Genomic DNA, 46529 nt, shown 5'->3' with positions numbered 1-46529 from the left:
CTCGCCGACACCACCGGCAACGGCCGACTCGACCTCATCGGCTGCCACAACGACGGCGTCTGGATCTCCCGCCAGGACGAGGAGGGGACGTTCGCGCCGCTCGCCGAGGAGCCGGTGCTCCGGGCATTCGGCCATGACGAGGCGGCCGGCGGGTGGCTCGCCGAGAAGCACCCGCGGTTCCTCGCCGACACCACCGGCAACGGCCGACTCGACCTCATCGGCTGCCACAACGACGGCGTCTGGATCTCCCGCCAGGACGAGGAGGGGACGTTCGCGGAACCGCTGTACGTCCTCGACGACTTCGGGGCCGGCCAGGGGTGGACCTCGGTCGAGGAGCACCCCCGCTTCGTGATCGGCACCGTCAAGGACGGCGCACCGGATCTCGTCGGGTTCGGTCCGCAGGGCGTCGTCGTGGCGCGTGGGCTCGGTGACGGCACGTTCGGGCCCGCGCGGCTGGTCCTGAACGACTTCGGGAGCGCCCAGGGGTGGACGGGCGGCAAGCACCTCCGCCTCCTCGCCGATGTCACCGGCGACGGCAACCCGGACATCGTCGGTTTCGGCGACGAGGGCGTCTGGGTGGCGCACAGTCTGGGCGACGGCCGGTTCGAGCAGGCGCAGTTGGTGTGCCGGGGATTCGGGTACCACGCGGAGGCAGGCGGCTGGCGGGTCGACCGGCACCCCCGCTTCCTCACCGACCTCACCGGTGACGGACGCGTCGACCTCGTCGGCTTCGGCGGCCCGGGCGTGTATGTGGCCCGCAACCTCTTCCGCCGCTTCCGGACCCGGTAGCCCACGCGACGACGGCTCACCGGGGCCCGCCCCGGTCCGTATGCGGCCTCGCAGCGTTGTCGGCTGCGGGGCCGCACCTGCTTGGCGCATCGGGACGTGCGGCAATTTCTGCCCGGTGCACCCGATTACGGCAACGGGCTTGTGCCGATTGCAGCCCTTGGTTCAGAGCAGGGTTGCCCGGACCGACGGCGCATACCTCACCGCCGCGGGGTGATGAAGGAACCGTTCACGACATATCCATCCAGTCCGTGGAGTTCGCCGTACGCCATCAGATCGCTGGTGCGGTTGATGAACCCGCGGCCCGAATAGTTGAGTGAGGTGTTGCAGAGGACGCTGAAGCCGGTCAATTCGCGGAAGGAATTGAGCAGAGCGGCCATTTCCGGGTTCGCCGTCGGGTCGATGGTCTGGGTGCGGGCCGTTCCGTCGACGTGAGTCACCGCCCGCAGTTCGCCGGACTCGACCTGGCTGAAGTACAGCATGTAGGGATCGGGGACGCCTCCGCCGAACCAGCGGCCCGCGTCCTGCTCCAGACAGATCGGGGCGATGGGGCGGTACCCCTCACGCTGCTTGATCCTGTTGAGCCTGGCCGTCGTCTCCTCGGTGAAGGGGGCGGCCAGGATCGACCGGTTCCCGAGCGCGCGGGGGCCGATTTCCCAGCGGCCCTGCGCCCAGCCGATGATGTTCCCGTCGCGGAGGTAGCGGGCGACCTCGTCGTGGCACACCGGGCGGACTTCGTAGCGCCCCGGGTCGAATTCCCTGTCCTCGACGAATTCACCGCCCGCGTAGACGTCCCAGTCCAGGCCGGCCGACCCGGTGTAGAAGTGCTGGGCGTCGATGGCGGTCCCGATCGCTGAGCCGCTGTCGTTGGGGCAGGGTGGGACGAAGACTGCGGGGAAGAGCCCGCACTCGCGCCAGCGGCGATTCCACTCGCAGTTGAGCCCGCAGCCCCCTGAGATGAGCAGCGGGAGCCCCTCCGTCAAATGCTCCTGGGCGTAGGCGTGGAACCGGTCGAAGATGGCGTTCGACAGGCGGGCGGCGAGGCTCTTGTACGCGTCTGATTCCACGCCGATGTTGTGGTACGGGGAATCGGTCATCCGGTCTTTCAGGTTGCCGGTGATGACGTCTTTCTGGCCGAGTACGAAGTCGATGACTTCCTGTTCCGCCTGGGTTGTGGGTCGGTTCTCGGCGAATCCGGCCAGGGCCATCTGCTTGCCCGCGTCCTGAAAACGGACGAATTCTTCGTGTGGGCTGTACTTGGGGTCTGCGAGCGCGAAGCCGTAGGAGTACTTGTTGCCTGGGTAGTTGAGCACCTCCTTGAGGTGGGTCACCTTCCCGTGCTCGTCGATGCGGTAGAACGAGCCGATGTTCCCCTCCCACACCAGGCTGTAGAAGGGCTGGTCCCGGCGGAACGCCGACATTCCGTAGGACGTCATGATGTGGGAGCGCTCATGCGTGGAGGAGAAGACCCGCACATCCTTTCCGAAGAACCGGCCGGCCTCGTCCGAAATCGCGGATTCGCCCACTCCGAAGTACCCGGCGCGCGAGGGTTGGTCGGTGGCCTGGGTCCCCTTGATCCAACCGCTCAGGGCGATGACGTCCGGCTGCCCGTCCAGCCGGTCCGCCGCGACGGCGAACACCTCGGCGGTCAGATTGCTGTAGCGGATGAACGAGTCCTTCTCCGCCTCCAGGGAGAAGAGCAGTTTGCCGTCTTCGACGGCTGCAATCGCCCCGTCATGGCCTTCCTTGAGGGAAAGAATCAGCATGATGGTCCTTTTCTCTGTGGATTGCCGACCTGACGGTCGGGCGGCCGGGATCACGCGGGGCCGGGCTCCGGAGCGGCATCGGGCGGGGCCGAGAGGGCTTTCAGGGCGAGCTGGTGCAACCGCGGGTTGGCGGACAGGGCGCCGGTGCCGCTCTGGGGCGAGGCGCCCAGGAGATCGGTACAGATACCGCCGGCTTCCGCCACGAGGATCTGTACGGCGGTGATGTCCCAGGGGTTCACGACCGGTTCGGCCGCGATGTCGAGAGTTCCTTCGGCGACCATGCAGTGGGGGAGGAAGTCTCCGAAGGCACGGTCCTCCCAGCACGCTTCGGCCAGGCGCAGATATGCCTCCCGGGAGTGGAAGACGTCCCAGGTGCGGGTGCTGGTGGTGGACAGATAGGCATCGGCGAGCCGGGTGTTGCCGGAGACCCGCAGGGGCCGGGGTGCGCCGTCGGCCGGGCCGCGCCGCAGCCAGGCTCCCCGTCCGGCCGCCGCCCACCAGCGGCTGTGCAGGGCGGGGGCGCTGATCACGCCCACGGTGGGCCGGCCGTCCTCCAGCAGAGCGATCAGTGTGGCCCAGACCGGCACCCCGCGCAGGAAGTTCTTGGTGCCGTCGATGGGGTCGACCATCCAGGTACGCCCGGCCGCGACGGAGCCGCCGGTCTCCTCCCCGGCGAAGGCGTCGTCCGGGCGGACGGACCCCAGGGCCTCGCGTACGGCCGTCTCGACGGCGGTGTCCGCGTCGGTCACGGGCGTACGGTCCGGCTTCTCCCGGATCCGCAGGTCGCGGGCTCGGAAGCGTCGGCCGGTGATCCTGTCGGCGATATCGGCGAGTTGCAGGGCCAGTTCGAGATCGGCCTGTTGCGCCACTTCGAGGTCGGTCTGTTGCGACATGGAGCGCCTCGCTGCCCGCATCGTAGGTTCGGGGGCTCAGCCGTTGGCGATCCGGGCGGAGCGCCACGGGCTGCCGGATCACTTGGCGTGCAGTTCGAGCATCTGGTACTCCATGACCCGCACTTCCTCGATCCGGCGCACCCGGCGCAGCAGCTCGACCCGCATACCGGCTTCCCCGGCGATGGCGTCGAGCCGTTCGCGGTCCCCGAGGTCGGCCGTGCCCAGCAGCAGCCTGCCGCCGTCGGCCAGATGCTCGGGGGCGCCCGCGAGGTACCGGGCCTGGCCCTGGTAGCCCGGGTCGAAGACGGCGGAGTGCAGATCGGTGGAGAGGGAGAAGTCGTCCTCCACATAGGTCCAGGGCACGTTCCAGAAGATGGTGTCGAAGCGGTCCGTGGGATCGAGCGCCGTGTACATGTCGCTGTGGAGGACGCGTACCCGGTCGCCCACACCGTGCCGCTCGGCGTTGGCAGCCGTGTTGGCCACTGCCTTTTCGTTGATGTCCAGCGCAGTGACGGAGGCACAGCCGTGGAGCGCGGCGGTCACGGAGATGACGCCGGTGCCGCAGCCGACCTCCAGGAACGAGCCGCCCTCGGGATAGGGCACGATCGAGGCCAGCACCTCGGTGGCGGCGCTCAGGGTGCTGGGGAAGACGCCTCGGTGCAGGCTCCATTCCCGCCCCAGCAGGGTGAAGGAGTCCGGCAGGTCGTCACCGGCGAGGGCGTGCTGCAGGGCCCGGGCCACGTCCTCGGGGGACTCTTCGGCAGTCATGCTCTCTCCCTCTTCGGTGGTCCGGGTCATCGGGCCGGCTCGGCCGCGTACCGTACGAGCGCTTCGCGGTGACGGCCGATCTTGCGGAAAGCTTCGGCGTACCGGTCGATGAGCGCCTTGTCCTCGGGCCAGTGGGTGAAGGTGGGCAGGGACAGCGCGTGCTGCTCGACGTGTTCGGCGTGTGAGCCGGTCCCCGGTGCGATGCCCTTCTTCGGCGTTCCGGGGAAGAGGGGGTTCTCCGGGCGGGCGTAGAGCGGCAGGGTCGACAGCCGGGGGCCGGAGGGGGCGCCGACTTCCATGCCTTCGGCGCGCAGTGCCTCGATGAGCACGGAGCGGGGGACGCCGCCCAGTGCTTCGGGCCGGTAGAGCGGTTTGTAGCCGTACCAGGCGCCCATGTCGACGTGGTCGGCGACGTGTACCGGCTCCAGGTAGGTCACGTCACGGAGCTGCTCGCCGAGGTGGCGCAGACAGCGGTGCCGGGCCTCCTTGCGTGCCGGGAATGCTGCGAGCGCGTGCCGGGCGACGATGGCGTTGAACGGTGACATGCGCAGCTTGAGCCCGAAGCCGGTGACCCAGTGCGCACGCAGGTCCTCGTCGAGGACGGCGTCCCGGGAGCGGTCCCGGTAGTGCCCGAGGAGGGTGGCGCGGTCGTGCACCTGGGGGTCGCTCGTGACGAGGATGCCGCCCTCCCCCGCGTAGACGGCCTTGTTGGCCTGGAGGGAGAAGACCGCGGCGTCGCCGAAGGTGCCGACGGGCCTGCCCTTGTAGCGGCTGCCGTGGGCGTGGGAGCAGTCCTCCAGGACGCGCAGCCCGTGTTGTTCGGCGATCCGCAGGATCGCGTCCATGTCGCAGGGGTGGCCCCACTGGTGGACGACGGTGATGACCTTGGTGTGCTCGGTGAGCGCGGCTTGAAGTGCGGTGGGGTCCAGACCGCGGGTTTCGGGGTCGATGTCGGCCAGGACCACGTCACCGCGGAGTGCGAAGACGGGGCTCAGCGCCGCATGGTAGGTGAGTGCCGGTCCCACGACGTCCACGCCGTCGCGCACGCCGAGCGCGAAGTAGGCGGCGAGGAGGGCGCTGGTACCGGAGTTGAAGGTGACGGCGAAGCGGGCTTGGCCGTCCAGGAAGGCGAGGAAGCCGGCCTCGAGCCGGCCGATGGGACCGCTGTTGCCCTTGATGGAGATGTCGGCGTTCCGCTGCTCGGCCAGTTCGGACAGCTCCGCCTCGTCGGCGGGGGGCGGCCAGACCTCGTGCGGCAGCGGCTGTTCGATGGCGGGGGCGCCTCCGAGGAGGGCAAGTTGTTCGGCGGTGGTCATGTGTCCTTCCTGCGTTCGCGGGTGGGGTCGGGCCCGGCGCACCGGAACTGGCCGGTGCGTATCCGGTCCCGGTAGATCCCGTCGATCGTGCGGACGGCGGCGAGTTGGCGGCGGAGGTGGTTCCGGCGGTAGTCGCGGTCGTCCAGGTGTCCCAGATGGTGGGCGATCATGGAGCGCACGGCGTCGGTCTTGGGGCCTTGCCAGGTGTAGCGCTCCAGCGTCAGCCCCCCGGTGGCGTGCAGGGTGGCGACCCCGGGAGCGACGTTCAACGCGCCTTCCGTACCGAGCACACAGAGGTGTTCGATCTTCTCGTGGTTGTGGCGTGAGATGCGCAGCGAGCCCGCCAGCCCCGTTGCGGGATAGCTGCACATGAGGCTGACGAGATCCTCCAGCCGGCGGTCCCGCATCTCCTGGTAGTGGTGGACGAAGGCGGAGTGCACCCGAGGGGGTTCGGGGAACATTCCGCTGAGCACGTCGATGAGGTGGTAGCCCATGTCGAGGAGCACACCGCCCATCGCCTGTTCCCTGGAGGCGCGCCAGCCCGTGGTCGGATGGGCCAGGTTGAAGTGGTAGTCGTAGGAGAACCAGTAGGGTTCCCCGATCCGTGCGAGGTTCTCCTGGGCGAACTGGAAAACGGGGTTGAAGTTCCGTTGGAGCAGCGTGAAGACGCTGCGGTCGGCCCGTTGTGCGAGGTGTATCAGTTGCCGGGCTTCCTGTTCGGTGACGGCGAACGGCTTCTCCTTGATGACGTGTCTGCCGTGTGTCAGGAGTTTCGTACAGACCGGGAAGTGTTCGCTGTGTGGCACGGTGACCACTGCGGCGTCGAAGTCAACTTTTTCGAGTGCCTCACCGAGGCTGCCGTAATGCGGAAATTCCCATGCGTCGGCGAGCGATGAGGCTGCCGGGGCGGGGTCGACGCCGCCTACGACGTCCACACTCTCCCGGACGATCGGCAGGTACTCCTTTCCTTGGTGTCCAGCAAATCCGACCATCAGTACTCGCGGTCGCAGGCGCACGCGCTCTGACCTTTCACCGGGCATGCAGAATATCCCCCGCAGAATCTCTTTTGAGGATGGTGTGGGCAGCCAGGAAAGGCTTGTGGAGATCCGGACCGGACTCTTGGCCGCGAACGACTCAGAGAGCTCTGTGGCTCTTCCCGGAAGCGTCGGCGAGCCAGGCGTGTGCCGCGGTCACGATGTCCTTGATGAAGGTGCTTCCGCTGCGCCGCGCATTCTCGTCGAGCAGGGAAACTTCCCCGGCCGCCACCCAGATGAACTCGGTGTGCTTGTCCCGTTCGAGCTCGGGCGAGGAGAGGTCCCCGTCCACGTCGACGACATAGTCCGACTCGATGTGCCGCACTCCGTTCGCCGTCCACTCCTCGTGTGCCACCCGCGCCAGGACGTGACACAGCCGCCACCCGGTCTCCTCCGCCACCTCCCGGCGGAGTGCATCCAGGAGGGATTCCCCTTCCTCCACGGCTCCGCCGACGACGTCCCAGCACTCGGGGAAGAGGCGTCGGCCGGCCGAGCGGCGCTGGACGAAGATCCGGTCGTACGGGTCGCGGATCAGCGCGCCCACCACCGGTCGGGGTTCGGTCACTTGGGTCACGTCAGCCATCACCAGCCATCACCGTGCACATCCGTAATTTTCCCGAACTGCGTCAGACGCTTTCCCGCCCGCCTCTCTTGCGGGAGGGGATTGCGTGGTGGACGACGAATCCGCGGTGGCGACGGGAAAAGCATTCCGGAGGAGCCGAGCGAAGACCTCAGCTGCATCTACAGTCACATGCCTTCTGTTGCGGAACGAGGTGACCATTCATCCCTCATTTCACCTGCGCAGCAAAGTCGCGCGCACCGTACACGGGGTGAAATATGAACAGAGTCGAACAACCGAACGGGCGGCGTGAGGCAGCCCGAATTCTCACCGAATCATGATCGTTATTGGACCTGCATTTCCGCGCCGAACACTACCAGGCACCCCGGGAGGCGCATGGGTTCATGCAGGACACCGGATGCCTTGAATTCTTCTTGACGCGACATCAACTCATACATTGCCCTTATGGCCTGGCGGACACCGCGGATCCAGCGGCCGGGTGCAGGCGCTCGGGCCGCCTGCTTCATTCTGTCAGCGCCGGCCATTTCACGACCGAATACATTGGCCGGAATGGCCACTCACCACGGCTCGCCCCCCCCGGGAGGGAACATCCGTTCAAGGGCGGCGGGCGACCACGAAGGCATAGCCGATCTCCGGGAGCGCGCCGAACCGGGGAAGGGACCGGGTGAAGTGGAAGAAATCGTGGTGGGGGTCGTCGGCGGAGGGGGCGACATCGGCGAAGGCATCGGCGAACGCCTGGTAGGTGCGCCGGACGTGCTCTCCGATGTCGGAGAACTCCAGCACCTCCAGACCGGCGCGGCCCAGGGCCGTACGGAGCTCCGCCGGTTCGGGCAGCGCGGGCGACCCGAACGCCCGGCACGTCCGGCGGACCAGATCCGCGGTGTCCCCCGTCACCGGCGACCGGAGCAGCACATCGGTGATGATCAGCGGGCTACCGGGGCGCAGGGTCCGGGCGATCTCGGTGAGGGCGGCGGTCCGGTCGCTGATGTGCATCATGGACTCGATCGCCCAGGCGCCGTCGAAGGACGCGGCTTCGAAGGGCAGCGCGCAGGCGTCCGCGTACCGGAAGTCCACCAGGTCGGCGAGGGCGGAGGTGTCCGCGCGGGTCCGGGCGAGGTCGATGTCCTCGTCGCTGACCGAGATTCCTGACACCCGGGCGCCGGTGGCCCGGGCGATGCGCAGGGCGGGCCGGCCGGTTCCGCAGCCGACGTCCAGCAGGCGCTGGCCGGGTACGGCGGCCAGTTTCTCCGCCACGAGGTCGGTGAGCCGGTCGGTGGCTTGGTCGAGCGAGCGGTCGTCCGCGGCGCCGCCCCAGTAGCCGACGTGGATGTTCCCGTCGACGGCCGTGCCGTCGGCGGTCTCGGTGTGCTCGTCGTAGAGCCGGCCGGCGTCCGGCGACGACGGGACGGTGTGGTGCACGGAGGGGTCGTTGGTCATCTAGGTCTCCCGAGCATGAGGGGTGGATCAGCCGGCGAAGACGCCCATCTGCCGCATATCACCGAGTGAACGGTCGAAGGCTTCCGGGAATGGCCGGAGCCTCTTGTCGAGTGAAGGGGAGGGAGAAGAGGGTGGTCGGCCCTCATTCGCGAAGGGATCCGGGCGGGTGGCCGCGCCCCGCGCAGCGGTGGAAGGAGGGAGGTGCGCCGTGGTCACCGTGGCGGTCAGCGCGAAGAGTCCGGCCGCAGCGCGAGGGGGATACCACGGTCGACCACCTTCACCGCGGGGTGGGAGCCGAAGGCGTCGCGTCTGCCGTAGGCCCGCTCCCGTGGGCAGCTGACGATGGTGGTGGGCATCGAGCGGCAATTGTCCGGGAGGGCGGCGCAGTTCGTCCAGGGCACCCGGGGAGGTCCGACCGGAACGGCTGGAGCGGCGGGGTAATCAGGCCAAGGCCGCGCGGCACGGGGCCACCGGTTCGAAAGGGTGCGCTACTTCCACGTGAGAGTGGAGCAGCAGTCGCAGTGCGCGGTGGCGTCCGCCGACCGTGTCCGGCGTCGGGAAGCCGAGGTCGCCGCGGAGGTCGATGTCCGGCTCACCGCCGCACCCGTGGCATCCCCAGTCCGATCCAGGAGATGATCTCGCGCTGGATCTCGTTGTTGCCGCCGCCGAAGGTGAAGATGACGGCGGAGCGGTAGCCGCGTTCCAGGTCGCCGTGGAGGGCGGCGCCGGTGGAGCCCTCCTTCAGGGGGCCCGCGGCGGCGACGATCTCCATCAGCCAGGCGTAGGCGTCGCGGCGCGCCTCGGAGCCGTGGACCTTGACGGCGGAGGCGTCCTGCGGGGTGAGGGTGCCGCGTTCCAGGGCGTCGACCATCTGCCAGTTGAGGAGTTTCATCGCGTCGAGGGCGGCGTGGGTGCGGGCCAGGCGGGTGCGGACCCAGCCGAGGTCGATGACGCGGCGGCCGTCGGTGAGGCGGGTGGCGGCGGCCCAGTGCTGGACGTCGTGGAGGGCGCGGATGGCCATGGTGCCGTGGGCGGCGAGGGTGACGCGTTCGTGGTTGAGCTGGTTGGTGATGATCCGCCAGCCCTCGTTCTCCCGGCCGACGCGGCGGGTGGCGGGCACGGTGATGTGGTCGTAGTGGCTGGCGGTGGTGTCGTGTGAGGCGAGGGTGTTGATGAGGGTGCAGGAGTAGCCGGGGTCGTCGGTGGGGACGAGGAGCAGGGTGATGCCCTTGTGGGGCGGGGTGCCGTCGGTGGCGCCGCGGGTGCGGACGGCGAGCCAGACCCAGTCGGCGGTGTCGCCGTTGGTGGTCCAGATCTTCTGGCCGTCGACGACGTAGTGGCCGGTCTCCTCGTCGCCGACGCGGACGGCGCGGGTGCGGAGCGCGGCGAGGTCGGTGCCGGCGTCCGGTTCGCTGTAGCCGATGGCGAAGTCGATCTCGCCGGAGAGGATGCGGGGCAGGAAGTACGCCTTCTGCTCGTCGGTGCCGTAGCGCATGAGGGTGGGGCCGACGGTGTTGAGCGCCATCAGCGGCAGCGGGACGCCCGCCTGGGCCGCCTCGTCGAAGAAGAGGAACTGTTCCATCGGTGTCATGCCCCGGCCGCCGTACTCCTCGGGCCAGCCGACGCCGAGCCAGCCGTCCGCGCCCAGGCGCCGCACGGTGTCGCGGTAGAAGCGTTTGCGGGCGGCGGGGTCGGCGTCCTGGGCGTAGGTGCGCTCCGGCATCAGCTCGGCGAAGTAGCCGCGCAGTTCGGCGCGTAACCGCTGCTGTGCGGGGGTGTATGCGAGGTGCACGGCCCCTCCCCTTCGTCCCGTGTGCGTACGTTCCTGTCGCCGACGGCCTGCGGGGCGACGGTTTCTGACGGACCGTCGGCCACTCGGCCGTGGGCGGCACAGTAGAACGCGTTCCAGAAATACGGAAGGGAGCGCGCAGCCCGGCTCAGGGGGTGTGCGGTGCCGGTACCGGATCGGGGGCCGGGCCCGGGGTGGGCCCCGGGGTCGGCGGGGCCGGGTGCGGCGGGATGGGGTCGGGCTCGGGGGCCGGGACGGGGCCGGGCACGGGATCCGGTCCCGGTGCGGGTACCGGTCCCGGCCCGGGGCCGGGCGTCGGGCCGGGCGGACCGGGGCCCGGGCCGGGGACGGGCGGCACGGGGTCGGGGTGGGTCGGCCCGGGCGGTCCGGGCGGCTGCGGGACGGTCATGGCGACTCCTCCTCGCGGCTCGGCGCGTGGTCCACGGCGGCGCCCGGCGGCCCGCCGTGCGCGACCCTCCCTTTCACGGTGCGCCGTCGCGGGGAGCGCCGCGACCGGGCGGGGAACGAGCGCGCCCGGCAGGTTCGGGGGAATACCGTGCCGGGCGCGCGTACGGGGGCGGTCAGCCGTCCAGCAGGCCGCTGGTGTCGAGGACCTGGCGGATCGCGCGGCCGGAGGCCAGCTCCTCCAAGGCGTCGTTGATGCCGGTCAGCGGCAGGGTGCCGGTGTGCATCAGCTCGACCGGCATCAGACCGGCGCGCCACAGGTCGAGGAAGCGCGGGATGTCGCGGCGGGGGACCGCGTCCCCCATGTACGAGCCGAGCAGCGACTTGCCCTCACCGGCGAAGGCCAGGGCCGGTACCTCCAGCGTACGGCCGGGGGCGGGCAGCCCCACCGAGACGACCTTGCCGCCGCGGCCGACCACGTCCAGGCAGGCGGCCATCACCGCGGGCGACCCGACCGCCTCGACGGCGATCTCCGCGCCGCCCGAGGTCAGCTCGCGGATCGCGGCCGGGGCCTCGTCGGGGGCGTAGGCGTGCGAGGCGCCCAGGCGCAGCGCCAGTGCGCGCTTCTCGGCGACCGGATCGACGGCGACGACCGGGTACGCCCCGGCGGCGCGGGCGCCGAGCACCGCGGAGAGGCCGACGCCGCCGAGCCCGTAGACGACGGCGGACTGGCCGGGGCGCAGCGCCGCGGTGTTGATGACCGCGCCGGCGCCGGTGAGGACGGCGCAGCCGAACATCGACGCGACGGCGAACGGGATGTCGCGGGGTATGGGGACGAGGGATTCCTGGGCGACGACGGCGTGTTCGGCGAAGGCGGAGACGCCCAGCTGGTGGTGGACGCGTTCGCCCGCCGCGTCGGTCAGCAGGGACGGGCCGTGCAGCAGTCCGCCGGAGCCGTTGGCCGCCGCGGCGGCGGCGCAGAGCGCGGGGCGGCCCTGGGCGCAGTCGGCGCAGGAGCCGCAGCTCGGAACGAAGACCAGCGCGACATGGTCGCCCGGGGTGACCCGGCGGACGCCGGGGCCGGTCTCCACGACGACGCCGACCGCCTCGTGGCCGAGCGCCATGGGCAGCGGGCGGACCCGGTCGCCGTTGACGACGGAGAGGTCGGAGTGGCAGAGCGAGGCCGCGGCGATCTTCACCAGGACCTCGCCCTCGCGGGGCGCCCCCAGCTCCAGCTCCTCGACGGCGACCGGGGCGGTGGTGGCGTACGGGCGGTCGGTGGAGACGGCCCGCAGGACGGCGGCGCGGGTCCTCATGCGGCCACCTCCGCCCGCGGTGCGCAGCGCAGCACCTCGCGGCTCTCCAGCAGCGGGACGACCTTGCCGAGGACGAGGTCGCGGAAGTGGTCGGAGGCGCAGTGGGCGGCGAAGTCGGCCTCGGTGCGGTACTCCTCGTAGAGCGCGAGGTCGCGGGGGTCCTCGGTGCCCTGGTGGACGCGGTAGCCGAGGCAGCCCTCCTCGGCGCGGGAGGCGGTGGCCATGGCGTCGAGGAGCGGCAGGACGGTGTCCTGGGCGTCGGGCAGGGTGCGGTAGCGGGCGATGACCACGTATGTCATGGGGTGCTTACTCCTGGGGGTCGGCGGGCCTCTTGAGGGCGGACGGCGGGACCTGGGGGAGCTGGTCGCGGCGCAGGTGCCAGAGGCGGGGGTCGGAGGTGGCGGCGGCGGCCGCGCCCTGGGCCAGTGCCAGGGCGACGTCCGCCGGGGACTCCACGAAGCCCGCGGCGATGGACGGGGACATGGCGCGGCGGGACTGCGGGCTCATCCGGCCGATGATCGGGGCGGGCATGACCTCGACGAGGTCGGGGGCGCCGCGGGAGACGGCGTCCAGGGAGCGGCGCAGGTTGGAACGGTCGGTGACGAAGACCTTCATGACGGTCAGCAGGCCGAGCGGCCGGCCCTTCTCTATGAGGGAGAGGCGGGTGCTCACCACGCCGTGTGCGCCGAGGTCCTTGAGGAATTCGAGCGCGCCCCGGTCCTGGGCCAGGCCGGGGCTGGAGTCGACGTTGACGAACACGGTCTTTCCCGCCCGGCCCAGCGCCGGGACGACCTGGGGCAGCTGCCCCACGGCGAACGACGCGAGGATGCACATCCTGGCCGGTGCGGTCAGGAACTGGCGCAGCGGCCGGCTGCCGACGACCGAGGCGACGACCGGGACCTCGGCGAGGGCCGAGGTGAGCCGGGGGTCGAGCGGGGCGCCGGACCGGGCAGAGGGGGCCATGGCGGAGCCTTCCGGTGAAGGAGCCTTTCCCGTCGAGAAAGGGCGGAGGAGCGAAGGGCCGGGGCCATCGGGCGGCCCGGTGGGAGCCGGGCCGCCACGGCGATCCGGGTCAGCTCAGCGGGGACGTCCCGAAGGGGCTGGGCAGGCCCAGTTTGCCAGGGTTGAGGATGCCGTCCGGGTCCAGGGCGTTCTTCACCGCGACGAAGGTGGCGAACCCGGCGCCGAGCGATTCCTCCAGGTAGGGGCCGCGCAGCAGCCCGCAGCCGTGGTGGTGGCTGAGCGCCGCGCGGTGCTTGATCAGGACGGCGTTGGCGGCGTCCCACACCGCGCGGTACCAGTCGCGGCGCGCCTCGGGTGCGACGTCACCGCGGAGCGAGAAGTAGACGCAGGCGCCGTCGGTGTAGGCGTGGGACTGGTGGGCGGAGGCGGCGAGGGTGCCCTCGACGGACTGGATGGCGGCGACCACCTCGTCGTAGATGACCGGCAGAGCGGTCCAGGAGGCGGCCATCTCCAGGGTGTCGGCGACGAAGCCGGGGCCGGGGGTGAAGCCGTCCGCGGACTTGCCGACCAGCATCCGCTCGTCCAGCCAGCGTGCGAAGACCGCGTCGCTGTCCAGCTCGGGGCCGTAGGCGGCGCAGACGTCGGCGGCCACGGCGATCGAGGCGTCGACGATCGCGGGGTCGCCCTCGTCGGCGATGAGCAGGAGGTTGGTCTCGGGGTGGCCGAAGTGGGTGCCCGACTCCAGGGTGTCGTAGAGGCGGAGCACGGCGGGGGTGGCGCCGCGCTGCATGATCTTGCGGCAGGCGTCCAGGCCCTCGGCGAAGGTGGCGAAGCCGAAGGCGACGGCCTTGGCGTAGGTGGGCAGCGGGTGGACGCGGAGCCGGGCGCCGACGATGACGCCGAGGGTGCCCTCGGAGCCGATGAAGAGCTGGCGCAGGTCCGGGCCGACGGCAGCGCGGGCGTAGTCGCCGTAGGTGGCGCGGGTGCCGTCGGCGTGGATCACGTCGAGGCCGACGACCATGTCCTCGATCTTGCCGTAGCGGGTGGAGAGCTGGCCGGCGCCGCGGCAGGCGATCCAGCCGCCGACGGTGGAGACGGCGAACGCGGACGGCCAGTGGCCGGTGGTGACGCCGTACTCCTCCTGGAGCTGCTTCTCGAAGAGGTCGCCGAACATGCCGGCCTGGACGTCGACGATGTTCGACTCGGCGTCGAAGCCGGTGATGGCGTCGAGGCCGCAGACGTCCAGGACGACGCCGCCGAAGACGGGCAGCGCCGCGCCGGTGACGTTGGAGCGCCCGGCGGACGGGGTGACGGGGATGCCCGCCGCGTGGCAGATGCGCAGGACGGCGGCGATCTGGTCGGCGTCGGCGGCCTCGACGATCACGGCGTCGGGGGTGGCCGGGCGGCCCTCGGTCTCGCCGATCATCGAACCGGCCCACCAGTCGCGGGTGCGGGTGACGACCTCGTCGCGGGTGGTGTGCACGGCGCGGGCGGCGCCGCGCAGCTCCTCGATCACGGCCTCGGGGACCTCGACCGGGTCGCTCTGGAGCGCGGCCGGGCCGTCGCCGACCGGCCGGTCCTTGGCCCACTTGGCGAAGCTGGGGGCGCCGACCGTGTAGTTGCCGCGGTTGAAGGGGTGGGTGATGGTCTGACGGCTGATCATGCTGCTGCTCCTTCGAGGAGGACGGTCTTTTCGTGGCGGACGGAGTCGAGGTACGCGGCGACCGAACGGTCCACCTCGTCCTGGGTGAGGCCCAGTTCCTGCCCCAGCAGGGCGCCGACGGCCGGGGCCGCCTCGGCGGAGGCGTCGCGGGCGAAGAGCCGGGCGCGGGTGCGGCGGGAGAGGATGTCGTCGACGGAGCGGGCCAGTTCGGCGCGGGCGGCGTAGACGACCTCGGCCTTGGTGTAGGGCAGTCCGGCGACGACGGGGTCGGCGAGCGAGGGGTCGTCCTGGATGAGGTCGCCGACGAAGCGGGCCTCGGTGCCGTAGCGCTCGCCGAGGTGGGCGGCGAGGCCGCCGGACGCGGCGACCGCCTCGGCGTCGTAGCCCGCGCCGCCGAGCAGCGGGAGCTTGACGGTGCGGCTGGGGGCCTTGCGGCCGAGGACGGTCATCACCTTGTCGATGACCAGCTCGCCCATGTGGCGGCTGGTGGTGAGCTTGCCGCCGGTGACGGTGACCATGCCGCCGGTGCCGATCGTGATGTGGTGGTCGCGGCGCATGTCGAGCGTGGCCCCCTCCTTGCCGCCGACCAGCGGGCGCAGTCCGCCGATGGAGCCGGTGACGTCGTCGGGGGTGAGCTTGCCCTCGAAGGCGGTGTTGGCGCCCTCCAGCAGGAACTCCATCTCCTGCCGGGTGCAGTGCACATCGTCGGGCGAGCCCTGGTAGTCCTCGTCGGTGGTGCCGAGGACGACGCTGTTGCCCCAGCGGGTGCAGGTGGCGCGGCGGGCGCGGCCGGGGATCGGCACGGTGACGGTGCAGTTGATGCGGACCTTGTCCCACGGCACCACGATGTGCACGCCCTTGGCGGGGCGGACCTGCGGCGCGTGGTGTGCGTCGGCCATCGCGTCGATCTGGTCGGCCCAGACGCCGGTGGCGTTGACGACGGCGCGGGCGCGGATGTCGAAGTCGTCGCCGTCGGCGGTGACCCGGGCGCCGGACGCCGTGCCGCCCTGCATCAGCAGCGCGGTGGCCGCGGCGCCGTTGAGGATCTTCGCGCCGAGCGCCGCCGCGGTCCGGACGAGGGTGAGGACGAGGCGGGCGTCGTCGGTGCGGGCGTCGAAGTACATCAGGCCGCCCTTGAGGTTCTCCGCGCGCAGCGTCGGCGCCTGCGCCAGGACCTCGGGGACGGTGAGCCGCTGGTGGAGCTTGCCGATGCGCCAGCCGCCGACCAGGTCGTACGTCCACAGCAGGCCCTCGAAGCCCTTGGCGAGGCGGGCGTCGAAGACCCCCTCCTTCTCCAGGACCGGGAAGAGGAACGGCAGCCGGTGCACCAGGTGCGGGGCGTTCTTGCGGAAGCGGTGGCGCTCCAGGAGGGAGTGGCGGACAAGGTTGACGTTGCCCTGTTCGATGTAGCGCAGGCCGCCGTGGATCATCTTCGAGGACTTCGACGAGGTGCCGGAGGCGAAGTCGTCCTTCTCGATCAGTGCGGCGCGCAGCCCGCGTGAGGCCGCGTCGAGCACGGCGTACGCACCGGTGACGCCGCCGCCGATGACGAGGACGTCGTAGGTCTCGTCGGCGAGGTCGCGCTTGATCGCCGCGCGGTCGAGCAGCAGGGCCGATCGGCGGGTCGCCGCGGCGCTGCGCCGCGGCTTCCGGGCGGGCATGGTGATCACAACATCAACTCCTGGTGTTCCTAGGCGACGGCCCGGGGGTCGGCCGGGCCGTCCGGATGACGGCGCACGGGCCGTCAGTGGGGGGTGTGCGGGGGCAGGGCACTTTCGTGCAGGTGGGCGGCGAGCAGCTCGTACCAGTCAGCGCGGCTGTGGTCGCGGGCGGCGGGGTCGAGGGCGGGCGTGAAGATCCGGCCCTGCGGCTGGGCCTCGACGATCTCGTCGAGCGAGGACCACAGGCCCTGGGCGACGCCCGCGAGGTAGGCGGTGCCGCGCAGGCTGGCGGTGGCGGAGTCGGCGGCGCGCTCCAGCGGCAGTCCGGTCAGATCGGCCTGGATCTGCATCAGCGGGTCGCTGCCGGAGACGCCGCCGCCGACCCGCAGCCGGGTGAAGGGCGCGCCCATGGTGTCGGAGACGCCGTCGATGAGGTCGCAGACGGAGTGGGCGATGCCTTCCAGGACGGCGCGGGCGAGGTCGGCGCGGGTGGTGGCGAGGGTGAGCCCGGTGAGCGCCGCGGTGGCTTCGGGGTGCCAGACGGGCGTACGGACCCCGGCGAGCGCGGGGACGAAGCGCGGGGTGCGGCCGGGCCGGGACGGCACCCGGCCGGCCTCCTCCCCCAGCTCCTTCGGCGAGGCGAAGAGGCCGAGGTCGTCGCAGAGCCAGCGCAGGGCGGAGCCCGCGGTGGAGGTGTACGCCTCCAGGCTGAAGTGGCTGGTGTCGCCCTGCCGCCGGCCCGGTTGGGCGAGCACCCCGGAGATGTCGGGCCGGGGCAGGGCGGGTTCGGTGCCGGTCGCGGCGTCCACGAAGGCGCCGGTTCCGTACATGCACATGCCCTGGCCTGCGGAGAGTCCGCCGAGGGCGATGAGGGCGGCGTGCTGGTCGCCCATGGAGGCGGCCACGGGGGCGGCGATGCCGAGGGCCGCCGGGTCGGTGGTGCCGAACCCGGCGTCGTCGGAGCGCAGCTCCGGCAGCAGGTCGAGGGGGAAGCCGAGGTGGCCGATCCACTCCTCGTCCCAGGCGTGTGTGCCGAGCAGATAGCCGCCGCTGGACGCCGCGTTGGTGGGCGTGGTGGCGTGCACGGCGCCGCCGGTCAGCCGCCAGATCAGCCAGGTGTCGACGGTGCCGAAGCGGAGCCGTCCGGCACGGTGGGCGGCGGCGACCTCGGGGTGCGCGGCGATCTGCCGGGCGGCCCAGAGGAAGGGGGCGCGGGCGCCGACCGGACGGCCCTGGCGGGCCAGCAGGCGGGCGTCCCACTCGGCCTCGTAGCCGGTCAGCTCGTGGGCGTACCGCCGGTCCTGCCACACCACGGCGGGCAGCAGCGGCTCGCCGGTGGCCGCGTCCCAGAGCATGGCGGTGGCCCGCTGGGTGGAGAGGGCGACCGCGGTGATCTCGATGCCGTCCGCGCGGGCACCGGCGACGGCGCGCCGGGCCACGTCGAGGGTGGCGGTCCAGATCTCGGCCGGGTCCTGCTCGACGGCCAGGTCGTCCGGGTGGCTGACCGCGATCGAGCGGTAGAACACCTGGTGGGCGGCGCCGGAGTCGAGGACGACTCCGGCCCGGGTGCCCGTGGTGCCTTCGTCGACGGCCAGCACACCGCGCCGGGAGGCGGCGCCGGTGAACGTCTGCGGCATAGCGGCCCTTTCACTTACGAGCATGCGGTACGGGGCGAGCGATCATCGTGTGCCGGGGCGGGGCCCGGGCCCGGTCAGCGCGCGGGGGCGGCGGGGGCGGTTTCCGGGGCGGCGACCGGACCGGGGGCCGCGGCCTCGTCCGGGGAGATCCCGGCCTTGGTGGGGTCCCACTTGATGACCAGGCAGGTGATCAGGCCCAGCAGCGGCACGACGGAGAGCGCCAGGAAGGTGCCGGCCAGTCCGAGCGCGTCCTTGATCTGCGGGAAGACGTACAGCCCGACGACGCTGCCGAAGCTGCCGACCATGCCGGTGACACCGGTGCCCAGGGCCCGTACGTCGCTGCTGTACGAGAGGGCGGCGATGGACTTGCCGTTGGCGCCGGGGCCCGCCGCGTGGCAGAGGATGAAGACCACGGGCAGCAGGAACGCGACGGCCAGCGGGACCTTTCCGAAGGTCAGGCCCATCGCGACGAGGGCGACGAAGACCCCGGCGAACCCGGCGGCGGAGCTGAGCCGCAGGCCCAGGCGGCGCCCGGCGTAGGCGGAGAGGAGGCCGCCGATGATGCCGAAGGCGTTGAAGACCATGGAGCCGACGGTGGCCTTCTCGAAGCTCTCGCCGAAGATCGACAGGCTGATGACCGGGAGGTACCAGCCGACCGCGAAGTACTGCATCGACTGCCCGAGGGAGATCACCGAGGAGAGGACGGTGCGCGGCAGGTAGGCGCCCTTGAAGAGGACTTTGGCCTGGCGGAAGCCGGGCGCCGGGGCGGCGGTGGCGGCACGGGTGGCCTCGTCGGGGCGTCCGGCGACGGCCTTGATGCCGTAGAGCTTGTCGAGGTTGGCGACGGCGTCGTCCAGGCGTCCCTTGCCCGCCAGCCAGGTCGGGCTCTCCTTCAGCATCGCCCACTGGCCGATCAGCAGCGCGGCGGCGACGACGGCGGCGGAGCCGACGGACCAGCGCCAGATGTCCGCGCCGACGTCCAGGTGGAAGAAGACCAGCGCCAGGGCGAGGTTGCTGGTGGTGGCGACGTACCAGACGGCCTGCCAGAGGTTGAGGCGGCCGCCCTGCTTCGCGGGCGTGTACTCGGCGAGCAGCGCCATCGCCACCGCGAAGTCGATGCCGTACGCGACGCCGACCAGGACGCGGCCGAGCCAGACGACGGTGAAGTCCCCGGCGAACGCGGCGAGCAGGGCGCCGGCGATGGCGAAGACCTTGGCGAGCAGCAGCGGGGGGACCCGCCCGAAGCGGGTGGCGAGCCAGCCGCCGGCCGGGTTGAAGAGGATCGCCAGCGCGGGGGCGGTGGCGGTGAGGACCGAGACCTGGGTGCTGGTCAGGTGCATCTGGGTCGTCATCGGGCCCAGTCCGGCGCTGAGCGCGGCGTTGGAGTAGGCGTCGAGGAAGAGCCCGCCGAAGACGAGGAACCAGACGACCTGCGCGCGGCCGGTGATCTTTCCCAGGCCGTCGATGAGGCCGACGACGTCGGCGACGCCGCCTACGCTCGGACGTTGTGCCATGAATCCGCCTCTGAAGGAAGGACCCATCGGTGGCGGGGAGGAAAGAAAGACAGGCATGACGAAACCACCGACAGGTGGTCTATGTCTGTGCCTGTCCAAAAATCTGCGGAAAGCGCCGCAGCACGTTTACTGCAAGGTACGAACTACGAGCGAGGTTAAGAACGGATCAGAGGGCCGTCAAGGGTTTCGTGGGGGTTACCTGAATGTGACGGGCGGGGTGTGTGCGGTGGCCGGGGCGGCCCCTGCCTGGCGCGTTGCGGCCCCCGGATGCGGAGCCCGCCGTGCCGGATGTGCCGATCTCTCCTAGCCTGTGCGGCATGACCCAGGAAGCGGGCACGCAGGACCGGGGAAGCGGGAGCGCCGAGGAGTCCGCGCGCGCATCGGCGCTGCTCACGGCCCAGGGACAGGCGTCGGCGCTCTTCGCGGAGATCGGCCGCCGCGGGCTGGTCGCCCCCGGGCGCGGTGAGCGCGAGGTGAGCGACGCGGTGCGGGATCTGGCCCACGAGATGTTCGGGGTCCGGCGGTACTGGCACAAGCGGATCGTCCGTTCCGGTCCCAACACCCTCCAGCCGTACCGGCAGAACCCGCCGGACCGGATCATCGGCGAGGACGACATCGTCTTCTGCGACTTCGGCCCGCTCTTCGAGGAGTGGGAGGCGGATTTCGGCCGGACTTTCGTCCTCGGCGACGACCCGGTCAAGCACCGGCTGCGCGACGATCTGCCGCTGCTCTTCGAAGCGGGCCGCCGCCATTTCGCCGCGCACCCGGACATCACCGGCGAGGAGTTGTACGCCGAGGTGGTGCGGTTGGCCGAGGCGGCGGGCTGGGGGTTCGGCGGGCCGCACTCGGGCCATCTGCTGGGCGAGTTCCCGCACGAGACGGTGGCCGGGGCCGAGGTCGACTCGTACATCGCGCCGGGCAGCGCCCGCCCGATGCGGCGCGACGACGGGCAGGGGCGGCGCTGCCACTGGATCCTGGAGATCCATCTCGTCGACCGGGAGCGCGGGTTCGGCGGCTTCCACGAGGAGCTGCTCGATCTCGGGCACGAGGTCCCGGCCTGACCGCGCCGGTCAGGGGTGCTGGCTGCTGACCGCGACGACCTCGCCGGTCAGGTACGACGCGTAGTCGCTGGCGAGGAAGACCATGACGTTGGCGACCTCCCAGGGCTCGGCGGCGCGGCCGAACGCCTCGCGGGCGCTCAGTTCGGCGAGCAGTTCCGCACCGGCGACCTTGGCGAGGTGCGGGTGCATGGCGAGGCTGGGGGCGACGGCGTTGATGCGGATGCCGTGGGCGGCGACGTCGAGGGCGCTGCACCGGGTCAGCGCCATCACCCCGGCCTTGGCGGCGGCGTAGTGGGCCTGGCCCTTCTGGGCGCGCCAGCCGACGACGGAGGCGTTGTTGACGATGACGCCGCGGCCGGCCGGGACCATATGGCGCAGCGCGGCGCGGGTGGCCTTGAAGGTGCTGGTCAGCGTGGTGGCGAGGACGGTGTCCCACTGGGCGTCGGTCATCTCGGTGATGGCGGCGGTGCCGCCGAGCCCGGCGTTGTTGATCAGTACGTCGAGGGCGCCGCACTCGCGCGCCGCGGTGTCCATCAGCCGGTCGAGCTGTGCGCCGTCGGTGACGTCGCAGGGCACGGCGAGCGGGCGGGTGCCGGTGTGGTCGGCGAGCCGGTCGGCGGCCTCGGTGAGCCGGCGGGCGTGGCGGTCGCTGATGACGAGGCGGGCGCCCTCCTCGGCGCACCGCCGGGCGGCGGCGAAGCCGATGCCGGTGCCGGCGGCAGCGGTGACGACGACGGTCCGGCCGTCGAGCAGTTGGTGGGAGCGGGGCTGAGGGGTCTGGGGCTCGGGCACGGTCACACGGCTCCCTCGTCGGAGGCGGCGGGGTGGACTCCCCCGCCGGGCGGGCCTTCCAGGCGGCGCAGGACCTCGTCGGCCTGCGTCATGATCCGGTCGATCAGCTCCCGGCAGCTCGGCAGGTCGTCGATGAGGCCGACGACCTGGCCGGTGGCGAGGACGCCGAGGTCGGGACGGCCGTCGAGGAGTCCGGTGCGGTAGAGCAGCGGGGCGTTGGCCGCCATCACAACCTGGCTCCAGGTCAGGCCGTGGCGGCGGCGGAGTGCGAGGCCCTCGCGGACGAGGTCGGGCCAGGGGGTGCCGGAGAGTTTCCGGAAGGCGGAGGCGTTGCGGGCGGCGCGCAGCAGCCGTCCGGCGCCGGTGGTCTTCTCCAGCCGGGCGACCGGCCCCGTGCGCAGGACGCGCTGCGGTACGCCGTCCACCTCCCGGGTCAGGACGGTGTCGTGGACGCCCTTGTCCAGGTAGACCTGTTTGACGGCGGGGGCGACGGGCGAGTCGCGGGTGAGCAGGAAGCGGGTGCCCATGGCGATGCCGTCGGCGCCGTAGGCGAGGGCGGCGACCAGACCGCGGCCGTCGCAGTAGCCGCCGGCGGCGATGACCGGCAGGTCCACGGCGTCGCGGACCTGCGGCAGCAGCAGCCCGGTGGGAACGGCGCCGGTGTGGCCGCCGCCCTCACCGCCCTGTACGACCACCGCGTCGGCGCCCCAGGCGGCGACCTTCTCGGCGTGGCGGCGGGCGCCGATGGACGGGACGACGAGCAGTCCGCCGTCCTTGCAGCGGGCGATGAGGTCGCGGCGGGGCGCGAGGGCGAACGAGGCGACCGTGACGCCGCGGCGGATCAGCAGATCGACGCGGGCCTCGGCGTCGGGCTGGTCGGCGCGGAGGTTGACGCCGAAGGGCCGGTCGGTGGCGGCGCGGACCTCGTCGAGGGCGCGGCGCAGCCCGTCGAGGTCGAGCAGCCCGGCGGAAAGGATGCCCAGCCCCCCGGCGTTGGCGGTGGCCGCGGTGAGGGTGGCGTCGGAGACGTACCCCATGCCGGTCTGGACGATCGGGTGGGCGACGCCGAAGAGGTCGCAGATGCGGGTGTGCAGCGCCGGGTGCGGGCTCATGCCGCGACCTCTCCGTCGCGCAGGCCCGCCGGGTCGATGTCCTCGCGGATCAGGCGGAGTTCGGCGGCGGTGGGCAGCCGGGTCGTGGGGATGTCGCCGTCGACGACGAGCGGGCAGCCGGTGCGGGCGACGACGTCCTCGGCGCCGACGCCGGGGTGGACGGAGACCAGCCGGAGCGTGCCGGTGGTGGGCGCGAAGTCCAGGACGGCGAGGTCGGTGACGACGCGCCGCAGGTCGTGGTGGCGGGCGGCGCGCCCCACGGCGGCCGCGCGGGCGGTGCCGACGCCGCAGACCATGTCGACCCGGGGCACGAAGACCCGGGTGGAGTGGCGCGGGATCCAGTAACTCACCGGATGGCAGAGGGTGTTGCCGGGGGCGCCGCGGACGCCGAGGAGCTGCGCCTTCGGCGCGTCGTAGGGGCCGATGGCGGAGATGTTGACATTGCCGTGGGTGTCGATCTGGGTGGGCATCATCATGGCGTGCCGCCGCCCGCTCCACACCAGGTCGAAGAGGGTGCGGAAGGGCGCGTACCCCTCGACGGGGCCGTCGGGTGCGGTACCGAGCGGCCAGATCCCCTGGACGAGGCGGGCCTCGCCGTCGGTGAGCAGCAGATCGGGGGCGAAGGTGGCGCGGGCCAGCCGGACGCCGATGGTGGGGGCGGTGCCGAAGGCGCTGGCCAGGATCTCGCCGCTGCCGCGGAACGCCTCGGCGCAGGCGACCGCGCAGATCTCGGCCCGGGTCGCGTCGCTCATACCGGCTGCCCCTCTCCGTCGTGGCCCGGCGTGCGGCGGTGCCCGTCGCCGGTGAGATAGCGGTGGTGGAACGCCTCCCACACCTCGGGCGACCGGGCGGCGTCGGCGTACTCCTTCTGGTACGCCTCGTCGCGCGGGTAGTCCGGTGCGCAGGAGGTGAAGTGGGCGCCGCCGGGCGCCTCGACGACGCCTTCGACGGCGAGGCGGCGGACGACGAGGGTGGCGGGGTGGGCGTCCTCGGCGAGGCGGGCGGTGGGGACGATCCGTTCGCAGGAGACGAAGGCGTGCTCGGCGGCGCCGCAGAAGAGGTCGTCGAAGTAGGGATCGGGGCCCAGGCACTGGGCGTTGCCCGCCGCGTCGGCGCGGTTGAGGTGGACCAGTGCGGCGTCCAGCGGCAGTGCGGGCATCGCGATCAGCTCCTCACCGCCGCCGTACGGGTCGGCGACGGTGCGCAGTCCGGGGTTGACCCTCAGGACGTCCGAGCCGAGTCCGGCGCGGGTGGGCAGGAACGGCAGCCGCAGCGACGCGGCGTACAGCCCCCACTGGAGCATCCCCTCGTCGTACTCCGCGACCTCGATGCGGCCGCTCTGACGGGCGGCGCGGAAGTGCGGGTCGAGGGGGATGGAGTCGAGCGAGACGAAGCCGAAGACGAGCTTGCGGACCTTCCCGGCGGCGCAGAGGAGGCCGACGTCGGGGCCGCCGTAGGAGACGACGGTGAGGTCGCGCAGGTCGGAGCGGAGAATCTCGCGGACCAGGGCGAGCGGTTTGCGGCGCGAGCCCCAGCCGCCGATGCCGAGGGTCATACCGGAGCGGAGCCGGGCGACCACCTCCGGCGCGGTCATCGTCTTGTCGGCCATACGCAGCTCCTGACGGTGTGTGCCGTGGACGCGCCCGTACCGGGCGACCCTGTCGCGCACCTAGCAAACGTTTGGTAGAGAGATTACGGTGGCCGCGCGGCCGGGTGTCAAGGGCCCGCGGCGGCCCGGCCGGGCGCCGTGACGCGGGCGGAGGGGGGCGGGCCATGAGCGGCGATCCGCGGGACTTCACCGGTCGGACGGTGGCGATCACCGGCGGCACCAAGGGCATCGGACGGGCCCTCGCCGAGGCGTTCCTGACCGCCGGCGCGGAGGTCACGGTCTGCGGACGCACCGCACCGGCGGCCCCGCCGCGCGCGGGCGGCCGCACCGCGCACACGGTCTGCGCCGATGTCCGCGACCCGGCCGCGGCACGGGAGTTCGTCGACGCCGCGGCCCGCCGCTCGGGGCGGCTCGACGTCCTCGTCAACAACGCCGGCGGCTCGCCGGACGCCGATGCGGCCACCGTCTCGCCGCGCTTCGTCGAAAAGGTGGTGGCGCTCAATCTGCTGGCGCCGTTCTACGCGTCCCAGGCCGCGCACCGCCATATGTACGGCCAGGAAAGCGGCGGTTGCGTCCTCAACATCGGCAGCGTCTCGGCCCACCATCCGCAGCCCGGCACCGCCGCCTACTCCGCCGCCAAGGCCGGACTGCTGATGCTCACCCGGGCGCTGGCGCTGGAGTGGGGACCGGCGATCCGGGTCAACCACCTCAGCGCCGGGCCGGTACGGACACCCGGCGCGGAGCGCGAGGCGGCCCTCGCCGGGATCGTCCCGCTGGGCCGCCTGGCGCTCCCCGCCGATCTCGCCGACGCCTGTCTGTTCCTGGCGGGCCCGGCGGCCGGTTACATCAACGGCGCGGATCTGGCCGTCCACGGCGGCGGCGAACCGCCCGCCCGCTACCTGGCGGGACGGCCGTCTCCGGACGCCTGACGGCCCCTCAACTTCCGTACACCGGCAGCGGCGGCCGGGCCGCCGCGAGCAGCCGACGGGCCGTGGCCCCGGCCTCGGCGGGGGTGCGGCGGGCGCCCGTGTCGTCGCTCGGCCCGGGGTGCCAGCCCTCCATGACGGTGATGCGGCCGGCCTCCGCCTCGAAGACCCGGCCGGTGACGCCCGCCGCGTCGGCGGAGCCCAGCCAGACCACGAGCGGGGAGACGTTCTCCGGGGCCATCGCGTCGAACTCCCCCGCCGCCGGCGGCGCCATCGTCTCCGCGAAGGCGTGTTCCGTCATCCGGGTGCGGGCGGCCGGGGCGAGGGCGTTGGCCTGGACGCCGTAGCGGGCGAGTTCGGCGGCGGCGACCAGCGTCAGCCCGACGATCCCGGCCTTGGCGGCGGCGTAGTTGCCCTGCCCGACACTGCCCAGCAGGCCCGCGCCGGAGCTGGTGTTGACGATCCGGGCGTGCGGCGTCCGGCCCGCCTTGGCCTCCGCCCGCCAGTGTGCGGCGGCGTGCCGGAGGGTGAGGAAGTGGCCCTTGAGGTGGACCCGGACGACGGCGTCCCAGTCGTCCTCGCCGAGGTTGACGAGCATCCGGTCGCGGAGGAATCCGGCGTTGTTGACGAGGGTGTCGAGGCGGCCGAAGGAGTCCAGCGCGGTGGCGACGAGGGAGGCGGCGCCCTCGGGGGTGGCGATGTCGCCGTCGTGCGCCACCGCCTCACCGCCGCGCGCCCGGATCTCCTCGACGACCTGCCGCGCCGGGCCGGTGACCGCGCCGGTGCCGTCGAGTCCGACGCCGAGGTCGTTGACGACGACCCGGGCGCCCTCGGCGGCGAAGGCGAGCGCATGGGCGCGGCCCAGCCCCCGTCCGGCTCCGGTGATCGCGACGACGCGCTGGGCGCACAGTCCGGCCATGGCGTTCCCTCCGTCCGCTGAGGACGGCGGGCCCTTACCCTTCCGCCGCCGTCCGCCGAACGGCTAGCGTACCTAACAAACGTTAGATGGAAAGGTGGTCGAGCGCCTCATGGGTGTCTCCGTCTCCCGTCCCGAAGAGGGCGTCCGCGTCGTCACCGTCGACGTCCCGCCGGTCAACGCCCTTCCCGTACAGGGCTGGTACGACCTCGCCGAAGCGGTCCGCACCGCGGGCGCCGACCCCGGGGCGCGCTGTGTGGTGCTGGCCGCCGAGGGGCGCGGTTTCAATGCGGGCGTCGACCTCAAGGAGATGCAGCGCACGCCCGGCCACACCGCGCTGATCGGCGCCAACCGCGGCTGCTACGCGGCGTTCGCCGCGGTCTACGACTGCGAGGTGCCGGTGGTCGCGGCGGTCCAGGGGTTCTGTCTGGGCGGCGGCGTCGGTCTCGCCGGGAACGCCGATGCGATCGTGGCGAGCGACGATGCGGTGTTCGGCCTGCCGGAGCTGGATCGCGGGGCGCTCGGCGCGGCGACCCATCTCGCCCGGCTGGTCCCGGCCCATCTGATGCGGACGCTGTACTACACCTCCCGGACGGTCACCGCGGAGGAGCTGCGGGCGCACGGCTCGGTGTGGCGGGTGGTCCCCCGGTCCGAACTGCGGGCGGCGGCACTGGAGTTGGCGCGCGAGATCGCCGCCAAGGACGGTTCGCTGCTGCGGCTGGCGAAGGCGGCGCTCAACGGCATCGATCCGGTCGACGTCCGCCGCAGCTACCGCTTCGAGCAGGGCTTCACCTTCGAGGCCAACCTCAGCGGCGTCGCGGACCGGCACCGGGAGGCGTTCGTGGCATCGCGGGAGGAGCGGGGCTGAACGGCGGGGCGTACGGGCGCGGGCGGCGCGCCACCCAGGAGTGCGGTGCGCCGCCCGCGCCCCTCACAGCCGTTCGATGATCGTCACATTCGCCTGGCCGCCGCCCTCGCACATGGTCTGGAGGCCGAACCGGCCGCCGGTGCGCTCCAGTTCGTGCAGGAGGGTGGTCATCAGTTTGGCGCCGGTGGCGCCGAGCGGGTGGCCCAGGGCGATGGCGCCGCCGTTGACGTTGACCTTCGCCGGGTCGGCGCCGGTCTCCCGCAGCCAGGCGAGGACCACGGAGGCGAACGCCTCGTTGATCTCCACCAGGTCGATGTCGTCCATGGTCAGCCCGGTCTTCCCCAGCGCGTACGCGGTGGCCGGGATCGGTGCGGAGAGCATCCGGATCGGGTCCTCGCCGCGTACCGAGAGGTGGTGGATGCGGGCCCGGGGCGTCAACCCGTGGTCGCGGACGGCGCGTTCGGAGGCGAGCAGCAGGGCGGCGGCGCCGTCGGAGACCTGGGAGGCGAGGGCGGCGGTGAGGCGGCCGCCCTCGGTCAGCGGGGTCAGCGCCGCCATCTTCGCGAGGTCGGTGTCGCGGCGCGGCCCCTCGTCGGCGGTGACGGCGCCGTACGGCACGGTCTCGCGGACGAAGCGGCCCTCGTCGAGGGCGCGGACGGCCCGCCGGTGCGAGCGGAGCGCGAACTCCTCCATCTCCTCGCGGCCGATGTCCCACTGCGCGGCGATCAGTTCGGCGCCGTGGAACTGGTCGACCGGCCGGTCGCCGTACCGTTCGCGCCAGCCCGTCGATCCGGCGTAGGGCCCCTGGGTGAATCCGAGGGGTTCGGCGGCCCGGCGGGAGGCGAAGGCGATCGGGATCTGCGACATGCTCTGCACACCGCCGGCGACGACCAGGTCCTGGGTGCCGGAGAGCACGCCCTGGGCCGCGAAGTGGAGGGCCTGCTGGGAGGAGCCGCACTGCCGGTCGACGGTCACGCCCGGCACCTCCTCGGGCAGTCCGGCCGCCAGCCAGCAGGTGCGCGCGATGTCCGCCGCCTGCGGTCCGACGGTGTCCACACAGCCGAACACGACGTCCTCCACGGCGGCCGGGTCCACGCCCGAGCGCGCCATCAGGGCCGTCAGCACATGCGCTCCGAGGTCCGCCGGGTGGACGGCGGCCAGTCCGCCGCGGCGCCGGCCGACGGGGGTGCGGACCGCTTCGACGAGATACGCCTCGGGCATCGGGACTCCTCAGGGAAGATGCGTCAGGGGGTGCGCTCCCCGAGGGCGATGCCGTCGAGCACCATCGAGAGGTACTGCCGGGCGATCTCGTCGGGGCTGTGCAGTCCGCCCGGCCGGTACCACGACGCGGCGACCCAGACGGTGTCGCGGACGAAGCGGTAGGTGAGGCGGATGTCCAGGTCGGCGCGGAAGACGCCGTCGGCGACGCCGCGCTCCAGGGTGCCCAGCCACGCCTTCTCGAACTTCCGCTGCGAGTCGGCGAGATAGGTGAACCGGGGCTGGACGGAGAGGTGGCGGGACTCCTTCTGGTAGATCGCGACCGCCGCGTGGTGCCGGTCGATCTCCCGGAACGACTCGGTGACCAGCGCCTCGATCGTCTCCCGGGGGCCGAGCCCGGCGGCGAGGACGGCGTCGTAGCCCGCCCACAGCTCGTCGAGGAAGGTGGAGAGGATCTCGTCGAGCATCGACTCCTTGGAGTCGAAGTGGTAGTAGAGGCTCCCCGCCAGCATTCCGGCCGCGTCGGCGATCTTGCGGACGGTGGTGGCGTTGTACCCCTGCGCGGCGAACACGTCGGCGGCCACGCCGAGCAGTTCCCGGCGCCGCTCGGGCGAGGGGGTCATCGTCTTCTTCTTGCCGCTGTCGGGCGCATTGCTTTTCGGCACACCGCCATTGTCGTCCCCCGCCCGCGCGGCGGCGGGACCGGGCCGGGACCGGTGGCGTACGGAGCGGGGCACCCGGTGCGGCGCGGGCCGGGGAGCGGGGCGGCGCCCGTCACGGCCGGGGCTCCCGGGGCAGCCCCAGCACCCGTTCGGCGATGATGTTCCGCTGGATCTCGTTGGAGCCGCCGTAGAGCGTGTCGGCGCGGGAGAAGAGGAACAGCCGCTGCCACTCGTCGAGATCGTAGGGCGCCCCGGCGGCCAGGGTGCCGTCCGCGCCGCGGATCTCCATGGCGAGTTCGCCCAGGTCACGGTGGAAGGTCGCCCAGTAGATCTTGCCGATGGACGCCTCCGGGCCCGGCGCCCCGGCGGCGGCGCCCTCCAGCATCCGCAGGGCGTTGCCGCGGACGGTCTCCAGGCTGATCCAGGAGCGGGTGAGCCGGTCGCGGATCAGCGGGTCGCGGGCCGCGCCGTTACGGACCGCGAGGGCGGCCAGCGCCTCCCATTCGCGGCGGAAGCCGACCTGCTGCCCGAGGGTGGAGACGCCGCGTTCGAAGCCGAGGGTGGCCATCGCGACCGCCCAGCCGCCGCCCTCCTCGCCGACGAGGTTCCCGGCGTCGGTGCGGGCGCCGTCGAACAGCACCTCGTTGAACTCCGCGGTGCCGGTGAGCTGGGTGATCGGCCGGATCTCCACACCGTCCTGGTCCAGCGGCACCAGCAGGTAGGACAGACCGCGGTGCCGCATCGAGCCGGGTTCCGTGCGGGCGAGGACGAAGCACCACCGGGATTCACGGGCCAGTGAGGTCCAGATCTTGCGGCCGGTGAGCACCCAGGCGTCGCCGTCCCGTTCGGCGCGGGTGCGGACCGCGGCGAGGTCGGATCCGGCGTCGGGTTCGCTGTAGCCCTGGCACCACAGGTCGCGGGCGGCGGCGATGGGCGGGAGGAAGCGGGCGCGCTGCTGCGGGGTGCCGAACGCCATGAGGGTGGGGCCGACCAGCTGTTCGCCGATGTGGCCCACCCGGGCGGGCGCGCCGGACTCGGCGTACTCCTCGTGGAAGGCGACCTGCTCCTCCAGGGTGGCGCCGCGGCCGCCGTACTCCGTGGGCCAACCGACGCAGGTCCATCCGGCGGCGGCCATGTGGCGTTCCCAGGCGAGGCGTTCGGCGAACGCCTCGTGCTCCCGGCCCGGCCCGCCGAGGCCGCGCAGCTCCGCGAACGCGCCGGTGAGCTGCGCCTCCAGCCAGCTCCGCGCCTGCTGCCGGAACTCGTCCACCGCGTCCATCTGCCGGCTCCCCCACGGATCTCGACGGCCACCGGCCGGTACGTTAACCTACCAAACACTTGTTAGGGAAGGAGGGCGGATGTCCACTGCCCCGACGGAGCCGGTCCGCTACGAGACCCGGGGCCCGGTGGCCCTGATCACCATGGACCGCCCCGCCTACCGCAACGCCCAGAACTCCGCGATGACGTACGCACTGGACCGGGCCTTCTACCGCGCGGCCGACGACGACGGCGTCAAGACCGTCGTTCTCGCGGGCGCGGGCAAGCACTTCTCGGCCGGTCACGACATCGGCACCCCCGAGCGCGACGCCCATCTGCCGTTCGACCGCGCGGCCGGACTGTGGTGGGACCACTCGGACAAGCAGGGCGCCGAGAGCCGCTACGCCCGCGAGTCGGAGGTCTACCTCGGCATGTGCCGCCGCTGGCGGGAGCTGCCCAAACCGGTGCTCGCCTGCGTCCAGGGCGCCTGTGTGGCGGGCGGGTTGATGCTGGCCTGGATCTGTGACCTGATCATCGCCTCCGAGGACGCGTTCTTCGCCGATCCGGTGGTCCGGATGGGCATCCCCGGCGTCGAGTACTTCGCCCATCCCTGGGTGATGCCGCCGCGCATCGCCAAGGAGTTCCTCTACACCGGTGACCGGATGAGCGCCGCCCGCGCCTACGAACTGGGCATGGTCAACCGCGTCGTCGCGCGCGAGCAACTCCTCTATGCCACCTTGGAGTTGGCGACCCGGATCGCCGGGCAGCCGCGGATGGGCCTGGCGCTGACCAAGCGCGCGGTCAACCAGGCCGAGGACCTCCAGGGCCTGCACACCGGCCTCGACTCCGTCTTCGGCCTGCACCACCTCGCCCATGCGCACAACGCGGAGACCTCCCGGGACGCACTCGGCGGGATGGACGTCCGGGCCATGAAGGAGGACGGATCCTGATGGACCTCGACCTCACCGCCGCACAGCGCGCCTTCCGCGACGAGGCCCGCGCCTGGCTCGCCGACCACGTCCCCGCGGAGCCGCTGCCGTCCCTGGAGACGGCCGAGGGTTTCGCCGCCCACCGCGCGTGGGAGCGGACGCTGGGCGCCGGTCGCTGGTCCGCGGTGTCCTGGCCCGAGCGGTACGGCGGCCGGGGCGTCGGCATCACGGAGTGGCTGCTCTTCGAGGAGGAGTACCACGCGGCGGGCGCCCCCGGCCGGGTCGCGCAGAACGGCGTCAACCTCCTCGCGCCCACGCTGCTGGAGCACGGCACCGACGCCCAGCGCGCGCGGATCCTGCCACCGATGGCGCACGGCGAGACGATCTGGGCGCAGGCGTGGTCGGAGCCGGAGGCCGGATCGGACCTGGCGGCGCTGCGCTCGACGGCGACCCGTACCGACGGCGGCTGGCTGCTCGACGGCCAGAAGACCTGGTCGTCCCGGGCCGCCTTCGCCGACCGCGCCTTCGGCCTCTTCCGCAGCGGGCGCGGCGCGCGCCCGCACCACGGGCTGACGTATCTGATGTTCCCGCTGGACGCGCCCGGGGTGACGGTCCGGCCGATCGGCCGCCTCGACGGCAAGCCCGCCTTCGCCGAACTCTTCCTGGACGGTGTCTTCGTCCCCGACGAGGACGTCATCGGCGCCCCCGGTGACGGCTGGCGCGTCGCGATGTCCACCGCCGGGAACGAACGCGGGCTGACGCTGCGCAGCCCCGGCCGGTTCACCGCCGCCGCGGCGCGGCTGGCCGCGCTCTGGCGCGAGCGCGGCGCCCCGGAGGACACGGCGCTGCGCGACCGGGTCGCCGACGCGGTGATCGGCGCCGAGGCGTACCGCCTGTTCACCCACGCGGCCGCCGCCCGGCTCGCCGCCGGGGAGCCGATCGGCGCGGAGTCCAGCCTCAACAAGGTCTTCTGGTCGGAGCTGGACCTCGCGCTGCACGAGACCGCGCTCGATCTGCTCGGTCCGTACGGCGAACTCGCCGACGGCGCCGCGGAGGCGCCCGCCCACGGCCGGTGGGCGGAGGGCCATGTCTTCGCGCTCGCCGGTCCGCTCTACGCGGGCACCAACGAGATCCAGCGCGACATCATCGCCGAGCGCCTGCTCGGCCTGCCGAAGGGGCGACGCTGATGCGGTTCCTCCTCGACCGCGAACAGCGGGAGTTCGCCCGGACGCTGGACACGATGCTCGGCGCGGCCGGTACGCCCGCGACGGTACGGGCCTGGGCGGCCGGCGATCCGGGCCCCGGCCGCGCGCTGTGGGGCAGACTCGCCGACATCGGGGTGTTCGCCCTGGCGGTCCCCGAGCGGCACGGCGGAACGGGACTGCATCCGGTCGAACTCGTCGCCGCCTTCGTCGAGTTGGGGCGCCACGCGGTGCCGGGTCCGCTCGTGGAGACGGTCGCGGCGGCGGCTCTGCTGGGCGATCCGGACGGATCGGGGCGGGCCGCGACCGCCACCGGCGGCTCCCTCCCCGACGGCCTCGCGGCCGACCTCCTCCCCCGGATCGCCGCCGGGCGCTCCCTCGTCTCCCTCTGTCTGCTCTCGGCGGAACAGCCGTACGCGCTGGACGCCGACGCCGCCGATGCGGTGCTGGTCGTCGAGGGGGACGCGCTGCGGCGGGCGGAGTCGGCGGGGCCGGTGCAGCGGTCCGCCGATCCGGCGCGGCGGCTCGCCCGGCCGGGCGCCGGGACCGTTCTCGTGCAAGGGCCGCAGGTGCGGGCGGCGGCGGAGCGGGCGGCCGGGGTGGCGGCGCTGGTGACGGCCGCCCAGGCGCTGGGGCTGGGCCGGGCGCTGCTCGACGCGACCGTCGGATACGTCCGCGAGCGGACGCAGTTCGGCGTCCCCGTCGGCTCCTTCCAGGTGGTCAAGCACCGGCTGGCCGACACCCTGCTGGGCCTGGAGTTCGCCGAACCGCTGGTGTACGCGGCGGCGCTCGCCCTGGCGCGGGGCGCGGCGGACGACCGCACCGTCCCGGCGGCGAAGGTCGCGGCCGGTGAGGCGGCGTACGCGGCGGCACGCACCGCGCTCCAGCTGCACGGCGCCCTCGGCTACACCGAGGAGCCCGATCTGTCCCTGTGGATCCGCAAGGCCCGCGCCCTGCGCGACGCCTGGGGCACCCCCGCCGCGCACCGCGCCCGCGTCCTGGCCCCGTGACGGCCGGACCGGTACGGCATCCGGCACCACGACGGCAGCGAAGGAGCAGACGGTGCGACTGACGGCGGAACAGCGGGAGTTGGGGACGGCGGTCCGCGCGGTGCTCACCCGGTACGAGGGCGTGGCCGCCTGGCGCCCGCTGACCGAACAGATCGGCATCGCCGGGCTCGGCGTCCCCGAGGAGTACGGCGGCACCGGCGGCGGCGCCCGCGAACTCCATGTCGTCCTCGCGGAGCTGGGCCGGACGCTGAGCCCGCTGCCGTTCCTCGGCTCGGCGGTCCTGACCACGCAGGCGCTCCTGGCCACCGGGGACGAGCGGGCCCGCGTCCGGCTGCTGCCCGGCCTCGCCTCCGGGGCGGTGGTGGGCGCCCTGGCCTGGGCGGAGGGCGGCTCGTGGGACCCGGCGCGGATCCGGACCGAGGCGGTCGCCGGGCCGGACGGGGGCTGGCGCCTCACCGGCGTCAAGGAACACGTCCTGGACGGCGCCGACGCCGGACTGCTGCTGGTGGCGGCGCGCACCGCCCGCGGCCTCGCGCTCTTCGAGGTGCCCGCCGACGATCCGGGGGCCCGGCGCGAGGCCCTGGTCCCGGTGGACTCCACGCGGGCCCAGGCCCGGATCGTCCTCGACGGCGCCGGGGGGCGGCTGCTCGGCGCCGACGGCGACGGCGCGCGGGTGCTGGCCCATGTCCTGGACCTGGCGGCCACCGCACTCGCCGCCGAGCAGACCGGCGCCGCCGCACACTGCCTGGAGGCCACCGTCGCCTACGCCGGGACCCGCCACCAGTTCGGCCGCCCCATCGGCTCCTTCCAGGCGGTCAAGCACCGGCTGGCCGACGCCTACGTCCAGGTCGAGGCGGCCCGCACCGCCGCCCTGGCCGCCGCCTGCGCCGCCGACGACCGCTCCCCCGCCCTGCCCCGGCTGGCCGCCGCCGCCAAGTCCGCCTGCTCGGAGGCGTTCACCGCGGTGGCCGGCGAGATGCTCCAGCTCCTCGGCGGCATCGCCCTCACCTGGGAACACCAGGCCCACCACTACTTCAAGCGCGCCTACGGCTCGGCCCAGCTCCTCGGCACGCCCTCCTGGCACCGCGAACGCCTCGCCGGGGAGCTGGGTTTGACGGGGTGAGGGAGGCCGGAGGCGGCCGTCCGCTTTGCCGTCCGCGTATAAATGCCACGTCAAGCGCCTTACCGTGCAGCCGCGTTGAGCTTCCGCATCCGGTCGCGCCTCCGCCCGTCGCCCGGCGCCTTCGGCGTCCCTCGCGCCGTTAGCCTCCCCCCGAGGGCCGACCCTCAGAAACACCACCAACGAAAGGTGCGTTCCATGCGTAAGTTCAAGCGTGTTCTCGTCTCCGCGGCCGTCGTCACGGTGGCGGCAGCCGCACCGGTCGCCCTCGGCGCCTCCGCGGCGAGCGCGGCCCAGCCCACCACCGTCTCCGCCACCGCCACGGCCTCCTCCTGCAACGCGCAGGAGCTGCGGGACAAGGGGAACGAGTACAAGCGCCTGTCCGAGGTAGCCGGGCGCCAGGCACAGGAAGCGGCCGCCCGCGGCGACATGCAGAAGGCCGCCGAATACCAGAAGCAGGCACAGAGCTACGCCGATCAGGCACAGCAGTACTTCGAGCAGGCCGCCCGCTGCCAGGGCTGACGGGCGCATCGGCCCGCGGACGGCGGCGGGCCCGCAGCGGCGGTCCGGGAATCCTCCCGGACCGCCGCTTTCCCTACCGGCTCACCGCGGCCCGGACGCAGGCCGGCTCCCCGTACAGCCGAGCGGAACGGGGTTACGCCCGAAGCCCCTTCGCCGCCCTCACGCCAACCGCGTCGCCTTCAGCCCGTCGAGCGGATATTCCGCCGGAAGCGCCTGTGGGTCGCCCGGCACGGTGATCTGCACGGCGATGGGGCGGGAGGCACCGGCGCTGAGGAGTTGGTCCTGCTCCGCCTCCAGATACGCCTTGCCGTCCTGGCACAGCACGGCGACGCCGGACGCGGTGACCTTGGCGCCGGGGACCGTCGGAAGGTCGAAGGAGATCCGGAACCGCCGGACGTCCCGCGCCTCGCCGCCGTGCTTCGGCGCTGCCGTGAGGGTCAGCTCGACGCTGTAGACCTTGCCCCGCGGATCGCCGCTCTCCCACGCCTGGACGGCCCGCTTCGTGAGGGTGATCTCGTCGTAGCTGACCCGCACCGGCAGGGGCGTGATGCGGCCCGCGCCGTTGACCACCTCCAGGTCGCCGACGGGGATCTTGCCACCGCCGATGCGCTGCGCCTTCTCGTGCACCTCGGTGACGGACAGGTCGAGGGTGTTGACGTTCCCGGCGGAGTCGACGGCGAAGAAGCGGCCGTCCTGGTCGAAGAAGGTCGCGGCGTAGGACTTACGGGAGTGGGCCGAGGCGCTGGCCTCGGCGGGCGGGAAGACGCGCCGCGCCGCGACGGTCCGCATCGGGTCCCGGGCGGGGTCGATGAGGAGCAGGTCGCCGTTGTCGCCCTCGACGGAGAAGAGGTGGCCGTCCCCGGGGCGGGCGGAGAAGTCGTCCCAGCGGCCGCCGCCGGGCCGGTTGCCGGGGGTGGCCTTCCGCGCGGCGATGTCGATCGTGTAGGCCGGGGCGTCGGGCTCGCCCATGACCAGGAGGGTCTTCCCGTCGGGGCTGGTGTCGCCGTCGAACCACTGCGAGGTCGACGGGAGCCCTTCGACGCTGTCCTCGCGGAGCGTGCCGGCGACCACGTCGATGGTGATCAGTATGTTGCCGCTGACGGCCAGCAGCAGCGGTTCGGTGTCGTCGCCGCGGTACTGCGCGCCCATGGCGGTGTAGCCGGGCCCGTACGCCGGGACGTTCTCGACGACACGGGTGTCCCCGTCGAGGGGGTCGAAGCGGTGGATCCGCGTGTGCGTCCTGCCGACCGCCAGATAGACCTTACGGTGCGCCACCGGGTGGGTTCCTTCCGTGAGGGGACGGGGCCCTCACGATCACGTGACCGGGCAAGCCCCCGCAAGAGCCAAAAAGCGCTACGAGATCACCCGTTCGGGGTAAAGCGGTGAGGTTGTTCCGAGCGGGTCGCGGGGCACCGGTGGCCGGGCCGGGCGGCCTCCGCGGCGGGCGGTGCGTGCCTGCGGCCGGCGGATCGTCCCGGACCGGCCGGGCCGGGGCCGGTGAGGCTGGTGGGGCAGGGCACGGCCGGGCCGGGCCCCACCGTTCGCCACCACACACAGGAGGCCGACATGGTCAGCAAGCCGGACACCACGCTCCAGGGGAAGGCCGCCTTCATCGGCGGCGCGTCGCGCAATCTCGGCGGACTGATCGCCGGCACCCTCGGCGCGGAGGGCGCCCTGGTCGCGGTCCACTACAACAGCGACTCCTCCCGGGCCAAGGCCGAGGACGTCGTCGCGCGGATCAACGCCGGGCCCGGTGAGGCGTTCGCGCTCCAGGCGGATCTGACCCGGCCGGCCGAGGTGGCGCGCGCCTTCGACGAGGTCGTCGGCCGCTTCGGGAAGCTCGACATCAGCGTCAACACGGCCGGGATGGTGCTGAAGAAGCCGATGACGGAGATCACGGAGGAGGAGTACGACCGGATGTTCGCGGTCAACTCCAAGGCCGCGTTCTTCGTGATGAAGGAGGCCGCCCGGCGGATCGAGGACGGCGGGAAGATCGTCACGGTCGTCACCTCGCTGCTGGCCGCCTACACCGGGCTGTACTCCTCGTACGCGGGGAGCAAGGCGCCCGTGGAGCACTTCGCACGGGCCCTGTCGAAGGAGCTGTTCGGGCGGAACATCTCGGTCAACAACATCGCGCCGGGGCCGATGGACACCCCGTTCTTCTATCCGGCGGAGGACGACGACTCCGTCGCGTTCCACAAGGCGTCCGCGATGAACGGCGACCTCACCAGGATCGAGGACATCGTGCCGTGGGTGCGGATGCTGCTGACCGACGGCTGGTGGGCCAACGGTCAGACGCTCTTCCTGAACGGGGGCTACACCACCCGCTGAGCCCTGCGGGACGGGCCGCCGTCGCCGCCTGCGGATCTTCCGGACCGTCCGGGGCGACCGATTCCCCGCGTCGCCCCACCGTTCGGGCCCGGCTCTTCGATACTGGGCGGTGTCGTCCGCCGTCCGGCCGGGCCCGTACGGGGTGGCCGGGATCCATCGCAGGAGGAACCGTTGAAGATGCTCATCAACGTCGCCGAGACCGTCGTGGCGGACGCGCTGCGCGGTATGGCGGCGGCCCACCCCGAGTTGGTCGTGGACGTCGAGAACCGGGTGGTGGTGCGGCGGGACGCGCCGGTGGCCGGGAAGGTCGCGCTGATCTCCGGGGGCGGCAGCGGGCACGAGCCGCTGCACGGCGGGTTCGTCGGGCCGGGGATGCTGGACGCGGCGTGCCCCGGGGAGGTGTTCACCTCGCCGGTGCCCGACCAGATGGTGCGGGCGGCGGCCGCCGTGGACAGCGGGGCGGGTGTGCTGTTCGTCGTGAAGAACTACACCGGCGACGTGCTGAACTTCCGGATGGCGGCGGAGCTGGCCGAGGACGAGGGCGTCACGGTCGCCAGTGTGCTGGTCGACGACGACGTGGCGGTGACCGACTCGACGTTCACCGCGGGCCGCCGCGGCACCGGCACCACCCTCTTCGTGGAGAAGATCGCCGGGGCGGCGGCCGAGGAGGGCGCGCCGCTGGAGCGGGTCGAGGCGCTCGCCCGGCAGGTCGTCGGCGCGTCCCGCAGTTTCGGGGTGGCGCTCGCCGCCTGTACGACCCCGGCCAAGGGCAGCCCGACCTTCGATCTGCCCGCAGGGCAGCTGGAGTTGGGCGTCGGCATCCACGGTGAGCCGGGGCGGGAGCGGCGGGCGATGATGACGTCCCGGGAGATCGCGGAGGTCGCGGTGGACGCCGTCGTCGACGACCTGCAGCCGGAGTTGCCGGTGCTGGTGCTGGTCAACGGCGCGGGAGCGACGCCGCTGCTGGAGCTGTACGGCTTCGCGGCCGAGGTGCACCGGCGGCTCGCCGACCGCGAGGTGGCGGTGGCCCGCACCCTGGTCGGCGACTATGTGACCTCGCTGGACATGGCGGGCGCCTCGGTGACGCTCTGCCAGGTGGACAAGGAGCTGCTACGGCTGTGGGACGCGCCGGTGCAGACCGCGGGGCTGCGGTGGGGCCGCTGAACCGCACCGGCACCGCCGCCCCGCGCCCGGGGGACGTCCGGGTGCCCGTACCGTCCGTACCACCTGCAGCGCCACGAGCAGAGGAGAGTCACGTGTCCGAAACGGTCCTGGATGCCGCGTTCTTCGTCCGGTGGATGACGGCGGTCGCCGCCGCCGTCGACCGGGAGGCCGGCCACCTCACCGATCTGGACTCCGCGATCGGCGACGCCGACCACGGCAGCAACCTCAAGCGCGGCTTCACCGCCGTCCGCACCACCCTGGAGAAGGAGCCCCCGGCGACACCCGGTGCCGTCCTGGTCACGGCGGGGAAGACGCTGGTCTCCACCGTCGGCGGCGCGTCCGGTCCGCTCTACGGCACGCTGCTGCGGCGGACGGGCAAGGCCCTCGGCGACGCGGAGCAGGTAGGACTCGAACAGCTGCGGGACGGGCTGCGCGCCGGGGTGGACGCGGTGGGGCAGCTCGGCAGTTCGGCGCCGGGCGACAAGACGATGCTGGATGCGCTGGACCCGGCGGTGACCGCGCTGACGGACGGCTTCGCGGCGGCGGCCGAGGCGGCCGGTGAGGGCGCGCGGGCCACCGTGCCGCTCCAGGCCCGTAAGGGGCGCGCGAGTTATCTCGGGGAGCGCAGCATCGGGCACGAGGATCCCGGCGCGGCCTCGTCGGCGCTGCTGTTCGCGGCGCTCGCGGAGGTGGCGCGATGACCGGGCGGAACGCGGTGGCCGGGACGGTCGGCACCGTGCTGGTGTCGCACAGCGGGCCGGTGGCGGAGTCGGTGGCGGCGCTCGCCCTCGGGCTGGCGGGCGGCGCGCAGGCACCGGTGGCCGCGGCGGGCGGCACCCCGGACGGCGGCCTGGGCACCAGCGCGGAGCTGATCGCCGAGGCGGCCCGCTCGGTGGACGGCGGGGCGGGCGTCGCGCTCCTCGTCGACCTGGGCAGTGCGGTACTGACCGTGAAGGCGATGCTGGCGGAGGGCGACGAACTCCCCGAGGGCGCCCGGCTGGTGGACGCGCCGTTCCTGGAGGGCGCGGTGGCCGCCGTGGTGACCGCGTCCACCGGCGCCGACCTCGCGGCGGTGGCGACCGCGGCCGGGGAGGCGTACGGGTACCGGAAGGAGTGAGGCGGGCCCGGCGGCCGTCGGTGCGGGCGGCCGCCGGGCTCCGGGCCGGGGGCGGCGTCCCGCCGCCCGCCCTCACGGTTTGCGGGCGATGGCCGCGTAGCAGGCCGCCTCCGCGTCGGTGACGTGGGTGGCGTCCTCGGGGCGGTCGGGGCGCCACTGGTGGGAGAGGGTGATGCCGGGCTCCAGCAGGTCCCAGCCGTCGAAGAAGCGGACGAACTCCGCGCGGGTGCGGAACTGCAGGGCGGTCCCGGCGGCGCCGTAGATCTCGACGATGCCCGCCATCGCCTCGGGTGCGAAGTCCGGCGTGGCGTGGGTCATCGCGAGGGTGGAGCCGCTGGGCACCGCGTCCTTGAGGGCCTCGACGATGGCGTGGGCGCGGCCCTCGCCGTCGTCGGTGACGAAGTGCATCAGGGCGTTCAGGCTCAGGCCCACCGGCCGGGTGAGGTCCAGCGCCGCCAGGAGCTGGGGGGCCGCCATGATGCCGCCGGGGTCGTGGGCGTCGGCCTGGACGTAGGCGGTGCGGCCCTCGGGGGTGCTCTGCAGCAGCGCGGCGGCGTGGGCGAGGACGATCGGGTCGTTGTCGGTGTAGACGACGCGGGCGTCGGGCGCCACGGACTGGGCGATCTCGTGGAGGTTGGGCGGGGTGGGGATGCCGGTGCCTATGTCGAGGAACTGACGGATGCCCGATTCGGTGAGGAAGCGGGTGGCGCGGTGCATGAACTCGCGGTTGATGCGGGCGGCGACCAGCGCGCCGGGGAAGACCCCGAGGACCTTTCCGGCCGCCATCCGGTCGGCCAGGAAGTTGGTCTTGCCGCCGAGGAAGTAATCGTAGATACGGGCCGAATGGGCCCGGTCCAGCTGCAGGTCCACCCCTGATGTGCTCTGGTCGCTCATCGTGTCCAGCCTCCCCTGTCGGCGGACCGCCGCACGGCGGCCATGATCGATTGTGGCACCGCACCGCACCACCGTCACGGGCCGCACCGTGGCACCCCGGCGGCCGGGGCGCACGCCGGGGCGGACGGCGTGCGCCGGGCGCGCAGAGGCGGCCCGCGCCCGTGCCCCCGGTCGCACGCGGTCATATGAATACCCGACGGCGGATTTCTTCTCCCCCGTGCCACAAATGGGTGCACTTTCCTGTTCATTGGAAGGGAGGACAACCGTCCTCCCGCCGCTCCCCCGGCGTCTGACGCACCGGGGCCGGCGGTGCACGGCGAACGGAACGAGGACGGCTCGTGAGCGTATACCGGCACCGGCTCCCGCCCGCGTCCACCGGGGCGCACGCCCGACCGGCGGCGGCGCGGCGGACGACCAGCAGGGCCCGGCGGCCCCCGGCAGTCGCCCGTACGGCACTGCCCGCGCGCCCCCTCTTCACCACCGGCGTACGCGGGGCGTGCCAGGGCGCGCGGGAGCGATATGCCCGGCGCACGCACGAGGGGCGTACATGAGCCGGTACGCCGACCCGAGCACCCTCGGGAGCAGGGACGCGGATGCGGAGACGGAGACGGACCGTCAGCTGTCGCTCTCCTTCGAGGCGTTCCACACCACCCATGCGCGCAAGTGGCTCAAGTACGCGTATCTGCACACCGGGGGACGCGACGCCGCCGTCGAGGTGACCCGCGGCGCCTTCCGCCGGCTGGCCGCCGTGTGGCCGCACGCGCTGCGGCAGGCGTCGGTGGAGGCGTTCGCCTGGGCGCTCCTCAAGGAGTGCGTCGTGGAGTGGCTCTACGACCACCGGCAGCCCACCGCGCTCAGCGGGACCGCGGCGTTCGCGGTGGTCACCAAGGCGCTGCTGCGGGAGTTCCAGGCGCAGTTCGCGTTATTGGAGAGCCAGTTGGGCCTGTACGCGGCGATCGCCCGGCTGCCGGAGCGGCAGTGCGACGTGATCGTGCTGCGGCATGTGATCGGGTACGGCGATGCGCAGATCGCGGCGTTGCTCGGCGTCGACGAGGCCACCGTCCGTTCGCACGCCAGCCGGGGCCGGCGCAGGCTCGCCACGGCGCTCGGAATGGATCAGGGAGACACGAGGGGGAACCGGCCATGACATCGATCCACGACACCGGTCGGCGCGACACCGTCGAGGCGCTGCTCGACGCCGCCGCGGCGGTCGCCGACATCGACGGTCTGGAAGGGTTCGGGGAGCTCGACGACCGCGGTGTCCTCGACGGCTTCGGGCTGCTGGACGCCGACGGCGCGGCGGCGGGCCCGGGGAGCGCCGTGCCCCCGGCGGTCCGGCCCGAGCGGGGTGCGCCCAGTGCGTATCCCAGTGCGCGGGACGAGGCGACGCACGAGCTGGAGCTGGCCTGTGCGCTGGTGGTGAACGCGGCCGCGGCGGCGGCCAGTCTGGAGCGGCTGGTCGACGAGCACCGTATCGACCCGGAGGGCGCGCTGGTCTTCGCCTGTCTGCTGCACATCACGGGGCGGAGCGAGGCGGCGCACTTCTGGTGGCACTTCGGCGCCGGGGCGGGGAGCCGGACCGCGGCGTACTGCCTCTATCTGGCGCACCGCCGCAACGGCGACTTCCGGGACGCGGCGTACTGGCGGGAGCAGGCGGCGCACTCGCCGGACGAGGAGCGGCGGCAGATCCCGGCGTTCGACACCCGTCAGCTGCTGCCGGACGCCGCCCGGCACAACCTGCTCGTGCAGTGGCACAGCGGGCTCGCGCCGACGCTGCCGCCCGCGCTGGAGGGCGTGATCAACCGGCTGACGGTGGACGGCGACGACGAGGACTTCGGGGAGATCCCGCGGCCCTCGCCGACGCTGGTCCGGGATCTGGGCGGGGCCCGCTGACCGGGCCGCTCCCGGGCCCCGGGGCCTGTGGCCGCCGCCCCGTCCGCGGCGCGGTGACAGGGCCCGGGAGCGGCGCCCTCACAGGAACGTGACGCCCTGGGCGAGCGGGAGCGCGTCGGAGTAGTTGACGGTGTTGGTGGCGCGGCGCATGTAGCCGCGCCAGGCGTCGGAGCCCGATTCGCGGCCGCCGCCGGTCTCCTTCTCGCCGCCGAACGCACCGCCGACCTCGGCGCCCGAGGTGCCGAGGTTGACGTTGGTGATGCCGCAGTCGGAGCCGTCGGCGGCGAGGAAACGCTCGGCCTCCCGCTGGTCCCGGGTGAAGATCGCGGCCGAAAGGCCCTGCGGGACCTCGTTGTTGAGGGCGATGGCCTCGTCCAGGGTGCGGTAGGTGAGCGCGTAGAGGATCGGGGCGAAGGTCTCGGTGCGGACGACGGCGGTCTGCCGGTCCATCCGGACCAGCGCCGGGCGGACGTAGGCGGCGTCCGGCGCCTCAGCGGTCAGGCACGCCTCGCCGCCGGCCAGGACGGTGCCGCCGTCGCGGCGGGCGGCGGCCAGCGCCTCGTGCATGGCGTCGCGGGCGCCGTGGTGGACGAGCGGGCCGACGAGGGTGGTCTCGGCGAACGGGTCGCCGACGGTGAGGCTGCGGTAGGCGTCGGCGATGCGCGGCAGCAGGCGGTCGGCGACGTCCTCGTGGACGATCAGGCGGCGCAGGGTGGTGCAGCGCTGGCCGGCGGTTCCGGCGGCGGCGAAGACGATGCCGCGGACGGCGAGGTCGAGGTCGGCGGAGGGGGCGACGACGGCGGCGTTGTTGCCGCCCAGCTCCAGCAGGGTCCGGCCGAAGCGGGCGGCGACGCGGGGCGCCACGGCGCGGCCCATCCGTACCGAGCCGGTCGCGCTGACCAGCGCCACCCGGGAGTCGCCGGCGAGGAGCGTACCGAGGTCGGGGCCGCCGAGCAGCAGCTGGTGCAGGCCGTCCGGCGCGTCGGTGCCGGCGGCGGCCCGCTCCAGCAGGGCGGTGCAGGCGAGGGCGGTGAGCGGGGTGAGTTCGGAGGGTTTCCAGACGACCGGGTCGCCGCAGACGAGGGCGAGCGCGACGTTCCAGGACCAGACGGCGACGGGGAAGTTGAAGGCGGTGATGACGCCGGTGACGCCGAGCGGGTGCCAGGTCTCGCTCAGCCGGTGGCCGGGGCGTTCCCCGGCGATGGTGCGGCCGTGGAGCTGGCGGGAGAGGCCCACCGCGAAGTCGCAGATGTCGGTCATCTCGCGGACCTCGCCCAGCGCCTCGGAGCGGATCTTGCCCGCTTCGAGGGTCACCAGGTCGGCGAGGTCGTCCCGGTGGGCCTCGATCAGCGCGCCGAGCCGCTTGACGAGCGCGCCGCGGCGCGGTGCGGGGACGGTCCGCCAGGTGCGGAAGGCGCGGGTGGCGGCGGCGAGCGCGGCCGCCGCCTCGTCGGCCGTGGTGGCCGGCAGCGTCCCGAGGGTGCCGCCGGTCAGCGGCGTACGGGCGGTGAGCGCGGCGCCGGAGGGGACGGCTGCCGGGTCGAGGGTGGTGGTGGCGCCGCAGCGGGCGAGGGCGGCGGCGGCCCGCTCGCGGAGGGCGTCGGTGGTGGGGTGGCTCATGCGGACTCCTCGGGCGTCGGGGCGAGACCCAGCGCGCGGCGGGCCTGCCGCAGCGTGGTGAGGCTGCGGTCGGCGTAGCGGGCGAACGGGTCGTGGACGGGGCGGTCGAGGGCGGCGGCGAGACGGTCGGCGTCGTAGGGGGCCGCGGTGCGCTCCGCGTCGCGGGTGGTGTCGCGGGTGAGGTTGGAGCGGAAGATCCCGGCGGCGGAGCGCGGGAGGAAGTCCTCGTAGACGATCGGGCGGGCGGTCAGCCAGCCCTGGTCGAGGAGGGCGGCGAGGTCGTCGGGCGGGCGGCGGCCGTCGCGGGGGCGGGTGAGGGCCGGGGCGTAGGTGAAGAACGCGAGGCCGTCGGTGGCGAGTTGGCGTTCGGTGCGGGGGAATCCGGCCTCCCAGACGGCGCGGGCGGTGGCGGCGTGCTCCGCGGCGGTGCCGGAGCCGGCGGTGCGCCGGTCGGTCTCGGCGGTGAGGGCGTCGTAGCGGGCGCGTCCGGTGCGGGTGAGGGCGATGCCACGCGCCTCGACCTCGCCGAAGCGGACGCGCAGGGTGCCGTCGGTGACGCGGCCGTCCGCCTCGCGGAAGGCGCGGGGTTCGGAGAGTGCCCGGAACGACGTCTGGCGCAGCAGGACGTCGGGGCCGTCCCAGCGGGGCGGGCCCTGGATGCGGTCGATCATGGTGATGCCGTGGTCGGTCATCCGCCGGTAGAGGGCGTCGATGTCCAAGACGCGCGGGGTGAGGTGGTTGAGGTGGGTGGTGGTGACGCCTCCGATGTCCGCGGCGACGGCGCTGACCTGGGACAGCTCCTCGTACCAGGCGCGGTCGACGGGCTCGGCGGAGAGCGCGAACGCGTCGGTGGCGAGGGTCAGGAAGCGGTCGGCCGCCGCGTCGGGCAGACCGCCGGCGTCCTCGGCGCGGGCGGCCAGGGTGAGGAGTTCGGGCGGGAAGAGGGTGCGGCGGCCGAGGAAGGTGCCGAGGCGGCGGGCGAGAGCGTCGTCGAAGAAGCGGCGGTCGTCGGGGGTGAGCAGGGAGGTGAAGACGCGGAACGGGTTGCGTTCCAGCTCCTCGGCGTCGAGGGGGCGGAAGGCGGTGGAGACGACGGGGACGGCGCCCGGTCCGTCGCGCAGATCGTAGAAGCCGACCGGGTGCATGCCGAGTGCGGCGAAGACCGCGCCCGCCTGGCGGAGTTCGTCCGGGGTGCCGACGCGGATGGCGCCGTGCCGTTCGGCGGTGACGCGGTCTAGTCCGCCGAGGTGTCCCGTGTGTCCGTCGCGGCGCACGGTCTCCTCGTTGATCCGCGCGGTGACGTCGAGGAGCGTGGTGTACGCGGGGACCTCCGCGCCGTACACGGCGGACAGGCGGCGGGCGAAGGCGGCGCGCAGCCGCCAGGTCGGGACCATACGGGAGCCTCCAGGGGGCGGTCAGATGATGTGGGCCTCGGGGCGGGTGGGGGTGGGGCCGTCGAAGCGGGCGGCGGAGAGCGGGGAGACGTCGAGGAACGGGGTGCGGCGCAGGCACAGGTCGCGGACGATCTCGCCGACAGCGGGCGCCTGGAGGAAGCCGTGGCCGGAGAAGCCCGTCGCGTACAGGAACCGTCCCTGATGGTTCGGGGCGCGGTCCGCCTCGCCGATGAGGGCGTTGCGGTCCGGCGTCATCTCGTAGAGCCCGGCCCAGCCGTCGCGGACCGGGAGGCGGGCGAGGGCGGGGGCGCGGCGCTCGGCGGCGGCGCGGAAGGGGGCGAGCCATTCACGGCTGAAGCTCCGGTCGAAGCCGGGGCGCTGGGCGGGGTCGGAGAGGCCGAGGAGGAGGCCGTCGGCGGCGTCGTTGTGGAAGTAGAGGGTGGAGGCGAAGTCGAGGGTGAAGGGGATGCGGGGCGGGGCCGGGCGCAGCGGGCCGGTGAGGGCGATCTGGCGGCGCAGCGGGGTGACGGGCAGCCGCACCCCGGCCATCTCGCCGACGATCGCGGACCAGGCACCGGCGCAGCAGATGACGACGGGGGTGCGTACCGTGCCGTGCGGGGTGCGGACCGCCTGGAGGCCGGGGGCGGCGGCGGTGTCGACGGCGGTGACCGGGCAGTGGGTGCGGATGCGGGCGCCGAGGCGGCGGGCGGCGCGCAGATAGCCGGTGACGGCGGCCTCGGGGCGGGCGTAGCCGTCGGCGGGTGACCAGGCGGCGGCCACGAGGGCGTCCGGGTCGGCGTACGGGCACAGGTCGTGGGCCTCGCGCGGGGTGATCAGGCGGCTGGGGACGCCGAGGGAGTTCTGCAGCTCGATGCCGGCGGCGAAGAGGTCGCGTTCGGCGGCGTCGCCGAGGAGGAAGAGGTAGCCGGTCCGCTCCAGTCCGATGTCGGCGCCGGGGCGGCGGGCGAAGTCGCGCCAGGCGTCGAGGCTGCGTTGGCCGAGGCGGATGTTGAGCGGGTCGGAGAACTGCGCGCGGACGCCGCCGAGGGGTTTGCCGGAGGAGCCGGAGGCGGGGCGGTCGCGTTCGAGGAGGAGCACGTCCCCGGCGCCCGCCTCGGCGAGGTGGAAGGCGATGCCGGCGCCGATGACGCCGCCGCCGACGATGACGATGTCGGCGTGGTCGGGGAGGTCGGGCAGGTCCGCCGGGGTGGGGGCGGGGCCCGGCCGGTGCGCCTGGTCCGGGGTCTGACCGTCGGTCTGGTCTGTGGTGGGAGCCATCGTTTCGCCTTCCCGTCGTCCGGTACCTGGGTGGGTGCGGGGGCGGTGCGCCGCCGGGTGGCGCCGCCCGGCGGGCCCGGGGCGGCGTCGCGGCGCGCCTCCGGGT

General features: G+C 73.3%; 44 protein-coding genes. 15 read left to right on the top strand and 29 right to left on the bottom strand.

Annotated elements, in window-relative coordinates; genetic code table 11:
- Positions 1-789, top strand: a 789-nt coding sequence (locus tag ACZ4U4_RS14050; RefSeq protein ID WP_467872957.1) for an FG-GAP repeat domain-containing protein, incomplete at its 5' end; no start/stop codon positions are given.
- A 197-nt stretch (positions 790-986) separates the two neighbouring features.
- Here the strand turns inward: ACZ4U4_RS14050 and ACZ4U4_RS14045 are convergent.
- The 16 genes from ACZ4U4_RS14045 to ACZ4U4_RS13970 form a co-directional block, all read right to left on the bottom strand.
- Complete coding sequence (locus tag ACZ4U4_RS14045) at positions 987-2552, bottom strand: carbamoyltransferase C-terminal domain-containing protein (protein WP_467872954.1); 1566 nt, start codon at positions 2550-2552, stop codon at positions 987-989.
- 50 nt (positions 2553-2602) lie between these two features.
- Positions 2603-3445 carry a histidinol-phosphatase gene (gene hisN / locus ACZ4U4_RS14040; RefSeq protein ID WP_467872952.1) on the bottom strand — a complete coding sequence of 281 codons (843 nt, stop codon included), beginning with the start codon at positions 3443-3445 and terminating at the stop codon, positions 2603-2605.
- 78 nt (positions 3446-3523) lie between these two features.
- Entirely contained in the window at positions 3524-4213 is a 690-nt protein-coding gene (locus tag ACZ4U4_RS14035; protein ID WP_467872950.1) for a methyltransferase, read from the bottom strand.
- Positions 4214-4239: 26 nt separating this feature from the next.
- Positions 4240-5529: a DegT/DnrJ/EryC1/StrS aminotransferase family protein gene (locus tag ACZ4U4_RS14030; RefSeq protein ID WP_467872947.1), complete on the bottom strand. Its 1290-nt coding sequence runs from the start codon at positions 5527-5529 to the stop codon at positions 4240-4242.
- Positions 5526-6545 carry a Gfo/Idh/MocA family protein gene (locus ACZ4U4_RS14025; protein ID WP_467872945.1) on the bottom strand — a complete coding sequence of 340 codons (1020 nt, stop codon included), beginning with the start codon at positions 6543-6545 and terminating at the stop codon, positions 5526-5528. The genes ACZ4U4_RS14030 and ACZ4U4_RS14025 overlap by 4 nt, the downstream gene beginning before the upstream one ends.
- Positions 6546-6663: 118 nt before the next feature.
- Positions 6664-7128, bottom strand: coding sequence for an NUDIX hydrolase (locus tag ACZ4U4_RS14020; RefSeq protein ID WP_467872943.1), 465 nt, complete (start codon positions 7126-7128; stop codon positions 6664-6666).
- A 609-nt stretch (positions 7129-7737) separates the two neighbouring features.
- Positions 7738-8580 carry an SAM-dependent methyltransferase gene (locus ACZ4U4_RS14015; RefSeq protein ID WP_467872941.1) on the bottom strand — a complete coding sequence of 281 codons (843 nt, stop codon included), beginning with the start codon at positions 8578-8580 and terminating at the stop codon, positions 7738-7740.
- Positions 8581-8804: 224 nt separating this feature from the next.
- Complete coding sequence (locus ACZ4U4_RS14010) at positions 8805-8936, bottom strand: hypothetical protein (protein ID WP_467872938.1); 132 nt, start codon at positions 8934-8936, stop codon at positions 8805-8807.
- Positions 8937-9172: 236 nt separating this feature from the next.
- Positions 9173-10372: an acyl-CoA dehydrogenase family protein gene (locus tag ACZ4U4_RS14005; protein ID WP_467872935.1), complete on the bottom strand. Its 1200-nt coding sequence runs from the start codon at positions 10370-10372 to the stop codon at positions 9173-9175.
- Between the two features lie 578 nt (positions 10373-10950).
- Positions 10951-12090, bottom strand: coding sequence for a zinc-binding dehydrogenase (locus tag ACZ4U4_RS14000; protein ID WP_467872933.1), 1140 nt, complete (start codon positions 12088-12090; stop codon positions 10951-10953).
- Complete coding sequence (locus ACZ4U4_RS13995) at positions 12087-12389, bottom strand: putative quinol monooxygenase (RefSeq protein WP_467872931.1); 303 nt, start codon at positions 12387-12389, stop codon at positions 12087-12089. Before ACZ4U4_RS13995 ends, ACZ4U4_RS14000 begins: the two co-directional genes overlap by 4 nt.
- Positions 12390-12396: 7 nt before the next feature.
- Complete coding sequence (locus ACZ4U4_RS13990) at positions 12397-13053, bottom strand: glycerol-3-phosphate responsive antiterminator (RefSeq protein WP_467872929.1); 657 nt, start codon at positions 13051-13053, stop codon at positions 12397-12399.
- A gap of 109 nt (positions 13054-13162) precedes the next feature.
- On the bottom strand, positions 13163-14716 hold the full coding sequence (locus tag ACZ4U4_RS13985) for an FAD-binding oxidoreductase (protein WP_467872926.1): 1554 nt from the start codon (positions 14714-14716) through the stop codon (positions 13163-13165).
- Positions 14713-16386, bottom strand: a complete 1674-nt coding sequence (locus ACZ4U4_RS13980; RefSeq protein ID WP_467872923.1) for a glycerol-3-phosphate dehydrogenase/oxidase — start codon at positions 16384-16386, stop codon at positions 14713-14715. The genes ACZ4U4_RS13985 and ACZ4U4_RS13980 overlap by 4 nt, the downstream gene beginning before the upstream one ends.
- Before the next feature lie 74 nt (positions 16387-16460).
- A complete protein-coding gene (locus tag ACZ4U4_RS13975) occupies positions 16461-18014 on the bottom strand; it encodes an FGGY family carbohydrate kinase (RefSeq protein ID WP_467872921.1) in 1554 nt (517 codons plus the stop codon).
- 74 nt (positions 18015-18088) lie between these two features.
- Entirely contained in the window at positions 18089-19528 is a 1440-nt protein-coding gene (locus tag ACZ4U4_RS13970; protein WP_467872918.1) for an MFS transporter, read from the bottom strand.
- A gap of 317 nt (positions 19529-19845) precedes the next feature.
- Here ACZ4U4_RS13970 and ACZ4U4_RS13965 point away from each other — a divergent pair, with 317 nt between their 5' ends.
- Positions 19846-20589: a M24 family metallopeptidase gene (locus tag ACZ4U4_RS13965; RefSeq protein ID WP_467872915.1), complete on the top strand. Its 744-nt coding sequence runs from the start codon at positions 19846-19848 to the stop codon at positions 20587-20589.
- 9 nt (positions 20590-20598) lie between these two features.
- On the opposite strand, the gene ACZ4U4_RS13960 is transcribed toward ACZ4U4_RS13965, so the two are convergent.
- Genes ACZ4U4_RS13960 through ACZ4U4_RS13945 form a run of 4 tightly spaced genes read right to left on the bottom strand, consistent with a single transcriptional unit; the run spans position 20599 to position 24102 of the window.
- The gene (locus ACZ4U4_RS13960; RefSeq protein WP_467872912.1) at positions 20599-21387 is read right to left on the bottom strand and encodes an SDR family oxidoreductase; all 789 of its coding nucleotides are present in this window, start codon (positions 21385-21387) and stop codon (positions 20599-20601) included.
- Complete coding sequence (locus tag ACZ4U4_RS13955; RefSeq protein WP_467872910.1) at positions 21384-22493, bottom strand: NAD(P)H-dependent flavin oxidoreductase; 1110 nt, start codon at positions 22491-22493, stop codon at positions 21384-21386. Before ACZ4U4_RS13955 ends, ACZ4U4_RS13960 begins: the two co-directional genes overlap by 4 nt.
- On the bottom strand, positions 22490-23245 hold the full coding sequence (locus ACZ4U4_RS13950) for a CoA-transferase subunit beta (RefSeq protein WP_467872908.1): 756 nt from the start codon (positions 23243-23245) through the stop codon (positions 22490-22492). Before ACZ4U4_RS13950 ends, ACZ4U4_RS13955 begins: the two co-directional genes overlap by 4 nt.
- Positions 23242-24102, bottom strand: a complete 861-nt coding sequence (locus tag ACZ4U4_RS13945; RefSeq protein ID WP_467872906.1) for a CoA transferase subunit A — start codon at positions 24100-24102, stop codon at positions 23242-23244. The genes ACZ4U4_RS13950 and ACZ4U4_RS13945 overlap by 4 nt, the downstream gene beginning before the upstream one ends.
- A gap of 164 nt (positions 24103-24266) precedes the next feature.
- Here ACZ4U4_RS13945 and ACZ4U4_RS13940 point away from each other — a divergent pair, with 164 nt between their 5' ends.
- The gene (locus tag ACZ4U4_RS13940; protein WP_467872904.1) at positions 24267-25031 is read left to right on the top strand and encodes an SDR family oxidoreductase; all 765 of its coding nucleotides are present in this window, start codon (positions 24267-24269) and stop codon (positions 25029-25031) included.
- A gap of 7 nt (positions 25032-25038) precedes the next feature.
- On the opposite strand, the gene ACZ4U4_RS13935 is transcribed toward ACZ4U4_RS13940, so the two are convergent.
- Entirely contained in the window at positions 25039-25947 is a 909-nt protein-coding gene (locus ACZ4U4_RS13935; protein WP_467872902.1) for an SDR family oxidoreductase, read from the bottom strand.
- Between the two features lie 109 nt (positions 25948-26056).
- Here ACZ4U4_RS13935 and ACZ4U4_RS13930 point away from each other — a divergent pair, with 109 nt between their 5' ends.
- Positions 26057-26812, top strand: coding sequence for an enoyl-CoA hydratase family protein (locus tag ACZ4U4_RS13930; protein WP_467873143.1), 756 nt, complete (start codon positions 26057-26059; stop codon positions 26810-26812).
- Positions 26813-26875: 63 nt separating this feature from the next.
- On the opposite strand, the gene ACZ4U4_RS13925 is transcribed toward ACZ4U4_RS13930, so the two are convergent.
- The 3 genes from ACZ4U4_RS13925 to ACZ4U4_RS13915 all read right to left on the bottom strand — a co-directional run bounded on the left by ACZ4U4_RS13925 (position 26876) and on the right by ACZ4U4_RS13915 (position 29971).
- Positions 26876-28033: an acetyl-CoA C-acetyltransferase gene (locus ACZ4U4_RS13925; RefSeq protein ID WP_467872899.1), complete on the bottom strand. Its 1158-nt coding sequence runs from the start codon at positions 28031-28033 to the stop codon at positions 26876-26878.
- A 23-nt stretch (positions 28034-28056) separates the two neighbouring features.
- Positions 28057-28653, bottom strand: a complete 597-nt coding sequence (locus ACZ4U4_RS13920; RefSeq protein ID WP_391642213.1) for a TetR/AcrR family transcriptional regulator — start codon at positions 28651-28653, stop codon at positions 28057-28059.
- 151 nt (positions 28654-28804) lie between these two features.
- Positions 28805-29971 (bottom strand): acyl-CoA dehydrogenase family protein, encoded by a 1167-nt coding sequence (locus ACZ4U4_RS13915; RefSeq protein ID WP_467872897.1) that lies wholly within the window; start codon positions 29969-29971, stop codon positions 28805-28807.
- A 79-nt stretch (positions 29972-30050) separates the two neighbouring features.
- On the opposite strand from ACZ4U4_RS13915, the gene ACZ4U4_RS13910 reads away from it, so the two are divergent.
- The 5 genes from ACZ4U4_RS13910 (at position 30051) to ACZ4U4_RS13890 (ending at position 34732) form a co-directional block, all read left to right on the top strand.
- On the top strand, positions 30051-30899 hold the full coding sequence (locus tag ACZ4U4_RS13910; RefSeq protein WP_467872895.1) for an enoyl-CoA hydratase: 849 nt from the start codon (positions 30051-30053) through the stop codon (positions 30897-30899).
- On the top strand, positions 30899-32065 hold the full coding sequence (locus ACZ4U4_RS13905) for an acyl-CoA dehydrogenase family protein (protein ID WP_467872893.1): 1167 nt from the start codon (positions 30899-30901) through the stop codon (positions 32063-32065). Before ACZ4U4_RS13910 ends, ACZ4U4_RS13905 begins: the two co-directional genes overlap by 1 nt.
- Positions 32065-33090, top strand: coding sequence for an acyl-CoA dehydrogenase family protein (locus tag ACZ4U4_RS13900; RefSeq protein WP_467872890.1), 1026 nt, complete (start codon positions 32065-32067; stop codon positions 33088-33090). The genes ACZ4U4_RS13905 and ACZ4U4_RS13900 overlap by 1 nt, the downstream gene beginning before the upstream one ends.
- Positions 33091-33142: 52 nt before the next feature.
- Entirely contained in the window at positions 33143-34213 is a 1071-nt protein-coding gene (locus ACZ4U4_RS13895) for an acyl-CoA dehydrogenase family protein (RefSeq protein WP_467872887.1), read from the top strand.
- 195 nt (positions 34214-34408) lie between these two features.
- A complete protein-coding gene (locus ACZ4U4_RS13890) occupies positions 34409-34732 on the top strand; it encodes a hypothetical protein (protein WP_467872884.1) in 324 nt (107 codons plus the stop codon).
- A 159-nt stretch (positions 34733-34891) separates the two neighbouring features.
- Here the strand turns inward: ACZ4U4_RS13890 and ACZ4U4_RS13885 are convergent, their stop codons facing one another.
- On the bottom strand, positions 34892-36007 hold the full coding sequence (locus ACZ4U4_RS13885) for a hypothetical protein (RefSeq protein WP_467872882.1): 1116 nt from the start codon (positions 36005-36007) through the stop codon (positions 34892-34894).
- 291 nt (positions 36008-36298) lie between these two features.
- Between ACZ4U4_RS13885 and ACZ4U4_RS13880 the strand changes: the two genes are divergently transcribed.
- From ACZ4U4_RS13880 to ACZ4U4_RS13865, 4 genes are all read left to right on the top strand, one after another.
- On the top strand, positions 36299-37063 hold the full coding sequence (locus ACZ4U4_RS13880) for an SDR family oxidoreductase (RefSeq protein WP_467872879.1): 765 nt from the start codon (positions 36299-36301) through the stop codon (positions 37061-37063).
- A 171-nt stretch (positions 37064-37234) separates the two neighbouring features.
- The gene (gene dhaK, locus ACZ4U4_RS13875) at positions 37235-38227 is read left to right on the top strand and encodes a dihydroxyacetone kinase subunit DhaK (protein ID WP_467872876.1); all 993 of its coding nucleotides are present in this window, start codon (positions 37235-37237) and stop codon (positions 38225-38227) included.
- Positions 38228-38361: 134 nt separating this feature from the next.
- Positions 38362-38928: a dihydroxyacetone kinase subunit DhaL gene (gene dhaL / locus ACZ4U4_RS13870; protein ID WP_467873139.1), complete on the top strand. Its 567-nt coding sequence runs from the start codon at positions 38362-38364 to the stop codon at positions 38926-38928.
- Positions 38925-39344 (top strand): PTS-dependent dihydroxyacetone kinase phosphotransferase subunit DhaM, encoded by a 420-nt coding sequence (locus ACZ4U4_RS13865; protein WP_467872874.1) that lies wholly within the window; start codon positions 38925-38927, stop codon positions 39342-39344. Before dhaL ends, ACZ4U4_RS13865 begins: the two co-directional genes overlap by 4 nt.
- A gap of 72 nt (positions 39345-39416) precedes the next feature.
- On the opposite strand, the gene ACZ4U4_RS13860 is transcribed toward ACZ4U4_RS13865, so the two are convergent.
- Positions 39417-40238 carry an SAM-dependent methyltransferase gene (locus tag ACZ4U4_RS13860; RefSeq protein ID WP_467872871.1) on the bottom strand — a complete coding sequence of 274 codons (822 nt, stop codon included), beginning with the start codon at positions 40236-40238 and terminating at the stop codon, positions 39417-39419.
- 547 nt (positions 40239-40785) lie between these two features.
- Between ACZ4U4_RS13860 and ACZ4U4_RS13855 the strand changes: the two genes are divergently transcribed.
- Positions 40786-41385 (top strand): RNA polymerase sigma factor, encoded by a 600-nt coding sequence (locus ACZ4U4_RS13855; RefSeq protein WP_467872869.1) that lies wholly within the window; start codon positions 40786-40788, stop codon positions 41383-41385.
- On the top strand, positions 41382-42131 hold the full coding sequence (locus tag ACZ4U4_RS13850; RefSeq protein ID WP_467872866.1) for a hypothetical protein: 750 nt from the start codon (positions 41382-41384) through the stop codon (positions 42129-42131). The genes ACZ4U4_RS13855 and ACZ4U4_RS13850 overlap by 4 nt, the downstream gene beginning before the upstream one ends.
- Positions 42132-42209: 78 nt before the next feature.
- On the opposite strand, the gene amaB is transcribed toward ACZ4U4_RS13850, so the two are convergent.
- From amaB to ACZ4U4_RS13835, 3 genes are read right to left on the bottom strand one after another with little or no spacing between them, the layout of a single operon-like run.
- Positions 42210-43751 carry an L-piperidine-6-carboxylate dehydrogenase gene (amaB, locus tag ACZ4U4_RS13845; protein ID WP_467872864.1) on the bottom strand — a complete coding sequence of 514 codons (1542 nt, stop codon included), beginning with the start codon at positions 43749-43751 and terminating at the stop codon, positions 42210-42212.
- Positions 43748-45145, bottom strand: a complete 1398-nt coding sequence (hglS, locus tag ACZ4U4_RS13840) for a 2-oxoadipate dioxygenase/decarboxylase (RefSeq protein WP_467872861.1) — start codon at positions 45143-45145, stop codon at positions 43748-43750. The genes amaB and hglS overlap by 4 nt, the downstream gene beginning before the upstream one ends.
- A gap of 21 nt (positions 45146-45166) precedes the next feature.
- Positions 45167-46423: an NAD(P)/FAD-dependent oxidoreductase gene (locus tag ACZ4U4_RS13835; protein WP_467872859.1), complete on the bottom strand. Its 1257-nt coding sequence runs from the start codon at positions 46421-46423 to the stop codon at positions 45167-45169.
- Positions 46424-46529 lie beyond the last annotated feature (106 nt).

The organism is Streptomyces sp. NPDC029159 (genome assembly GCF_055564055.1).
The sequence above is the reverse complement of the archived record's forward strand: the minus strand, read 5'-3'. Positions and strand labels throughout refer to the sequence as shown.

What these genes read in the sequence shown, in the direction of transcription:
- ACZ4U4_RS14045 (WP_467872954.1), bottom strand. Translation starts at nt 2,552, where the DNA reads ATGCTGATTCTTTCCCTCAAGGAAGGCCATGACGGGGCGATTGCAGCC.
- hisN (WP_467872952.1), bottom strand. Translation starts at nt 3,445, where the DNA reads ATGTCGCAACAGACCGACCTCGAAGTGGCGCAACAGGCCGATCTCGAA.
- ACZ4U4_RS14035 (WP_467872950.1), bottom strand. Translation starts at nt 4,213, where the DNA reads ATGACTGCCGAAGAGTCCCCCGAGGACGTGGCCCGGGCCCTGCAGCAC.
- ACZ4U4_RS14030 (WP_467872947.1), bottom strand. Translation starts at nt 5,529, where the DNA reads ATGACCACCGCCGAACAACTTGCCCTCCTCGGAGGCGCCCCCGCCATC.
- ACZ4U4_RS14015 (WP_467872941.1), bottom strand. Translation starts at nt 8,580, where the DNA reads ATGACCAACGACCCCTCCGTGCACCACACCGTCCCGTCGTCGCCGGAC.
- ACZ4U4_RS14010 (WP_467872938.1), bottom strand. Translation starts at nt 8,936, where the DNA reads ATGCCCACCACCATCGTCAGCTGCCCACGGGAGCGGGCCTACGGCAGA.
- ACZ4U4_RS14000 (WP_467872933.1), bottom strand. Translation starts at nt 12,090, where the DNA reads ATGAGGACCCGCGCCGCCGTCCTGCGGGCCGTCTCCACCGACCGCCCG.
- ACZ4U4_RS13995 (WP_467872931.1), bottom strand. Translation starts at nt 12,389, where the DNA reads ATGACATACGTGGTCATCGCCCGCTACCGCACCCTGCCCGACGCCCAG.
- ACZ4U4_RS13990 (WP_467872929.1), bottom strand. Translation starts at nt 13,053, where the DNA reads ATGGCCCCCTCTGCCCGGTCCGGCGCCCCGCTCGACCCCCGGCTCACC.
- ACZ4U4_RS13985 (WP_467872926.1), bottom strand. Translation starts at nt 14,716, where the DNA reads ATGATCAGCCGTCAGACCATCACCCACCCCTTCAACCGCGGCAACTAC.
- ACZ4U4_RS13975 (WP_467872921.1), bottom strand. Translation starts at nt 18,014, where the DNA reads ATGCCGCAGACGTTCACCGGCGCCGCCTCCCGGCGCGGTGTGCTGGCC.
- ACZ4U4_RS13970 (WP_467872918.1), bottom strand. Translation starts at nt 19,528, where the DNA reads ATGGCACAACGTCCGAGCGTAGGCGGCGTCGCCGACGTCGTCGGCCTC.
- ACZ4U4_RS13965 (WP_467872915.1), top strand. Translation starts at nt 19,846, where the DNA reads ATGACCCAGGAAGCGGGCACGCAGGACCGGGGAAGCGGGAGCGCCGAG.
- ACZ4U4_RS13955 (WP_467872910.1), bottom strand. Translation starts at nt 22,493, where the DNA reads ATGAGCCCGCACCCGGCGCTGCACACCCGCATCTGCGACCTCTTCGGC.
- ACZ4U4_RS13950 (WP_467872908.1), bottom strand. Translation starts at nt 23,245, where the DNA reads ATGAGCGACGCGACCCGGGCCGAGATCTGCGCGGTCGCCTGCGCCGAG.
- ACZ4U4_RS13945 (WP_467872906.1), bottom strand. Translation starts at nt 24,102, where the DNA reads ATGGCCGACAAGACGATGACCGCGCCGGAGGTGGTCGCCCGGCTCCGC.
- ACZ4U4_RS13940 (WP_467872904.1), top strand. Translation starts at nt 24,267, where the DNA reads ATGAGCGGCGATCCGCGGGACTTCACCGGTCGGACGGTGGCGATCACC.
- ACZ4U4_RS13935 (WP_467872902.1), bottom strand. Translation starts at nt 25,947, where the DNA reads ATGGCCGGACTGTGCGCCCAGCGCGTCGTCGCGATCACCGGAGCCGGA.
- ACZ4U4_RS13930 (WP_467873143.1), top strand. Translation starts at nt 26,057, where the DNA reads ATGGGTGTCTCCGTCTCCCGTCCCGAAGAGGGCGTCCGCGTCGTCACC.
- ACZ4U4_RS13925 (WP_467872899.1), bottom strand. Translation starts at nt 28,033, where the DNA reads ATGCCCGAGGCGTATCTCGTCGAAGCGGTCCGCACCCCCGTCGGCCGG.
- ACZ4U4_RS13920 (WP_391642213.1), bottom strand. Translation starts at nt 28,653, where the DNA reads ATGACCCCCTCGCCCGAGCGGCGCCGGGAACTGCTCGGCGTGGCCGCC.
- ACZ4U4_RS13915 (WP_467872897.1), bottom strand. Translation starts at nt 29,971, where the DNA reads ATGGACGCGGTGGACGAGTTCCGGCAGCAGGCGCGGAGCTGGCTGGAG.
- ACZ4U4_RS13910 (WP_467872895.1), top strand. Translation starts at nt 30,051, where the DNA reads ATGTCCACTGCCCCGACGGAGCCGGTCCGCTACGAGACCCGGGGCCCG.
- ACZ4U4_RS13905 (WP_467872893.1), top strand. Translation starts at nt 30,899, where the DNA reads ATGGACCTCGACCTCACCGCCGCACAGCGCGCCTTCCGCGACGAGGCC.
- ACZ4U4_RS13900 (WP_467872890.1), top strand. Translation starts at nt 32,065, where the DNA reads ATGCGGTTCCTCCTCGACCGCGAACAGCGGGAGTTCGCCCGGACGCTG.
- ACZ4U4_RS13890 (WP_467872884.1), top strand. Translation starts at nt 34,409, where the DNA reads ATGCGTAAGTTCAAGCGTGTTCTCGTCTCCGCGGCCGTCGTCACGGTG.
- ACZ4U4_RS13880 (WP_467872879.1), top strand. Translation starts at nt 36,299, where the DNA reads ATGGTCAGCAAGCCGGACACCACGCTCCAGGGGAAGGCCGCCTTCATC.
- dhaL (WP_467873139.1), top strand. Translation starts at nt 38,362, where the DNA reads ATGACGGCGGTCGCCGCCGCCGTCGACCGGGAGGCCGGCCACCTCACC.
- ACZ4U4_RS13865 (WP_467872874.1), top strand. Translation starts at nt 38,925, where the DNA reads ATGACCGGGCGGAACGCGGTGGCCGGGACGGTCGGCACCGTGCTGGTG.
- ACZ4U4_RS13860 (WP_467872871.1), bottom strand. Translation starts at nt 40,238, where the DNA reads ATGAGCGACCAGAGCACATCAGGGGTGGACCTGCAGCTGGACCGGGCC.
- ACZ4U4_RS13855 (WP_467872869.1), top strand. Translation starts at nt 40,786, where the DNA reads ATGAGCCGGTACGCCGACCCGAGCACCCTCGGGAGCAGGGACGCGGAT.
- ACZ4U4_RS13850 (WP_467872866.1), top strand. Translation starts at nt 41,382, where the DNA reads ATGACATCGATCCACGACACCGGTCGGCGCGACACCGTCGAGGCGCTG.
- amaB (WP_467872864.1), bottom strand. Translation starts at nt 43,751, where the DNA reads ATGAGCCACCCCACCACCGACGCCCTCCGCGAGCGGGCCGCCGCCGCC.
- hglS (WP_467872861.1), bottom strand. Translation starts at nt 45,145, where the DNA reads ATGGTCCCGACCTGGCGGCTGCGCGCCGCCTTCGCCCGCCGCCTGTCC.
- ACZ4U4_RS13835 (WP_467872859.1), bottom strand. Translation starts at nt 46,423, where the DNA reads ATGGCTCCCACCACAGACCAGACCGACGGTCAGACCCCGGACCAGGCG.